Below are 57671 nucleotides of genomic sequence, written 5' to 3'. Positions count from 1 at the left end.
ACGGCGAACTTGCGCCCGCGGCCGAAGCCCTGCACAAATGCGAGAATTGCGTGGCACATCAAGGGGCAACGACCTGCACAAGGGCAAACTTATTCTCACAACCATGGGGCTGATCGGCGTCGCCGTGATTGCGGCTTTCGTTCTCGATCGTCTCGGCGTCAATGCGAGCCAGGAGGTGGTCGTCGGCTTTGGTGCGGTTTGCGGTCTTTTGGCCTGTGGATTGGCCTTTCGGGGCAAGACGGCGTCTCTGGCAAGGTTGGCGATGGTCTTTGTTTTTGCGGCCGTGGTTCTTGCTGGACCGGTGACGGCATTTTTCGTGGCATTCGGCCTGGCGAGCGGCTTTGGCGGGCTCTCGGCCTTGGCCGGGACATGGGGCAGCCCCGGAATGGACGGCGTCCTCGGCCAAAGTCTTGTTTGGGTGCTGATCGGGACGGTCGGTTTTTTCGGCTTCATGAGCCAGGCATGGGCCCTGTTGCGCGCGTTTGGCGTTTTTGCTGACGCGAGACGCGGAGCTTAGGCCGCATCATGCATATTGTCCTTGGAGCGCCGGGTCCGGGGAAATCAACCGTCATTGCCTTGGTTGCGAGCCAGCTACCACAGTGGGTTGTCTTGGACTGGGATGCGCTGATGAAACCAGCGGGCTTACTCGCCGGCGCTGATATTCCGTCGACACCCAGCACTTGGACCACTTATGCAGCGCTCGTGCGCACCATGGTGGAAAGCGTGGGGCCGGATCGGGTGGTGTTATTCGGCGTCCAAACGCCGGACGAGATGGTTGATTGGCCCGAAGCGACGTGGACTTTGCTGGACTGCGCGGATGACGAGCGCCAGCGCCGCCTTGAAAAGCGCGGCGAACATGCGCCAGGCATCGTCGAGGCGATCGAGGATGCGGCGACTTATCGGCGGCTGGGGATTTTTACGATCGACGGGACCACACTGACGCCGGCCCAGGTCGCACGGAACGTCATCGAGCGAGTGCAATCACTCGGATAAGCAGCGCCAACAGGTTCTTCGCTTAACCTGTGACGCCTTTCGTTTTCGTTCGCTTTTCTTTCGATTGGGTCTATAACCGATTCCAGTGGCTGGCCGAATGACTGTGCCCAAGCAGCGGCTGGCTGGGGAGCAATTTTGAAATGAAAAAGCAATCTCGCCTGTTCCACCTGGGATGGGTGGTCATCCTTATCGGTGCGCTTCTCGCGCACTTTATCCAGACCTCCGGCGGCATCAGTATTCGCGATATACGCTTCAACGGCGCCAATGGTCAGGTTCTGAGCGGTCTCCTGTATGTGCCGCCCGGCGTGACCGCGGAAAACAAGGCACCCGGCATTCTGGCGGTCCATGGCTACATCAATAGCCGCGAAACCCAATCGGGCTTTGCCATCGAATATGCGCGCCGCGGCTATGTCGTGTTGGCGCTCGATCAATCGGGACACGGCTATTCCGATGCGCCCGCCTTTGCCAATGGCTTTGGCGGTCCTGCCGGTCTCGCGTATCTCCGCAGTCTCGACATTGTCGACACCAACAATATCGGCCTTGAAGGCCACTCCATGGGTGGTTGGACGGTGCTGGCAGCGGCTGCGGCCATGCCGAACGATTATAAAGCGGTGGTTCTCGAAGGCTCCAGCACCGGCGCGCCCTTTGCGCAGGAAGGCTCGACCACCTGGCCGCGCAACCTTGCTGTCGTATTCTCGAAATTCGACGAATTCTCGCCGCTGATGTGGAACGTCGATCGGGCGCAGGACGTCGTGTCGAGCCCGAAACTGCAGGCCGTATTCGGCACGACCGATGCGGTGGTTCCGGGCAATGTCTATGGCGACATTGCCGCCGGCACCGCGCGCATGCTGCAGACCCCGAACACGACCCATCCGGGCGATCATATCTCGCCCGAAGCCATCGGCTATTCGATCGACTGGTTTGCCCAGACGCTTGAAGGCGCCAAGCCCATTCCCTCCTCGGACCAGATCTGGCTCTGGAAGGAAATCGGCACGCTGATCGCCTTTGTCGGCTTCATCATCTTGCTCGCCGGCACATTTGAAATGCTGCTGTCGACTGCGACCTTCGCCCATCTGCGCCAGGCGCCGGTGGCAACGGCGCATCGCAGCCGCACGGCCAAGTGGTGGATCGGGTTTGCGCTCAGCGCCTTCATTCCGGTGCTGACCTATTATCTGTTCCTTTATTGGGGCGGCCAGCTTCTGCCGGGTTCGGCGCTGTTTCCGCAGACGATCACCAGCCAGATCGCTTTCTGGGCGGTGCTCAATGGCGTCATCGTCTTCCTGATCGGCTTCGTGTTGCGGGGCGAAAAGGTTTCGGCGCGGGGCAATGTGCTCGGCTCGATCCTGATTGCGCTGGCGACAGTCGGGATCGGCTATCTCTTCGTCATCGCAGCCGATTTCCTCTTCAAGATCGACTTCCGGTTCTGGGTCGTTGCGTTGAAGCCAATGAGCCTCTTGCAGGCCAAGATCGCGCTCGTCTATCTCGTGCCGTTTACGCTGTTCTTCGTGCTGGCCCTGCGTGGCCTCCACACCGGCCTGACGGTGACGGGCGACAGCCGGGCCAAGCAGTATCTGAGCAATATCGGCGCACTGGCGATGGGGTTCCTCGTGTTTCTCGTCGTTCAATATGGCTGGTTGTTGATCAACGGACACCTCCTGAGCCTCAACGAGCCGCTCAATACCGTTGTCGCCATCCAGTTCCTGCCGCTGATGGCCATCATCGCGTTCCTCTCGACGTTCACCTATCGGAGGACCGGTAGCTATCTGCCGGGCGCGCTGATCAACTCGCTCTTCGTGACTTGGTATATTGTCGCGGGGCAAGCAACGCAGTTCCCGGTCAGCTGAGGCTGGGACAGAATGACGAAGGGCCGGTCTCGCGACCGGCCTTTTTGTTTTGATGGGTTTAACTAGCTGCCGAAAATATAAGGCGGCAGGCCGGGCGTGGCGACGCGAAAGCTGACGATGCCGTCATGGCCGGGTGCGGCGAGGCCGGAATCAAGGCTTGTGACGAAGACGGTGCGCAGGTCCGGTCCGCCAAAGCAGGGCATGGTCGGCTTGGCGATGGGCAGATCGACCCAGTCGAGCAGATTGCCATCGAGATCGATGCGATTGATGCGGCTGCAGGAGGGCGCGGCTGACCAATAGATATCGGTGATATCGAAGGCGCCGCCATCGGCGCGCCCGTTAGCGAGATCGTGTTCGCGCAAGCGGCGCTTGTTGGAAATGGCGCCGGAGGACGGATCGAAGTCCCAGCGATCGATGAACATCTCGCCCTGCGAATCCGAGTGGCACATGGTTTTCCCGTCCTTGGTCCAAGCCAGACCATTGGAGGTAGAAAAGCCTTCGGTAAGGAGGGTGACGCGACCGGCGGCATCGACGCGGTAAAGTGCGCCCTTCGGCTGAGGCGAGCGATCCATGCTGCCGACGTAAAAGGCGCCATCGGGGCCAACCTTGCCATCGTTGAGGCGGCTGACTTGGGGCGGCAGATCGATCGACGCCAAAACCTCGCGGGTGCCGGTCTCGGGGTCGAAGAGGATGACGCTCTTTGATAGGGCGACGACGACCCCCCCGCCTGTGGCGAGGCCAAAGCTGGCAACCTCGTCGCCCAAGGACCACTCCCGCCTTGCGCCGCTTTCAATATGAAGAGCGTGGATCTTGCCGGCGGGGATGTCGCACCAGAAAAGCTCGGCGGTTGCGGCGTTCCAGGTTGCGCTTTCGCCTACCCCGAAGCGCTCACGGATGACGAAGTCAACGGGGCCAGTTGCAGCGTTCATCGCGGTTCACCCGTCTGGTGTTCAAGGTTCCAATTGCGATAGCGCCGGCGGCCATTATCGAGATGGATACGCATGCTATCGCGCGCCAGTTGCGGCTGGCGATCAGCGATAGCATCGGCGATGGCCCGGTGTTCTTCCTGGATTTTCTTGAGAAAACTGATCTGCTCGTCGCTATCGGCAAAGGCAGCGCCAAGGGCTTTGCGCGGGATCAGGCGCTCGCCGAGCTGATCGACGAACTCGACGAATTTCGGATTGCCGGTCGCCTGGGCAATCGAGCGGTGCAGCGCCCGATCGGCGTCGCTCGCCATAGCCTTGTCCTCGATATGCCGAGAAAAGCTCGTCATGGCCTGTTCGATCCGCAGGAGATCGGTTTCGTTGCGCCGCTCAGCAGCAAGGCCGGCTGCTTCGATTTCGACGCTCATGCGCAATTCCATGAACTCGATCACATCGGCAATATCGTTGGGTGATCGCATCACGAGCGAGCCGGGAGCCGGCGACGGCGCTTCGCTGACATAGACGCCCGAACCGCGCTTCGAGACGAGCCGGCCCTCTGCCTGCAAGCTAGCAGTGGCTTCACGCACAACGGTCCGGCTGACACCAAACTTCAAGCACAGCTGTTCGGCTGTCGGCAGTTTGTCGCCTGGCTGCAAGTTTTCGGACGCGATGAGGCTGATCAGCCCACCCTTGACCGTATCCGTCAGCCGCGCCGCACCCTGCCGCATCATCAACCCACCCAGAATGTGATGTCTTCGAGCCCCTCAGCCTAGAGAAGGTGGCCCGAATTCAACTTGTAGCACCGGCAAATATTTCATACAACTTTTTCAAAGTTCACACAACTCTGGATCATCGATGTATGTAGGAACCCAGCTTAGCGGCAAAGACGTGGAGCGTCTCGGCGACGGCTACCTCCGGCAACTGGGCCAACTGGGCCTTAAGCACGTCTGCATCGACCCGCCGGGCAATCCCTATGAATGGACGCGTGATGTCATCGCGCGCCATATCGAGCGGCTCGACAAGCACGGGCTCGTGCTCGATATGGTGCAGTTGCCGATGCCGTCTTCGGGTATCGGGACCCACCAATCGCCGGGCGTCGTGCTGGGTAACTCGCCCGAGCGCGACCGCGAGATCGATGGCATGTGCACCATCATTCAAAATCTGGCGGCGCTTGGTGTCCACGCGACCAAATACAATTTCAACCTCCTGGGCATTCCGCGCACGCCATCCGAGCGCGGCCGCGGCGGCGCTATCGTCCCGACCTTCCGGCATGAGCAACTGACCAATAGCGATGAGCTGACCGAAGCCGGAAAAGTCAGCGCCGAGCAGTTCTGGGAGCGGATTACCTATTTCCTCAAACGCGTCGTGCCGGTGGCGGAAGCCGCCAAGGTCCGCCTCGCCTGCCACCCGCACGATCCGCTGACCCCGCCGGGCTATCGCGGCGTCGAACAGCGCGTGCTGGGCAATGCCGAAGGCCTCAAGCGCTTCGTGCAGATTGCGGAAAGCCCCTATCATGGGCTCAATTTCTGCCAGGGCACGATCGCGGAAAGCATGGAAAATCCGCGCGCTGAAATCGACGAAGTGATCCGCTGGTTCGGCAGCCGCGGCAAGATTTTCAACGTCCATTTCCGCAATATCAAGGGCGGCCGCTATTCCTTCACCGAGGTTTTCCCGGACGATGGCGACATGAACATGGCCCAGAGCTTTAAGGCCTATCACGAGAGCGGCGTCGACTGCATGATCATGCCGGACCACATGCCGGAGATCGATGGCGAGGCACCCTTCGAGACGGCATTTGCCTTCGCGTTCGGCTACATCATCGCCCTGTTCCAGGCCAATGGGCTCGATCCCTACGGCCATTGATCTAGAACCAAAGATATGAAAGGCCCGGTATCTTGCGATGCCGGGCCTTTTGCTGAGTAGATCAGCGGTGGTGCGTCGCGATGAGATCGGCGAGTGCACTCGGTCATTGGATCAGGGAGCCACCACCCCAGCGGTCGGATTAGTACTATTTCATGGAATTAGTATGATCGCAAATGCGGTCGACGGCGATGCGCATCGCCCGGAGCCATTCCCCTGAAGCGCTGGTCGCAGTGCGCAATTTCAAAGCACCGCGGCGTTGAGAGATGGTATGTCTGGCCGCACACCGCAGGAGCGGAGGATAAGAGCTTGAACCATCTGCTCGCGGACTTTGATATCGGCCTGTTGCTGACCTTCGATGCCATGCTTCGGGATCGAAACGTCACGCATGCTGCGGCACGGCTTAACATTACTCAGTCGGCGCTGTCGGCACGGCTGACGCGTCTCAGGCAATTGCTCGGCGATCCGCTCTTTATTCCATCAAATTCAGGCCGGGGCATGGTCGCATCGCCCCATGCATTGGCCTTGGCGCCCGACCTGGCGAGCCTTCTGGAACAGCTCAGCGATTTCATCGGCACCGCGCGGGTCTTTGATCCCAGCGTCAGCAGGCGCATCTTTCGCGTGGCCGCAACCGATAACCCGGTTTCGATCCTGGCGCCCGACCTTATCCCGCTAATTCGAAGCGCGGCGCCTGACGCGCGGATTGCCTTTACTGTACCCAACAAGGCCCGGATTGCCGAAGACTTGGAACAGGGAGAGGTGGACGTCTTCATCGGGGTCAACGAAGACGCGGCGCCTGGCCTGATGGCGCGCAAACTGTTCGAAGAGGCATTCGTGACCGCCTATCGGCATGGCCATCCGCGAAATCCGGGGCCGATGACGCTCGATGAATTCTGCGCTCTCGATCATCTGCTCATCTCCACCAGCGGTGGGCACTTTTCAGGGATGATCGATCAGGCGCTGACAGAGCTTGGTCGGGCAAGGCGGGTCAGCGTCTCTGTGCAAAGTTACGCATTGGCACCGCTGATGCTGGCCAGCACCGATCTGATCTGCACCCTGCCCCGGCGGTTTCTGCAGCGGTTTGAGTCCATGCTCGAGATCATCGAGACCCCGCTCGATTTGGCGCCATTCGAAATGACGATGTTTTGGCATCCGCGAATGAACGCGGATGCTGCCCATGTCTGGCTACGCCAGCAAATTCTCTCGACGGCAAGGGCCGGGCTTTGGCCCTGACGTAAGGCTCAGAACTGCTGAAGCAGGTAGTCGCCCACCTTTTCGGACTTCGGGTCGAAGAGGGTGTCGAGGCGCGAATTGAGGACGTAGACCCCATTTCCGGCCTCGACCGCCGCGGTCGGCATCGAGAGTTCACTCTTTTCGCTGCGCGTGATGGTCGTAGATTTCCAGCCATCGGTGGAGGTCAGTTCGACTGTCCGATCAGACCCCAGGTTCTGGACGACAAGCAGGTGTTCTCCATCGAGGAGATGAATACCGTCTGCGCCAAGCAGTGGCTCGGGCAAGGCCACACTCGAAATGTCCGTTGGATCGGAGAGGCTCACCCGGAACAGTTCGCCGCTGTTGTATTTGCCGACGATTAGATAGCCGTCTTCATGCACGGCAATGCCGTTGAGATTGAAGCCGTCTTCGGACCAGAACTGTGGGTCTTGCGCAAAGATCGACGCCTTCCCCGATGTGTCGATCTTGTAAATGATCGGCGCGAAGCTGTCGGTCACATAGGCATTGCCCGCAGCATCGAGCGCGATATCGTTGGCAAAATGCGTGCCTTGGCTGAGCGCGCCGAGATCGTAATAGTCCTTTGGCGTGCCGGATTTGGCGTCATATGTCGCGACGCCAGCGAGTTTCCCTTGGGTAGCTATGCTGGTGCGTGCCCCGGCTCCGGGATCGGAATTGGTCACCCAGAGCGTATCAGTCTGATCATCGACCAGTAGCCCCACGGTCGAGACCAGCTTGTCGTCGGCGATAAACGGCGTGTAGGCGCCGGTCCGGTCGAGTTTGGCGACCAGCCCTTGAGTGACGGAGCCGAGCAGGAATACGTCCTGTTCGGCCGAAAAGGTGAGGCTCTCGGGATAGGAGCGGTCCGAGGCGAAGCCGATATCGGCAGCCGTGGTGGGCACTGCCAGAGAGAGAAGAGCGGCGCTTGCAACGCCGGCGAGCAAAGTGCAGGAGATCATCATGCGGTCCTTTCGATCATGATGCCCATGATCTAGGACACGCTCCGCCAGGCTTGAAACGCGGCTCGGCGATTGGAGCTATCGATCAAATCGATGGCTTACTGAGATCAAATGCAGGGGCAGCTATCGATCTCAGCGATAGCTGCAAATCTTCGTATCGATTTCCGGGTCAGGCGCCGCGGGGGCATCTTCGGCCGCAGATGAGCCCGAAACCGCGGCTCAGACAGGAGACATCAATGCTCGATTTCTATTTTCACGCGACGCCGAATTCGATGAAGGTTGCGGTGTTGCTGCACGAACTCGCCCTCCCCTTTTCGGTCAAACCGGTGGACATCTTCAAGGGCGAGCAGCACCTCCCTGGCTTTCGGGCGATCAACGCCAATGGCAAGGTGCCGGCGATTGTGGACGGCGACACGATCGTCTTCGACTCTCACGCCATTCTGCTCTATCTGGCCGACAAGCACGGCGCTTTCGTGCCGACAGACCGGCGCGACTATGCCGCCATGCTCTCATGGCTCGAGCTGGTCGCAACTGGGCTTTCGCCCTTCTCCGGCCAGGCCATCCATTTCATGCATTACGCTCCCGAGCACCTGCCCTACGCCGTCAACCGGTATACCAAGGAAGTGGCGCGGCACTATGAGGTGCTCGACGACCGCCTTGGCAGCGCCCAGTATCTAGCGGGGGAGACCTATTCGATCGCTGACATGGCTCTTTGGGGATGGGCCGCTTCGGCAGGCTTCATCTTTGGCGATGCAGGGCTCTCGGCCTATCCCAATGTCCAAAGGTTCATGACGGAAATGGCGTCGCGTCCCGCGGTGCAAAAGGCGCTGGAGCTGAAAGCGGCTCACACATTCAAATCCGACCTCGATGCAACTTCGCGCAAGGCGATGTTTCCGCAAAACGAGAGCGATGCAGCCTAGCGTTTTTCGGATTTCGGGCCACCGTCTCCAACTTTGGCCGCGAAATCGACCAGTAGGCGAGCGAGTTGTGCGGGCTGTTCCTGCTGGATCCAGTGCCCCGCACCTTCAACGAACGCGACATCCCTCAGTTGCGTCGTTGATGTAGTTTGCATTAGGTCCAGCGCACCGGGCGAAATGTAGGGTGCCCAATCCTTGTCGCCGCCAATAAAGAGCGATGGCACATCGAGCGTCCGGCCGGAAAAGAGACGCAGCTCGGCGCCGAGTGCGGGGTCGGACAGCACACGGTAGCCTTGCATCGCGCCTTGGAAGCCGGTGCGCGAGAATGCCTCGACATAGACATCGAGCTCAGGCTCGGTGAGCCAGTGGGCGGCGGCAACCTCTGCGTCTGAAGGACGGAATGGAGCGACGTTCTCGGGCATCGTCTTCCCCTTTTCCATCACATAATAGGTGGGCAGTGCGGCGAATGCTTCAGGACTTGCGGGGCTGAGCGGATGCGGCGCATTGCCGGCCCAATCGGCGCTTTTGACGTGAAAGAAGGTCCTGAAAAACTGGCGGAGGCCCTCTGGTGCATTTTGCGGATCATCACTGGCGCTGCGCGATGCGAAATAGTGCTGATAAAGCTCTCGCGGTGGATCGAGCGCGGCAAGGCCGGCCGCCAATTGCTGCACCGGGGACTGTGCTGGCTGGGGCTGCGGGGCTTTGTCGGCGGTGTCGAAGGGAAAGGCCGGCACGCCGGGAAAGGGCGCGCTCATCAGGACGACTGAAGGAAACACATCGGGGCGGGCGATGGCGCAATAGGCCGCGATGGGCGAGCCGAAATCGTGTCCGACCAGCATGGACGTGTGGGAATAGCCCAAGGCCGCAACCAGGGCGAGTGTATCGCGCACCATGTTGAGAATGCCAAAGGGCGCGAGAGGCGCATCATAATCGGCCGACCATCCCGTGGTTTGACCATAGCCGCGCTGATCGGGCGCAACGACGTGGTAGCCGGCCTCTGCTAGGAGCGGCATCACATGGCGCCAACCATAGGCGAGATCCGGAAACCCATGGAGAAGCAGCGCCAGCGGGCGTCCGGTCTCCTTATGCCCGGCTTCAAGAATATGAAGATCGAGGCCATTTACCGCTGGGATCATTCGCGAGCGAATTGCCGCCGGCAGCGCGCCCTGAATATCTGTGAAATCCATTTGATCGGCACCTCTCTCATAGGCGGTAAACGCGTCGAGTTGCGTGAGCCAAACAACTATGGCGATCACCATACTATGGCGGTTGGTATAGTATGGTCAAGGCTCTTGTGGTAGGACACCGTATGACCCGCAAAACCGACGCCCGTGAAAATGCCATCGCTGCAGCTATTCGCCTGTTTCGTCTTCAGGGCTATACGGCCACCGGCCTCACCCAAATCCTTGAGGAAAGCGGGGCGCCCAAGGGTTCGTTCTATTTTCATTTTCCCAAGGGGAAGGTGCAGTTGGCAGAAGAGGCGATCGATCGCTATGTCGCGCAGCGCATTGCCGTTATTCAGGCAGTGTCGGCGGAGACAACAGGCGATGCGCTGGGCTTTACGCAAAGGCTGATTGGGTCGTTCGCCGCCGACATGAAGGCCTCCGACTTCCGATATGGATGCCTGATGCAGAACCTTGCTAATGAACTGCCGGCCCTCGATGCCGACCTCACACAACGGGTGGCCCAAGGCTTTGCGACCTCGACCGAGATCATAAGGCGGCATTTCGAGGGGTGCGGGCTGAGTGGCGGGAAGGCAAGGTCTGCGGCAGCCGCGCTGGTGGCCTCGCTCGAGGGCGCGCGAACGGTCGCGCGGCTCGAGCGGAGCCCAGCAGTGTTCGAGGCACTGTCCGAAATGGCCGCTCAGCAATGGGCCGCCTAGTCGCACAGCGACTTTGAGGAGGTGTCGCCTTCGCCTTTCCTATTGAGCCGGCAAGCGCGCCAGCCAGGCTTGCATCTGGCGGATTTCCACCTGCTGCGTAGTGATGATTTCCTGAGCAAACATCTTGATCCAGGGATCATTGGCATATTGCTGGGCGACCCTTGCCATCGCGACCGCGCCCTGATGGTGCGGGATCATGCTGCACACGAAGGCGGTCTGAAAATCGGTCGGCGTCATGCCACGCATCATATCCGAATGCATCGGCTCCATGGTCTGGAGCAGCGCCGCATGGGCAGGATCGGCATTGGCTGCCATCATGTCGATGTGCTCCTGCATCGAAGCGCCACCATGGTCGGCACTGGCATCGCCGCAAATGGGCGGCAGAGGGAGTTGAGCCGCAGCCTCCGCAGGCTGATCGCGCACGAACAGCGCACCGACAAAAGCGACCGCCAGAATTCCTGCCGCACCCCACTTCATCACGTCCATTTTCTCAGACTCCTGGGCCTCGTTGCTAGCCCGACTATGCCGCGCCCATTTCCCGAGCCGTTTGATCGAGATCAAGGATGCATGGGCGATGCACGTTTATGCCGGCCTCAGCTGCAGTCGTTGCAGAACTGATGGAGTCGCAAGTGATAGTGCACCAAGGAACCGTCGCCACACTGCGCAGGGGGGCTGGACGCCGGCTTTCCCTGGGCCTACCGCTCGGCGTTCTTCTCGCGGGGTTCGGCGCCGCAACGCCCGCTTATGCCCATGTCAAATGGTTTGCACCCTACGTGGTGGGCGCTGCGCCTGCCCCGATCACCAGCACGCTGGCCAATGGCTGGTTCTGGCTCGGTATTGTGCTGGTCCTTGCCTTCTTCGCGGCAACGGTCGTCATTGCAAAAGGCAAGTTTGGCAGCGCGGTCAGCAGCGGACTTGACTGGGCGAGCGCGCCGCTCTGGACCCGGTCGGACGATTTCATGCGGGCCATTATCGGTGCCTTCTTCGTCGCGATCTTTGCCGTTGGCGGGGTTTATCTGACGCCAGACCTGCAAACGCCCAATGAGTGGGTCTCGTGGCTGCAATTGCTGATCGCGCTGCTGGTATTCTCGCGCCGGACCATGCCGCTGGCTGCGGCGGGCATTATCGGGCTCTGGGTCATTGCGCTGCGCGACTATGACTTCTTCCACCTGCTCGACTATCTGGCGCTTGGCGTCGGCGTCGCCGGATATCTGGCGCTTGCCAGCGCTCCGGAGAGCAAGTGGTATAAGCACCGATTTGCCGTGCTTCGCTGGGGTGTCGCCATTGCGCTGATGTGGTCGAGCCTTGAAAAGTTCGCCTATGCCGAATGGTTCTATCCGCTTGTCGAAGAACGGCCCTACCTGACCTTCGGCATGCCGCGGGACACGTTCATTCCCATGGCGGGCGTCGCTGAATTCACCATGGGTTTTGGCCTTCTTTGGACGCCGTTGATTCGCCGACTGTCGGCCGTGGCGCTGCTGGTGATTTTCACCACCGCGGTCTATCCCTTCGGCCGTATCGATCTCGTCGGTCACGCCCTGATAATGGGCACGCTGTTCCTGATAGCTGCCGATCCGACGCCATCGGGCCCACGCCTCAAAACGCTGATGCCGGCAATTGGCGCAGTGCCTGCGGGTCTCCTCGCTGCCATGGTGATCATTGCGGGAAGCTATTGGGGGCTACACACGGTGTTCTACGGCGATGCCGTGCGGACAGAACCGCTGGCGCCCAATACCGAACTCCTGACGCATATGCCGAACGCCGAACAACCCCATGGCATGGTGCACTCGCCCCAGCCCTGAGCACTGAACCCCAGCAACCCCGCTTCGGCGGGGTTGTTTCGCTTAATGGCAAATGGCTACCGATCTCAGCGGCGCTTTTGGCCGATTGAGCCGGCGCCGACGGCGACGAGAATGAGCGCGCCGACAAGAACCTGACGGATATAGCTATCGACGCTCATCTGGGTGAGGCCATTGTCGAGGACGCCCAGCACGATGACCCCGACGACAGTGGCGAGAATGCGGGGCTCGCCGTGACGGCTCATGGTGGTGCCGAGAAAGACCGCGGCGATGGCATTGAGCATGAGGCCACTGCCCTGGACCGGATTGGCCGAGGCGACGCGGCTCGCATACATCAAACCGCCAGCGGCGGCGGCAAGACCAGTCAACGAGAAGGCGATGAGCCTGAGGCGCTTGACGGCAATGCCGCTCAGATGAGCGGCTTCCATATTGCCGCCGATGGCGTAGAGGCGGCGGCCGAAGGTGGTTTGCTCGAGAAGGACCCAGACCGCGAGGATTACCACGATAGCGATGATGGAGAGATTGGGGAGGCTGATGGCGACGCCGCCCCATTCGCCGAGCGGAATGCCGGCGCGGGCGAAATTGCCAAAGTCCTCGGGGATGGCGCGGCCCGAAATGGTCTTGCCGCCGCTGACAACAAAGGCGAGGCCCGAAAACATGGTCATGGTCGCCAGGGTCGCGATGAACGGGAGGATGCCGACAAGGCTGACCATGGCGCCATTGAAGGCGCCGCCGAGGAGGCCGACCAAAAGCGAAACCGAAACGGCGGCCCAGATCGGTTGACCGGCGACCATCATCAGGGCTGCGACGATGCCTGCAAGGCTCGCGGCAGAGCCGACCGAAAGATCGAAATCACCCATGACCATGACGACCGTCATGCCGGCCGCGACGACCATCAGCATGGAGGTCTGCTGGGTGATGTTGAGCCAGTTGCGCGCCGTCGGGAACGTGCCGGGGAGCATGACGGAGAAGAAAACGAGGATGGCGACGAAGCCGATCAGGGTGCCATAGCGGCGGATGAAGACCATGTTCTTAGGCAACCATGCCGGTGGTCCGGCCATAACAGAGATTGACGAGATCGTCTTCGCGCAGACCTGCGGCGTCGACAATGGTGGTGATGGCGCCATCGCGCATGATGGCGATGCGATCGCAAAGGCCGATCAGTTCGGGGAGATCGGAGGAGACGAGGATGACGCCAGAACCCTTGGCGGTGCGCTCGCGGATGATGGAATAGATGTCGAATTTGGCGCCGACATCGACCCCGCGGGTGGGTTCTTCGAGCAGCAACAAACGCGGATCGCCCGCGACCGCCTTGGCGAAGACGACCTTTTGCTGATTGCCGCCGCTCAGTTCGATGACGTCCTGACCCGGACCGACGGCTTTGAGGCGCATATTGGCGCCGAGGTCGGCGGTAAAGCGCTTTTCGCGGTTGGGGGTCAGCCAGGTACCGGCGCTGCTCTGGCGCTTGAGGTGCGCAAGCGTGATGTTCTCGTAGATCGGCCGGCGCATGATGAGGCCTTCGGCGCGGCGTTCGCGCGGGACATAGGCCACGCCGCTTTGCCAGGCAGTAGCGGGGGAGAACGGCGCATAGGGCGCGTTGCCGAGGGACATTGTGCCCGCGGTCATGCGGGCATCGCCGAAAATGGCGCGGATGAGTTCGCTTTGGCCGGAACCGGAGAGGCCGGCAATGCCCAGAACTTCGCCTTCGCGGAGAGAGAAGCTGGTGGGTTTGAGGCCGGGGCTGACGAGGTTAGTGGCTGAAAAGACGGTGGCCTCGCGCGGCGCGACGACGGCCTTGGGATAGGCTTCCTCGACTTTTCTACCGATCATCAGGGCGACGAGATCGTCGTGGGTGATGTTGGTCAGGGCGCCGCTATCGATCGAGCGTCCGTCGCGCAGCACGGTGGCTTTGTCGCAAAGCATCATCACCTCGTCGAGGCGGTGAGAGACGTAAAGAACCGAGCTGCCGGAGGCGCGGATTTCGCGGAGGACGCGGAACAAGCGTTGGCTCTCGTCGGCGGTGAGCGCGGCTGTGGGCTCGTCCATGACGTAGAGTTTGGCATCGTCGAGCAACGCGGCGGAGATGCGGACGAGCATCTGATCGCCAAGACCGAGCGTGCCAAGGTTCTGACGCGGGTCGATATGGTCGATGCCCAAACGATCCAGCGCGCGCTGAGCCTGACGGTTCAACTCCGCCCAATCGACGAAAATGCCGGCGCGGCGCGGATAGCGGCGGCCCATGAAGATGTTTTCGGCGACAGACAGGGTTGGGACGACGTTGAATTCCTGATGGATAAAACGGAGGCCCAGGCGATATGCAGCCTTGGTCGACTCGATGCTGACCGGCGTGCCGTCGATCGCGATATCGGCCGTGTCCGGAGCGACGACACCGGCGAGGATTTTGATCAGCGTCGATTTGCCAGCGCCATTTTCGCCCATAAGGGCGTGAATTTCACCTGGCGCAACGACGAGACTGGCCCCGGACAGGGCCGGAACGCCGGCATAGGCCTTGGTGACGGATGTGGCGGAGAGAAGCGGGATGGGAGGGGCCATAGCCGGCCCCTGCCCTAAAGCTGTTTCGGACAAGTGACCAATTACTCGGTGGCGTTAGCCTTGGTGATCAGCTTGGTAGGCACATAGGTGACCGACTGCAGGATTTCTTCGCCAGCCAGTACGCGGGCAACGGCATCAGCCGTGGTCGCGCCGATGCCGGAAAAATCCTGGGCGACGGAGGCTTCGAAATTGCCGCCGGCGGCGATGGCTTCGCGGGCCTGGGGATTGGCGTCGATGCCGGTGATGACGATGCCTTCGCCGGAACGACCGGCGTCTTCGATGGCCTGCAGCGCGCCGAGAGCTGGCTGATCCCATGCCGCCCAGACGGCCTTAATGCTGCCCGGCTCGGGATTGGCGGCGAGGATCGCTTCCATCTTGGCGCGGCTATCGGCAATGCCGCCATCGGCGACGTCCGGGGTCACGCGATCGAGCACCTTGATATCGGGATAGTTGCCGAAGACCGCATCGGCGACAACGCCGCGGACCTGCACCGGCGGGAAAGCCTCGAAGACGAACATGACGACATTGCCTTCGCCCTTGATGCGATCGGCAACATAGGTCGAGGTTTCGGCGGCCATGGCATAGCCATTGGACGTCACATTGGTGACGAGCAGCGGATCGGCGCCGGCATCCATGCCGAAGACGGGAATGCCGGCATCCTTGGCGGCCTGGAGACCAGCGGTCACCTGGGTCGGATCGACATTGATGACGATGGCATCGACGTTCTGGACGACGAGATCTTCCATACGGCTGATGACGGCGGCAACATCGCCGGCCGTATCGATCACATTGACGTCCCAGTCATTTTCGTCGGCGACGGCCTGGAAGGCTTCGACGTAAAACTGGGTGCCGGGCTGAGCCATATAGGGCGTGACGATGGCGACCTTGGCCTGAGCAAAGGCAGCGCCTGTGCCAAGAGCGGTCGTCGCGAGAAGAATACCGGCTAAAGCCAGGGTGGATTTATTGAGCGACACGAGACAGCCCTCCTGCTATCTCCGCCAGCGGGGCAGCGGGCGGTTGTTATCCTTGTGCTTCAAGGCACTATAAGGGGCGCCTGCCGGACGGCAAGCTGGATTCGGGGGAGAACGGGCATGGAATTTTGCCTGATCGGGATCGACATCGGGACAACGGCAACCAAAGCCACATTGATCGATGCATTGGGTCAGCAATTGGCAAGCTTCGAGCATCCCCATTCCACCTTTCGTACCAGCCCCGGCATGGCCGAGCAAAGGCCGGAAGATTGGCTCCGCGGCGTTTTCGGCGCACTTGGACATTTCGCCGAAATGGTAGAACCGTCGCGGTTGATAGGCATCGGCCTGACCTCGCAGGTCAATTCCCACGTCTTTGTCGATGCGCGGGGAGAGACGCTGCGGCCCGGTATCACCTGGCAGGACACGCGGGCGGCGGACGACGCGGCGCAGCTCGACCGACAGGTGAGCATTGAGCAAAAAAACGCGTGGTTTGGCGGACCGGTGCCGATCGACGCCAGTCACGCCCTCTCCCGCATGGCCTTCGTCGCCCGGACGGAGCCGCAGAATTGGGACGCAACGCGGCATGTGCTGTTGCCCAAGGATTTCATCGCACTCAAGCTGACCGGTGAAGTGGCGAGCGATGCGGTCGCGGCCGTGGGGCTGGTCGATACGGCTGGGCGCTATGTCGATGCGCTCCTCGCCCTCGTCGATTCAGCCGCGGCCAAACTGCCACCGCTTTACCCGTTTCATCATCAGGTGGGGCGCATGGATGCCGGGCTCCCCTTTGCCGGCACCCCCGTTATGGTTGGCGCCATGGATGCCTGGGCAGGCATGTTCGGCTGCGGTGTCGTTGCCAATGGCGATGCCATGTATCAATCGGGGACCAGCGAAATCCCCGGTATCGTCTCGGATACGGTTATCCCAACGGCGGGCGTAATCCTGTTTCCGCCCTATGAGGGTATCCGCATGCATGCCGCGCCAACCCAATCGGGTGGCGCGTCGATGACCTGGCTCGCAACGCTTCTTGGCCGCTCGCCGGCAGACTTGATCGAACGCGCTTCGACGGAGACGCTCACCGAGACCACACCGATCTTCTTGCCGCACCTCGCTGGGGAACGCGCGCCCATTTGGGACGCCTCATCCCGGGGCGTTTTCGCGCGGCTCGATACCAATTCCGGCCCCGAGCAACTGACGCTCGCGGTGATGGAAGGGGTGGCGCACTCGGTGCGCTGGGCGTTCCAGGCGCTGGAAGGTTCAGCGGGCATAAGCCCCGAACGCATCCGCATTAGCGGTGGCGGCGCGCGCTCCGATATCTGGTGCCAGATCCGCGCCGACGTTCTGGGAAAAACCCTGACTCGCACCAGCATTCCCGCTGCAGCCGCGCTTGGCGCTGCGATCATCGCGGGCGTGGGGAGCGGAGCATTCCCATCGCTGCCGGATGCGGTGCGCAGGCTCGTCCAATTCGAGCGCAGCTTCGAGCCGGATCCTAAACGCGTCAATTTCTATACCGACCGTTTTGAACACTATCGCGCGCTCTATCAGGACCTGCGGGCGTTCAATCAGCGATTTGGATAGCCGATGGTGCTGAACTTCAACTCAGCTTGTCGCCATCGATGATGGCCTGCACTTCGCGCTCGACCACATCGATGATGCGGCCGATGGCATCCACGGCGGCATCGGGGTTTTGAGCAAGGATTGCGTCGGCCAGATCGCGATGGATCGGGAAGGAATCGAGGCCGAAGGCATCGGCCGAAAAGGGTGACTTGCCGCCACGCTCGAGGGCATCGTCGAGATTGACCAGAAGCTGGCCATACATGGGATTGCCGGAAGCGTCGTAGATGGCGCCGTGGAAAGCGTGGTCGGCCTTGCGCCAAGGGAGGCCGGCATCGACATCGACGAGCAGCGCCGTGCAGAGACGCCCAATGTCTTCGCGCTGGGCCGGCGTCGCTTTTATCGTCGCCTTGCGGACGACGTCGTTTTCAAGCGTCCGGCGGATTTCAAGGAGGCGCAGCAACGCTTCGCCTTCAAGCCGCACCATGGTGGGGACGAGGCCGCGCGAGGTCTGGACGCGTGCCGAAAGATAGGTGCCATCGCCGCGGCGGCGGCGGATGATGCCGAGGCCTTCCCAGCGGTTGAGCGCTTCGCGGATGGTGGAACGGCCGACGCCGAGAGTTGCCGCAAGCGAAACTTCGGGCGGAAGACGATCGCCAATCGTGAGGCCCGATCTCTCGACCATATCGGCAAGCGCATCGAGCACCGCTACGCCACGCGTGCGGGTTTCGAGCGGCTCGAGATAGTCGAGTGCTGCCTGGCTCACGGCGTCATTCCTTCACAGCGGCGCGGGCCACCTTTCACCACAGTTTGCCTACTTTGTCAGCCCTGGCTTGCTGCACGACCTCGCAACGATCCGAGATCGAGAAGCTCGGAGAGGGCGTCGATCAGCTTGTCCATTTGCGGCTTGGAATTGTAGCCCTGAACCGAGAGGCGGGCGATGCAATGGTCCTGCCATTTGAACACTGGAATTTCGACGCGATAGCGCTCGAAGAGCAGCTTGTGAATTTCGGCTGTGTCGCATTCGGGGATGGGCATGGCCACCATTTGCGGGGCCGAAAATTCCGGGCTGCTGAGCGGAGCAAGACTCGTCAATTCGCCAAGCCGGCGCGCAGTGTCCTGCGCCAATTGCCGACAATGATCGGCAATCGAGAGCCAGTCGTTTTCCTTCCGGAACGCGATCGCTGCAGGCACGGTGAGCCAGGCCGAGGGATCACGCGTGCCCTGAACCTCGATGCCATCGATGAATGGCGAATTGCCGAAGGCGCCCTGCGCGCCGGGCTCCTTGGACTCCTTGGTCCAGCCGTGACTGATCACGAGCGGATCGAGCAGGCCCTGCACTTCGGGGCGGGCGTGGAGGAAGGCCGAGCCCTTGGGGGTCATCATCCACTTATGGCAATTGCCGGAATAGAAATCGGCGCCGAGCGCATCGAGCGACAGTGGAATATGGCCCGGCGTATGGGCGCCATCGATGACCGACCAAATACCGCGCTTACGCGCCTCGGCAATGGACCGCGCGATGGGGAAGACCAAGGCGGTTGGCGAGGTAATGTGGCTGAGAAACAGGACCTTGGTGCGGTCGGTCATGCCGGCGATAATGGCGTCGGTAAAGGCGTCCTCGGAAACCAGCGGCATCGGCACTTTTACGACGACGATTTCGGCGCCGGTCTTGCGGCAGACATAAGCCCAGGTCTTTTCGAGCGCTGAATATTCGTGGTCGGTCGTCAGGATCTGGTCGCCGGGCTTGAGCGGGAGCGACTGCGCCACGACGTTGAGGCCGCTTGTCGCATTCATGACCGCGGCGATATTGGTTGGGGCCGCGCCCAATTCTGCCGCAACGGCCTCGCGCGGCGTGCGCATCAGGTCGTTGAGGCGGCGACCGAGGAATTCCACCGGTTCGCTCTCGAGCTCAAGCTGAAACGCCTGATAGGTTTCAAACACCGGACGCGGGCAGGCACCGAAAGAGCCGTGATTGAGAAAGGTCACGTCCTCGCGGATGAGGAACTGACGGGCGAGATTGTCGGACACGGTTAGCGGCCTTTCAGGGTCGGATCGAGCGCGTCGCGCAGGCCATCGCCGAAAAGCGAGGTCGCGAGCACGGTGATGGCAAGCGCGGCGGTCGGGAAGACGGCCAGGTGCCAGTAAAAGAACATGAAGTCGATGCCTTCATTGATCATCTGCCCCCAGGTCGGCGTGGGCGGGGGAACGCCGACGCCGAGGAAACTGAGGCTGGCTTCGAGCATCATGGCGAGCGGAATGGACAGCACGAAGCCAATGATGATCGGGCTGATCGAATTGGGGATGAGATGGCGCCGGATGATATACCAGGGCGAAGCACCGAGCGCCTGGGCGGCGCGAACGAATTCCTTCTCGCGGAAGGCCTTTATCTGCGCGCGGACGAGGAGGCAGACCTGCACCCAGCCAAAAAGTGCAACGATGAAGACGATGGTGCCATAACCACCGCGGGTGATCGCGCCGAGCAATAAGGCTGCCAACAAAGGCGGAACCACCGAGAATATCTCAATGACCCGCATGATGGTCCAATCGACGCGGCCGCCAAAATAGCCGGCAAGCGCGCCGAGAGGAATGCCGACGAGCACACTAAAGAGGGCGGCCGTGAAGCCGATGGTCAGGGAAACGCGCGCGCCATAGACGACGCGCGAATAGAAATCGCGGCCGAGATTGTCGATGCCAAACCAATGCTGGGCAGAGGGAAAGGCAAGCGCTTCGGTGAGGAAGCTCTGTGCCTCCGGGTCATAGGGCGTGATCAGAGGCGCAAAAATCGCCATCAGGATGAGGACCGTGAGCACCGCGCCGCCAACGACGGCGGCCTTATTCGAAAGAAACCGCCGCCAGGCAAACCAGAGCGGGCTACGCATACGGACGGCAGGAACCGGCGCGCTGATATCGGTCATTCGGCGCCTCCTACCCGGATGCGCGGATTGAGGAGCGCATAGGCGATGTCGGAGAGGAGATAAGCAATGCAGTACATAAAGGTGATGAGCAGCATCAGCGCCATCTGAAGCGTGTAATCGCGCACCTGGATCGACGAGACGAAATAAGCGCCGAGACCCGGGACGCGGAACATGGCTTCGACAAAGATCGAGCCCGTGGCCGTACCGATGAACATGGGCAGAAACACCGTAACCAGCGGAATGGCAGAATTGCGCATGACGTGCTGGAAGATGATGCGACGTTCGCTGAGGCCCTTGGCACGCAGCACGGTGACGAAGGGGCGATTGAGCGTATCGAGCACCGCCGAGCGCGTATATCGCGCATAGGTCGCGAGCGGGATCGCGGCATAGCAGGCGATCGGCAGGATCCAACGATTGGGCTGCGGCCAGCCGCTTGCCGGAAGCCAGTTAAGCCAGACCGCGAAGATCAAAATAAGAAGCATCGAGGTCACGAAGACCGGGATGGTGAGCCCAAGGGTCGCGACGGTCGAGGCGACATAATCGATCCAGGAATTGCGGTTCAGGGCTGCGGCCATGCCGAGCAGAATGCCGAGTGGCGCCCCGATCAGCACACCCAACCCGCCAAGGACTAGGCTTGGCACCCAGGCGCGGGAAATGAGCTCGACGACGGTTTCGCCTGGGCTCTGGAACGGCACCCCGAAATCGAGGTGCAGGACGCCCCACATGTAATTGAAATATTGCACATGCAGCGGCTGATCGAGCCCCCACTGCGCCATCATCTTGGCGCGGACGGCCTCGGAGACCGGCATGTCATTGGCATCGAACGGCCCGCCGGGCACGGAATGCATCATCAGGAAGATGATGACCGACACGATGATGAAGGTGAAAGCGACCGAGAGGACGCGGCGGATGATATGGCCTAGCATCGCTTATCTCCTCACGTGGTCACGATCGCCTCGACCCGATGTCCTGGGGCGATGGTGACGAGTTGCGGATCGGGACTGGGGGCGGAGCCGGTCTGGATGACGGTATAGCGCGGGGTGCCGGCGCGGATTTCCTCGGCGGTGAGGAATGTGCGTTGCCGCTTTTCGCGCGGATTGGTCGCCGGGATCGCATCGAGCAGTGCGCGGGTATAGGGATGTCGCGGATCGGCGAAGAGACGCGCGGTCGGCGCTTCCTCCACAACCCGGCCGCGATACATGACGACGACACTGTCGGTGAGCGATTTGACCGTCGACAGATCATGGCTGATGAAGAGGATCGACAGCCCGAGTTCGGCCTGCAGGTCCTTGAGGAGATTGATGATCTGCGCCTTGACCGTCACGTCGAGCGCCGAGGTTGGTTCATCAGCGACGAGCACGGTGGGCTCGAGGATCAATGCCCGGGCGATGGCGACGCGCTGGCGCTGGCCGCCGGACAGTTCGTGCGGGTAGCGGCTGGCAAAATTGCGCGGGAGCCCCACCCGTTCGAGCCAAGCGAGCGCTTTCTGGGTTTGCTCGCGCGATGAACCGATCCCGTGAATATGGAGCGGCTCAGCGATGATCTGGCTCAGCGTCATCATCGGATCGAGCGCGGAATAGCTATCCTGAAAAACGATCTGCATGCGCTTTCGGAAGGGGATCAGTGCCGCTGCGTCCAGCCCCGAAATATCGGTACCATCGACCAGGATCTTGCCCCTGCTCGGCTCCGTCAGGCGCATGGCCATGAGGCCGGTTGTGGTTTTGCCAGAACCGGACTCCCCCACCAGAGCCACGATCCGGTTGCGCGGCAGGACCACATCGACCGACTTTACCGCCTGGAACTCGCCGTGAGTGACGCGAAAACCGCTGCGGCGGCGCGTGTGATAGGATTTCGCGAGACCGCGCAATTCGAGCGCCGGCGCCACCGCGTCCGGGTCGCCCTTGGATGGTTCGAAGCGCGAATGAAGGCTCGCCAGCAGCGCCTTGGTATAGGCGTGCTTGGGTGCTTCGAAGATTTCGGTAACCGGCCCCTCTTCCATGATCTCGCCGCCATACATGACGACGACCCGATCAACTGTTTCGGCGATGACGCCGAGATCGTGGGTGATCATGATGAGAGCCATGCCGAATTCGGCCTGCACTTTTTTGATCAACTGCAGGATCTGCGCCTGAATGGTGACGTCGAGCGCCGTGGTCGGCTCGTCGGCAATCAGCAGTTTCGGACGGCAGGACAGTGCCATGGCAATCATGGCGCGCTGCAACATGCCACCGGATAATTGATGCGGATAGTATTTCAGAACATCGGCTGCATTCTTGATTTCGACCCGCTGCAAAAGCTGCTCGGCTTCCGCCAGAGCCTCGCGTTTGCCGATCTTCCGGTGCGCCTGAATTGTCTCGGCGATCTGATGGCCAATGGTGAAGACCGGATCAAAGGCCGTCATCGGATCCTGAAAGATCATGGCCGCGGAACGACCACGCAGCCGCGCCAGGTCCTCCCTATTTGCCTTGAGGACATCGACGCCATCGAGCCGCAACGTGATTGCCTCAACTTCCGCGGTCGCGGGCAGCAGCCGCAGCAGCGCTGAACAGCTCACGGATTTACCGGAACCGGATTCCCCGACAATGCCGACGCTTTCGCCTTCATTGACGCTGAAGCTGACATGGCGAACCGCATCGACCCGGCCACCATATTGGCGAAAGCTGACGCGCAGGCCTTCGATTTCGACGAGAGGCATGAATAGGCCCTTGGTAGAGGGCGCCTCCCGATCAAAGCCGGGAAGCGCGTTGGGCGAGGAGCGACTACTGCTTCGTGATGTGCGTGAAGAAGTAGTGGCCGAGACGATCGAGCTGAGTGAAGCCCAGCGAATTTGGCTGTACGCCATCGCCAGTCAACTGATCGGACACCACCGCAATGGTCACCGGATGCACCAGTGGCACGATGAGGCCCTGGTCGATCATGAGCTGCTCGGCTTCCGCATAGAGCTTGTAGCGCGTGTCCCAATCGCTCTCGCTATCGGCCTTGGCGACGATCTCATCATATTCGGGAATGAAATAGCCGTGGCGGCCGCCATTGTAGAAGATGCCGTAGAAGTTGGACGGATCGAGATAGTCGTATTCATAAGGGGCAATGAAGATATTGTTCTTCTTGCCGCGAAGACCATCCATCCATTCGGGCCCTGGCAAAGCGCGGATGTTGAGGGTGATCCCCAGCACTTCCTTGAACTCGGCCTGCAGATACTGCGCCATGGCCGGCACGATCGCCTTGTTGTATCCGCCCTCGTCGCGGTACCAGATTTCGACATCCGGGAAGCCTTCGCCATTGGGGAAGCCCGCATCGGCGAGGAATTTCTTGGCCTTTTCCGGATCGAACACGGCTTCCGCCGCGATATCGGGATTGTAGCCAGGATAGCCGGGCGGCAGGATCGAGCCGGCCGGAATGGCGATGTCCTTGAGGACCGTCGAGGTCAGCTCGTCGCGGTTGACCGCATAGTAGAAGGCACGGCGGACATTGACGTCGTTGAACGGCGCGGCATCGAGATCGTACGAAATGTACGAGGTCGCGAAAACCGCGTTCTTGCGGATGCCGTCGGGATAACGCGACGTTGCGACGGGCACCTGTCCGGTATTGAGGAAGGAATAGTCCGCATCGCCGGCAAGGAAGGCCGGGAGGCCGACTTCAGGCGCATTGAGCGTCGGATCGAGTTCGAGCCGGTCGATCATTGGCGACCAAGGGCCCGTATAGGTATCGGACTTGGTCAGAACGACGGAATTGTTCGACTTTTCCCAGCTCTCGATTTCGAAGGGGCCCGAGGACACGATGGTCGAGACATCGAGCGACCAATCGTCACCCAGTTCATCGACCTTGTGCTTCGGCACGGGATACCAAAGGCTCGTCACCGATGGCAGATAGGGCTTTGGCGCGACCGTCGTCACTTCGATTGTGAGATCATCGACCGCCTTGAGCCCAAGGGTCGACACGTCTGCCGTGCCTTCAGTGACTTCCTTCCAACCCTTGATGCCGCCGGCGAAGTCCCAATACCAGGCAAAATCGTAGCCGGATGTCGCGGCGTGCTGGAGCGCAAAGACAAAGTCCTCAGCGGTCAGCGGCTCGCCGTCCGACCACACAAGGCCGGAGCGCAGTTTAAACGTCCACGTTAGACCGTCTTCCGACTGGGTCCAGCTTTCCGCCGCCATCGGCGTCAGTTCGAATTCCTTGTCGAAGGTCGCGATCGGGATCTGCAGCAGTTCAGAGCCGGTGCCGCGATCGTAGACCGTTTTCATGTAGTCCATATAGGTGCCGGCGGTGCTGCCGCTTGGCGCAACAACAGTCGTTTGGGCGAATGCCGGTATTGAAAGCGCCGTGGCGGCGACCAACACGCCGGCCAGTCTCACAAGTGTATTCATAGAGCTCCCTCCTTAATCCAGAGCCAGATGGACGTTCCCTCATGCGCCGTCGGTGCAGGCATTTGGCCAGCAAGAGACGGTCGCTCTCTTGACGCCGAACCCCCCTCAGGTCCGGCGCTGCGCGCGATCTGATTTCCTTAACAATGGTCTAATGACATATGTCTGACAAATAGAACTGGACTTGGCAAGGCGTGAATCCGCGCTCTCGTCTGCATCCCGTTGGATTGCCTTTAGGTCCGGTTGATGCTCGGCTATTGAAGGCTCATGATCCGCGCTCGTCTCCTCACCGTCATCTCCGGAATTTTGGTGGTTCTCGCCGCGGGGGCCAGCGTCCTCATCTGGAACCTGGCGAATGCCTATGAGAGTTTTGACGCGACTGCGCTGTCTCTTCAGGGTCGGGCATCCGCTCTCGTTGAGCAGCACATCGCCCTCTCGACGGCCTTGGCCGCTATCCTGCAATCCGGCGACGGACAAATGTTTCAGGATGCCGCGGAGGCAATCGAGGCCGCTTACCCACGTGTGATTTCAATCGAGGCCACGTCATCCGAGACGAGTGGGCTCAAAGCCGGGCGGGGAGAGCAGTATAGTTTCATCACTGTGAGCGAGGGACGTGGTGTCGACCTGACGATCGACGCAGGCGATCTGCTCCCGCAAGACCTCGGCGATATCGTCGCGAACCTTGCTTTGCCCGGTGGCACGCTGCTGGTGGGACCGCCAATTGCAGACCCCGAATTTGTGGGGACCTTGGAAAGCGCGAGCCAACCGCTGGTCCTGTCCGCAACGGTTGTTCCGGAACTAACATCGCTCCTGCCAATCTGGCCCACGCTGGCGGTGAGCGGATTGACGCTTGTTATTTACTGCCTCGCTCTCATTGCCTGGCAGCAGTGGCATACGGCCCGTCGCGCTGAGCGCCGCGCGCTTCGTGGCGAAAATCTTGCGCGTCTTGAACATGCTTCGCGCGTCAATGGACTGGGTGAGATGGCGAGCGGGATTGCGCATGAATTGACCCAGCCCCTGACCGCAATCCTAAGTCAGGCGCAGGCGGGGCGCCGCCTGCTGGCGCGCGGCGACGTGGCGGTGCTGGAACCAATCTTGGACGAGACTATCCTTCAAACCAAGCGCGCCTCGGCAATCCTTGCCAAGCTGCGTCAATGGGTGCGGCTTGAAAATCATGAGTCCGCGGTGGTCTCCTTGGCTGACGCGATAAGCAGTGTCGAAAGTCTGGTGCGGGGCGATCTCGCGGCGCGGCACATCAACCTGGTGCAGGTTCACGCCGATCCGCTGCTGACGGTTCGGGCCGACGCGGTTCAACTGGAACAGGTCATCTTCAACTTGGTGCGCAACGCCATGGACGCCATCGCGGACGCTAGGGGAACAATCACCGTGTCAACGCGGCGCGATGGCGAGACGGCGGTAGTCGATATCGTGGATACCGGACGGGGCGTGGACGACAGTGTAAAGGCGCATCTGTTCGAGCCATTCATAACCAGCAAACCTGCCGGCATGGGGCTCGGGCTGGCTTTGTGTCAGCGGCTCGTCGAGCGTATGGGCGGCAGTCTGAGTTATGTCGAGAGCGAAAACACTACCTTCCGGATTGTCCTGCCGGTTTCAGGGAGAGCAGAGTGATGGACATCGTTCACCTCATCGATGACGACCCTGCCGTGCGCAAAGCTCTGGCACTGCTGCTTGAAACCGTTGGATTGAAGGTTTTCAGCTTTGAAGGCCCAATGAGCTTTCTGGCGCAATTGCCTCATCTCGGTGCCGGCGTCGTCGTTCTTGATATGCGCATGCCGGTAATGTCCGGGCTGAAACTGCAAGAGGAATTGCGCAGTCGGAACATTGCCTGGCCGACGGTGCTCATAACCGGCCATGGCGATATCGATGCGTGCCGTCGTGCCTTTCGAAACGGCGCGGTGGATTTTTTGACCAAGCCTGTCGACGAGCAAGACCTGATCGAGGCGATCCAGCGCGGCCAGGAGGTGCTCTCTGAAATCTCGCAGCGGAACGCCGAACATTCCGAATTTCGCCTATTGCTGGACCGGCTGACGCCGCGTGAGCGCGACGTCCTTGCTTTGATCTCCAAAGGTCTCGCGACCAAGGACATCGCGTTGGCGCTTGAGCTATCCCCAAGAACCGTCGAAAGCCATCGATCCTCCATTTGCGCCAAGATCGAAACGACCTCGGTGGTCGAATTGACCCGCGTCTGGAACGCGGCCGGCGCCGCCACTCCGTAGAACTACGGAAGTCCTCGGCAGGCCTCGCCATGGTGCTCAGAGCGCCCTGCCCTCAAATGCCTCGCAACAGCGCCGGAGGCAATTTTGGGGATGAATTTCTACGCACCGATCAACTGGTTGTCGCATCGGCTACCAGGCAATCTCAAGGGACAGAACGTCGTCGGCATCGCCATCGGTGCCGTGGCGCTTTACGCATTGGCCCTGTCGGCATTCGAACTGATCGGCGCGACGGATCTGCGGCTTGCGACCGGCGATTTCCTCCAAAATGGCAGCAAGGACGATCCGCTCTACGAAGCGGGTAGTTCCCTTGGCTTTTATGCCGCTTTGCTTTTTGCGCTGAATTTCATTCTCGCGACGCGCTGGCATTGGATGGAGAGGCTTTTTGGTGGCGCCAGCCGGGTCTATGCGCTTCATACTTTTGCCGGCAAGACAGCGCTTACCTTCGTCGTGCTCCATACTGGCGCGCTGGTGGTGCAGGCCCTTCCGAACTGGAGCCTCGTCGCGACCTACATGCTGCCGGGGCGTGACTGGGCCTATACGCTGGGCATGGTTGGCACCTTTGGCCTTCTGATCCTCGTAGCCATGACCATCTGGATGAAGATGCCCTATCGGCGTTGGCTCAAAACCCACAAGCTGATGATCATCCCGTTTCTTGGGGGCACCGTGCATGCGATCATGCTGCAGGGGGATTGGTATATGATCCTGACCGTCGCCGTGGGCACCTATGCGTGGTTCGACAGCGTCTTCCTGCAGCCCCGCCGCGGCGTCCGAGTGAGTGTGCAATCGGCAGAGACTTTTGGCGATGTACGTGAGCTGGTCTTTGCAGGCACCACGTCATTCGTCCCCGCGCCCGGTAAGTTTGTGCTGCTCCGACTGGGTCAAGACCGTCACCCGTTCTCGATCTCCGGCATCGACGATCAGGGCAGTGTCCGCCTGTCGATCAAAATGGCGGGGCCATTTACAAAGGGCTTGGCTGAGCTCGATGCCGGAAAAGAGGCTATTCTCCATGGTCCCTATGGGCATTTTGGCGAAGATATTCTCTCGAGCTCCGCGCCCCAGTTATGGATCGCCGGCGGGATAGGCATCACCCCGTTTTTATCCGCCCTGCAGGCCCTATCCAAAACGCGTCCGGAGCAGGTTATCCATCTCATCTGGTCGGTTCGCGGCGAGGAACAGGCGATATACAAAGCTGAAATCGAAGCACTGATGGCAGCGCTGCCCAATGGCCGTTTCACCATCCACGACAGCACCATCAAAGGTAGGCTTGCCGCAGTCGATGCTCTCGAAGGCGCGCCGCGGACACAGCGCGTCTTCCTTTGTGGGCCGAGCGCGATGACAGATGACCTCAAAACCCAGCTTGAATCAGCGGGGCTGCGGAGCGAGGAAATCATCACCGAGCGTTTCGAATTTCGTTAGGTTTGGGCGGCACCGTCAGCGACGGCGCGTGGTCAGAGGCCAGCTTACTGCAACAAAGACCAGCCCCACTGCGACAAGGATAAAGGCTGTACTGAGGGTCCAGTGTTGGGCAATGAAGCCGATCGCCGCGGGGCCAGCCAAGATACCGGCATAGCCGAGCGTCGTGATAGCCGCGATGGCAAGGCTCGCCGGCATGCGGGTCTGATTGCCCGCAGCGGTAAAGAGAACCGGCACGATATTGGACGCACCCAGGCCAACGAGCAGGAAGCCGGCAAAGGCCAGAGGCTGGGCCGGCGCAAACACCGCAAGAAGAAACCCGGCAGCGGCGAGGAGCCCGCCGATAACGACGACTTTGGTGCCGCCAAGGGCCTTGACGATCTTGTCGCCTGTTAACCGTCCAAGGGTCATGGCAATGGCAAACATGGTGTAGCCAAAGCCGGCCTGAACAGGATCGACCTGATGGGTGCCGATGAGAAAGAGAGCACTCCAATCGAGGATCGCGCCTTCGCCAAGGAAAACCAGGAAGCACAGCAGGCCAATGAAGATGACGATGCCCTTGGGAACGACAAAGAGCGGCGTATCGCCGGCTTCACGGTTGCCATAGGGCAACAGGCCGGAAAAGGAATAGACCAGCAAAACTGCAAGCATGGCGCTGATCGCGAGAGTGGCAGCCAGCGGGCTGACGCCAAAGCCGAGCAGCAGGCTTACTCCACCAGCGCCGACAATGCCGCCAAGGCTGAAGAGGCCATGGAAGCCGGACATCATATTGCGTCCGCTGTCCTTTTCGACCATGACCGCTTGGATATTCATGGCGACGTCCACTGTTCCGACGCTTGCCCCGAACAGGGCAAGAGCTATGGCAAGGCCCGGAACGGTATCAACCACGGCGAGGAACGGCACGACGATCGCGACGGCTATCGTGCTCGCGACGATGATGGCGCGGCAGCCGAAGCGGCTGGCCAGCACGCCGGTGATCGGCATGGCGACGATCGACCCCAATCCCAGACACAGGAGCAACAGGCCAAGCGCGCCGTCTTCCACCCCGACCCGCGCCTTGGCGAAGGGGACGAGCGGCGCCCAGGCCGCCATGGCGAGCCCGGCAACGAGAAAGACTGCTCGGGTCGCCCATTGTTCCCTTGTTCCCGAAAGGACGTGATGCGTTTCGCTTGGCGCGGCAGGTGTTGCAGACATGGCTTTTAACTCGTGACGGTTGGCGTCGTTTAGACGCGATTGAAGACGGGGCGGGCAGAGACAGCGATGATCAGCATCGCCGCGCAAAGCAGGAAAAATGCCGTTTGCAGGCTCGTGGCGTGGGCAATCAGCCCGATCGCGGCAGGCCCGGCGATGATGCCCACATAACCAACGGTCAGGACCGAAGCGACCGCGAGGTTTGCCGGCATATGACGGGTTTGGCCGGTGAGGGTAAAAAGGATCGGCGCGATGTTGGATATGCCGGCGCCCACCAGCAGAAAGCCGACAAGGGCTGCGCCTGCCGTGGGCAGGAACAGACTGGCGAGAAACCCAGCCATAGCCAACATGGCGCTGGCGACCAGCAGGGCGAGATCGCCGAATGCCATGCGCAGCCTATCGCCAAACAGTCGGCCGATAGTCATCGTTATCGCAAAGGCAGTGTAGGCAAAACCAGCCAAGCTTATATCGGCGCCGTGGGCTTCGACGATAAAAAGGGCGCCCCAATCCAGCACGCCGCCTTCTGCAAGCATGGCAAGTAGACTGAGCGCACCGATCGCCAAAACGATGCCTTTGGGGATGACAAACGCCGGGGGCTTGGCCCCGCGCTCTTCACGATAGGGCAGAAGGCCCGGTCGGGCGACAACAAGGAGGCCCAGCATAAAAATGGAAATAATGAGCGCCGCTGCATAGGCAGGCACGCCCACGCTCAGCAACACCGCCATGCCACCAGACCCCAGAATACCGCCGAGGCTAAACATGGCGTGAAAGCCGGACATCAGCGATAGTCCCGCATCGCGTTCGACAAGAACCGCCTGGAGGTTCATCGACACGGACGTGCAGCCCATGACCACGCCAAAGCCGACCAGGGTTGCTGCCATAAGCAAGACCGTGTCCACAGTGGCCAAAAGCGGCAGGACAATGCAGAGGCCCGAGGCGGAGATGGTGATGACTTGCCGGCACCCGAACCGCGACGTGAGAAAGGCTGTCATCGGCATGGCTAAAATGGACCCGACGCCCATGCACAAAAGGAGGAGGCCCAACGCACCCTCGTCGACGCCGAGCCGAGCCTTGGCCAGCGGCACCAGTGGCGCCCATGCGCCGAGCACGATGCCGCCCAAGGCGAAGATGAGCCTTGTCGCTATCCGATCGTTGCCCCGTATCAGTCCCGTGCCATGCATGCTTGTTCTCCACTCGCGAATTACGCTATGACAAAAGATGCATAAACATGCAAGAACATGAATGAACGAGAAGATCCATGCTAACTGATGAACGGCTCGACGCTATTCGCCAATTGCTGAGCGAAAACGGTAAGGTGCTGGCCAACGATCTGGCGGCGAAGTTTGGGGTGTCGGATGACACGGTCCGCCGGGATTTGCGCGAACTTGCACGTTTGGGCCATTGCCGCAGGGTTTATGGCGGTGCTCTGCTCCCCGCCCCCGATACCGGATCTTTGTCAGTCCGGACGACGGACCGGGCCGATCAGAAAGCCCGGCTCGCCACGGCGACGGCAGCTCTGGTCAGAAATGGACAGACGATCTTCATCGATGCCAGCTCAACCAATCTCGCCATTGCGCAGGCCCTGCCGAAAGATCTGACGCTGATGATCGTTACCAACGCGCCGGCGATCGCTACGGCACTGTCGAAAAATCCCAAACACACGATCATGGTCCTTGGTGGTCTCTACGATCAGTCCAAAGGCGCCTGCCTCGGCCTTCAAACCATTCGCGAGGCAGAGCAAATCTTTGCGGACATGTTTATCCTCGGCGCCTGCGGCATAGACACAGCGCTCGGTGTAACGGCCCTCGACGCCAGCGAAGCCGAAATCAAGCGCGCCATGATAGCCCGCAGCAGCCTCCTTACCATCGCCGCCACCACCGACAAACTCAGCACCATCGCGCCCTTCAAACTGGCCGACGCGGCGCGCATCGATCACCTCGTGCTAGAAGCTGGAGCGGCCGACCCAGAGCCGTACCGACGCCTCGATGTCGAGGTGCATCTTGTGACGACGGATGGTGTGCCTTGACACTGCTTTCATGCGCAATGGCGTCGTGGTCAGGCTGCCTATCTTTCGCCGAAACTCGATCGGGACGATAACGCTTGGAGCCTTGTCGGCCTCGGTCACCGCTCCCGCAACTAGCGCGGCAGACTAACCGCAAGCGGCCTACCATGCGAAAGCGACGGATGCAGAACGCTGGTCAACAGGAGCATGGGGATGGGGGCGATGGCCCGCGTCCGATATCACCTGATCGTCACCCACCCAGCCTCTTCGTGGCTTTGGGCCATGGCGTGGACTGTTCGTTCGATTTCCAGTCCGTTCGCGAAGTCGATCACCCTACCCTTTTGGCCCCCTATGGTTTGGAGAAGCTCGTGGCATTCGATGACCTTGAGGTCATTGAAGCCGAGGCCGTGGCCGGGGGCTGGGATGAAGCGGTCATAAGGTTTGTGGGCGGGGGCCGAGAGGATGGTTTGATAGCCTTGGGCGGTGGAGGGGCCGGTGGCGCGGTAGAGCTGCAATTCGTTCATCCGCTCCTGATCGTAAACGAGGCTGCCGGCGGAGCCGAAGATCTGGAGCGCTATGCGGCCTTTGCGGCCCCAGGCCGAGCGGTTGACCGACAGAACGCCGCTGATCTCGTCGATCTCGAAGAGGACGCTGGCAATATCGAAGGTTTCGACCGGGCGGCGGCTGCCGTCTCTCAGAGGGCGATCGGCATAGGGCTTGGACTGGTGCGCAAAAACGCGCGTCGGATTGCCGAACAGGACCTGGAGCAGGCTCAGAGTGTGCACAGCAAAATCGTCGAGTGCGCCGTAGCCGGAACTCGCTTCGCTCTTCCAGTAGAACAAGGCCTCTGGATCGGCCATGAAGTCCTCGTCCATTTCGACGCGGACATGGTTGACCGTGCCGATCGCGCCGGAGGTGATCAGCTCTTCCATCTGCCGGATGAGCGGGTTCTGGATGTAATTATAGCCAAGGATGGCAACCTTGCCGCTGGCGCGCGCAGCGGCTTCCATGCGCTGCGCTTCGGCAAAGCCCACCGCCATGGGCTTTTCGCACCAGACATGCTTGCCGGCCTCAAGCCCGGCAATGGCCATCTCGGCATGGAAGGCATTCGGGGTGGTGATAGAGACGACGTCCACATCCGGATTGTTGATGAGTTCGCGCCAATCCGCCGTCGCCCGCTCGAAGCCGAACTCGTTGGCGCGTTGACGGGCAAGATCGATATTGGCCTCGGCAAGATGAATGAGGCGCGGCCGTGGGCCGGAACCGAATACCGATTTCACAGAACTCCAGGCCAAGGCGTGGCATTTGCCCATATAGCCGGTGCCAATGAGGCCGACGCCGATCGTGTCTGTCATGATATCCTCGAGAGAAACGAGATGGCGGAGCGCTTTCGGCGCCCCGACTATTCTTCAGATTGTGCCGCCGAGCGAACCGCTCAATTCGGCAAGTTCGGCGCCGCCGGCCATCATATCCTGCAACTGTTCGGGCTGAAGTTCGCCCTTGCGGGCAGTGCCGAGTGTCTTGCCGCGATTGAGCACGGTGAAGCGGTCGCCCACGGCCATGGCATGGCGAACATTATGGGTGATGAAGATGATGCCGACGCCAGTCTTGCGCACGCGATCGATCGTTGCGAGGACATGGGCGGTTTGCCGCACGCCAAGGGCGGAGGTCGGCTCATCGAGGATCAGCACCTTGGCCCCGAAATAGACGGCGCGGGCGATGGCGACAGTCTGCCGTTCGCCGCCTGAGAGCGTGCCGACGGCCTGGTCAGGCTCCCGCAAACTAATGCCCATGCGGCGCATTTCTTCGAGCGTGACCCGATTGGCCTTGTCCATGTCGAGGAACTGAAACGGTCCCCAACCTTTGCGCGGCTCGCGCCCCATCCAGAAGTTTCGCGTGACGGACATGAGCGGGATCATCGCCAGGTCTTGATAGACTGTGGCAACGCCTGCGGTCATGGCATCGCGCGGATTGGCGAAATCGACCTTCTGGCCATTCATGCGGATTTCGCCCGAGGTCGGCTTGTGGACGCCGGCCATGGTCTTGATGAAGGTCGATTTGCCGGCACCGTTGTCGCCGAGGAGGCAATGGCATTCACCGGGCATGACAGAAACCGAAACGCCGTTGAGCGCGATGACGGGGCCGAACTGCTTCTTGATATCGATAAGTTCGATGAGGGGTATATCGGCCATGATCTAGCGCTCCCCCGTGATGAGGCGACGGATATAGGTATTGAGGATCACCGCGAGGAGCAGGATGACGCCGAGGAAAACGCGGAACAGCGAGCTTTCGACGCCGGCAAAGAACAGCCCCTGCTGAACCACGCCGAAGATCAGCGCGCCCAAAGCCGCGCCGATGACAGAGCCATAGCCCCCGGTGAGCAACGCGCCCCCAATAACCACGGCGATGATCGCTTCGAACTCCTTGAGAAGGCCGCGATCTGCTGCCGCCGAGCCAAACTCCATGACCTGACAGGTGGCGAAGACCGTGGCGCAGAAGGCCGAGAAGACGAACATGGCGATCTTTACCCGATCGACGGGGACACCGACATAACGGGCGGCCTTGGCGTCGCCGCCCGCGGCGTAAATCCAGTTGCCGAAGCGGGTGCGGGTGAGAAGGATATGGGCGAAAACGATCAGGATCAGCGCCCAGACCATCAGCATGGGAATGCCATCGACGACGGGCTGGCCTGCTTTATTGCCGGCCTGGAAGGTCGCGATCAGGCCCATATCGGCGAGCCAGGTGAAAAAGAAGCCGAGGACTTTTCCGCCGAAGACCGGCGCAAGCCAATCGCCTTCCGCCGCTTCGCGAACGCCGCTGATGATGGTTTGGCGCGTGGTGGCGATCGAGAAATAGATGGTCAAGCCGCGCAGGATATAAAGCGAAGCGAGGGTGACGATGAAGGATGGCAGGCCGGTCTTGATGACGAGATAGCCGTTTATCATGCCGATCAGCATGGCACCGATGAAGGCCGCGATGATCGAGGCCCACATGGGCCAGCCGAGATGCACGCTTAAAAGCGCGATCACGATACCCGCAAAGCCGATCATGGACCCGACCGACAGATCGAACTCGCCTGCGATCATCAGGAGGCAGGCGCCGACCGCGATGATGACGAACTGCGCGGACACGACGCCCCAGTTCATGATGCCATCGGCCGCGAACATGCCGGTCCCGCCGGCGACGACGGCGAAGTAGATGAAGACGACGACTGTTCCGGCCATGGCGCCCAATTCGGGACGCACGAAGGCCTTGCGCAGGGCCGACTGGCGCTGAACGCGCTCGTCTGCGGCCGCTACGCCCGAAGGCTGCTCAATCATTTTTGAAACCTTTGCCGAAGGAGGTAACGGGGCCATCGAAACGGCCCCGTTGCACAGAACTCAGCGGTACTGACCGGCATATTGCTCGACGAGAGCAATATTGTCCTTGGTGATGAAGCCCGGGCCGGAATTGATCGAATTGCCCGGGACGACGCCATAGCGCGCAAGATTGGTCAGGATGACGACGGGCAGATAACCTTGGAGGAATGGCTGCTGATCGATGGCGAAATTGATCGTGCCATCCTTGATACCGGCGGCAATTTCGCTCGACAGGTCGAACGTGCCGAAGAAGATCGTGCCGGCTTTGCCATTGTCATTGAGGGCAGCGATGGTTGGGTGCGCAGAGGTTGGCCCGAGGGTTAGAATGCCATTGGTATCGGGATTGGTCTGGAGATAAGCGGCAACCTTGGACTGGATTTCTGCGGGGTCCTGGCCCGCATCGATCATCTGATTGCCCAGTTCTACGCCGAGAGCGTCGGCAAAGCCCTGGCAGCGTTCGACCGAAGCTGGATTGGTGATGTAGTGATTGACGCAAACAAAGCTCGTCACGCCGGCCGCCTTGGCCTTTTCACCGGCGCCGAAACCGGCGTCATATTCCGGCTGGCCGACATGGAGAAGCGCGCCGATTTCCTTGGACTGTTCTTCGGTGCCCGAATTGATGGTGATGACTGGGATACCACGCGCCACGGCATCGGAGAGCGGGCCAGACAAAACGTCGAAATCGGCAATAGTGGAAATGATCCCGTCAGGGTTCGACGCAGCAGCCTGCTCGATAATGCGCGCCATATCGGCGAGATCGCCGGTCGGCGGATTGCGGTATTCAACAGTTACGCCCATCTGCTCGCCAGCGAGCGCAATGGCGTTCTTGATGGTGTTCCACCAGCTATCAGAATCCGGTGCGTGAGACACCAGCACGAACCGCTCGCCTTCGGCATAAGCGGGGATGGCAACTGCCGGCAATACAATGGCAGCCAGCGCGAGGGCGGCAAGGCCCTTCGTCAAAACGTTCATCGATTTCCTCCCATGTGAGCGGAACCAAATGACATTTTTGTTCTATATGGTTCAGCTACGAAACAAACATTCCATTTTCCTGGACTTTAGTCAACGACAGTTTTCTTGAATGCGGTACTGATGATTATCAAGAAACGACAGACGTTTAGTATTGCATTTGTGCGATACTACCAATGAATGTCGGATGTTTAGCCGATGGTCGCCAATATTGCTGCTCCTCCGGTTACGTCGCGTAAACGTCCAGATCCGGCGTTTTTAGCTTTCGTGAGAAGGCGGTCCCCATCACCTTTCTGAGTGGCGGCGTGCTGGCGAGATGAAGGGCGGCGTGGAGGAACTTGATACCGATCGAGGTTTGGGGGTTCATCATCTTGATGCCAAATTTCGGCACGCCTTGGCCATCCTCGACCATTGGGCGCATGGCTTGCTCATAGCGCGAAAAGGCAGTTTCGATATCGGCGTTTCGGGCGAGCTCTTGGGCCAGCACATAGGCGCCGGTGACCGCCAGCGTGGCGCCTATGCCGGCCATGGGTGTCGCACACCACGCGGCGTCGCCAAGGAGGGCTATGCGGCCCTTCGACCAATTTTCGAGGCGAACCTGACGTAACACATCGAAGTAAAAGTCGTCGGTTTGATCAAGCCCGGCGAGAACGCGGTCGGCCTGCCAGCCGGCGTCCTTGAACTGATCCCGGAGAAAAGCGCGCTGCTGCTCCTCGTTCCAGTCCTGTTCTCCCTCATGTGGCTTGCGTATTGATAGCATAGCGCGAGCAGTGCCGTGATCATCGGGCCGGAGGGAAATGCTGCGGCCATGCGTGGTATTGTACCAGCGCCACATGCGGTCATCATCGGACGCGCGGGGAATGGTGAAATAAGCGATCGTGAGGTCCATCCAACGTGGTTCATTCTCGCCGGGAAACACCAGTTCACGCGAGGCGGAGCCGACGCCTTCGGCAATGATCACAGCGTCAAAGCTATCGCTGCGGCCGCTCTGGAACGTTACCTCGACGCGGTCGGCATGATCGATGAACTCCGCGATACTGTCTCCAAAGCGGAAGTCGCATCGGTCCTTGGCCGCGTCATAGATCAATTCGGCCAGGTCGCCACGAAGGATCTCGAGTTCCGCCGTCGGACCATCGGCGCCGAGTTCTTCGGTGACGAATTCTGCGACAACCTCTCCGTCATGGTCGATCCATGCTGTGCCTTCTTCCTTCGTACCCCGATCGAGCGCGGCCTCATCAAGTCCCATGCGCCGTAAGACCTCTCGACCGACATCCCGCACATCGATGTTCTGCCCACCCTTGCGGAAATCCGGCCATTTTTCGACGACGGTCACGTCAAAGCCCAGCTTGCCGAGCCAGAAGGCCGCCGTATTGCCGGCAATGCTGGCGCCCGAAATCAGAATGCGTTTGCTCATGGTATCATCTCCCGATGATCCAATAACATCACTTCTGATATTTCGTTCCTGCTGCCTTGGTGAGATTGTCGCTGAAGCGTTGAAGGAGCGCGACCAGTTGCGCAATCTCTTCGGTCGAAAACCCGGCAAGGCCGATCTTGTTGAGCGAGCGCAAGATATCCCCGCCCCGCAGCGCTGCCTGTTTTCCCGCCGCGGTCAGTTCGATCATTGCGGCGCGTCGGTCAGCGGCAACGGCCACCCGTTCGATCATATGGAGGTGTTCGAGTTTGCCAAGGACGGCGACCAGGGCTGGTTGCCGCACTGCCGAATGCAGCACGATATCGCGCTGCAACATTGGCCCCTTCCAATGAAGCAGCATCAGCGGCGCTACGAGCGCCAGCGATAGACCATCGGCCCGCAGGGCCTCGTCGGCAAGACGATTGAACGTCTGTGCGGCGTGGGTGGTCAGGAAGCCGGGCGCAACAGCGGCCTCAGGATGCACCTCAATGTCATGTGCTCCCATTGCCAATTCCCAAAGCCAATCTTCAGCGACTGGTTTTAGGAACGCTCTACACTGCTTGCAAGGCCAGAGATCAGTTGGTGTGGAGCACCGACAACCTAAATCGCCGCAGATGCTCTCTTCCCCTATCCAGCCCATGATCGTTCCCGATCAGGAGTTCAAAGATGCGAGCTAGAGATAACTGGCTTCGAAAAGCTGCTTTGAGTAGGCGTGATGTGTTGCGCCAGTCTGAAGATCTTGCTTGTCGAGTTGATCAACGAAAGTGCCGTCTTTCATGACGAGGACGCGATCGCACATGTGGGCGATGACCGCCAGATCGTGGCTGACAAGGACGTAGGTCAGTTGCTTGGTTTCCTTGAGGTCACTCAAAAGGTTGAGGACTTCGGCCTGGACAGACACGTCGAGCGCCGACGTTGGTTCGTCCAATAAGAGAATATCCGGCTCGAGCATCAAGGCGCGCGCAATAGCCACGCGTTGGCGCTGGCCGCCGGAAAGCTCGTGAGGAAACCGTTCGGCGAAACTACTGGGTAGACCAACCTGCTCAAGTGCAGATCCGACCTTGTCCCACCCACCGCCGCGTTTCATGGCTTGAATTGGCTCCACAAGCACACGCTCGATGCGGTGACGCGGGTGAATGGAGCTGAACGGGTCCTGAAATACCATTTGCGCCAGAAGGAGCTGCTCGCGGCTGCGATCTTTGCTCACCGGTTTGCCGGCGAGGCTGATTGAGCCTTCCCAATGGCGGTCCAGTCCGGCGAGCGAGCGGAGCACGGTCGATTTTCCGCACCCGGATTCGCCGACAATTCCGAGCGTCTCACCCTTCGCGACGGCAAAGGATACGGATTTCACCACCTGGCGACGCGCATCGCCCTGGCCAAACGCGACCGCAAGATCACTGACTTCGATCATGGCTGAACTCCCGCTGCGTCGATGGCTTTTCGATCGAGCACTTGCAGGCGCCGAACCGGTTTGCGTGGATCGGGCATGGCTGCAATCAGTCCCCGCGTATAGGGGTGCTGCGCATCTTCGAGTTTTGTCAGGGTCTCGACGACCTCGCCCTTGTACATCACCAAAATACGTTCGCAGAAGGCTGCGACCATGCGGATGTCATGGCTGATAAGCATGAGACCCGAATTGTTTTCACGCACCATTTCGTCGAGGAGCCGTAAAACATCGCCGCGCACGCTGACATCAAGAGCGGAGGTTGGCTCGTCGGCAATCACGAGCCGCGGTTTGGCCAGCAGCATCATGGCGATCATCACGCGCTGACCCATGCCACCTGAGATCTGGTGCGGATAAAGCGCCATGGTGCGTTCAACATCTGCGATGCGGACACGGCTCAGCATCTCTGCCGCGCGGGCGTAGGCGGCCTTCTTCCCGACCTTGAGATGGAGCGTTGCGGCCTCAGCGACCTGCTTGCCCACGGGCAGAACAGGGTTCAGCGAATAGCGCGGATCCTGCATGATCAGAGCCAGTTGATTTCCACGCAATCCGCGCATGACGCGCTCGCTGCGGGTCAGAAGCGGGGCACCTTCGAAGTCGAGCTGATCTGCACGGACTGTCGCGACGGGGGGCAGAAGGCGCATAAGCGCTCGGCCCACCGTGGACTTGCCGGAGCCTGACTCGCCAACCACGCCAAGACGCTCGGCGCCCAGGTCGAAGCTGACCCCGTTTACGGCGTTGACAGAGGCACGGCCGAAACGGACCGACAGATTGCGGACTTGGAGAATGGGATCAAGAGCGGGCATGGCGCGGATCCAGAATATCGCGGAGAGCATCACCCGCCAGATTGAAGGCAAGGCTGGTGACGAGGATGGCGATGCCGGGCATGACCGCGACCCACCAATTGTCGAGCATGAACTTGCGGCCGCTGGAAATCATGGCACCCCATTCCGGCGCTGGCGGCTGCGCACCGAGGCCCAGGAAGCCGAGCGCGGCTGCGGTGAGGATGATGCCAGCCATATTCATAGTCAGGCGCACGACGACCGAGGGAATGCACATGGGCGCGATGTAGCGGAACAGCAGCCGAAGCGGCGATGCGCCGTATAGCCGGGCAGCAGCGACATAGTCGGTATTGCGTACGATGAGCGTTTCGGCCCGCGCGAGCCGAGCAATTGGGGGCCAACCGGTAAGTGAGATCGCAATAATCGCTGTTTCCAGCCCCGCACCGAGCGCAGCCGCAAATGCCAGTGCCAAAATGAGCGAGGGGAAAGAGAGGACGATGTCTGTAATCCGCATCAGAATGGCGTCTGTCCGTCCGCCGACAAAGCCAGCGACGATACCGATCAGCATGCCCAGCGGGCCCACGATGACCGTAACCGCCAGAACGGTTTGCACGGTGATACGCGTGCCGAATATGAGGCGAGAAAGGATGTCGCGGCCAAATTCGTCGGTGCCCGCCCAGTGGGTCCAGCTGGGCGGCTTGAGAACATTGGATAAGTTCTGCGCTGTCGGGCTGTAGGGCGCAATCAAGGGCGCGAAGATGGCAATAACGACCAGCAAAAGCAGGACAATGAAGCCGAACATGCCAAGCGGTTCGCGGCTGAGCTTGGCTATGGCAGAGCCAAAGCCTGAGCCGAGGCGAGACGCGGAGAGGAAGCTTTTGGTTCGCGGCGGGACGGTCTGGGAAACGTTCACGTCGTCACCTCACGAGTACGCGGATCGAGCACGAGATAAGCGAGATCCGAAAGGAAATTGAGGACCATGAAGATGATGCCGATGATCAAGGTTGCCGCCACGACGGCGTTCATGTCGCCGATCATGAGGGCATTGGTCATGTACTGGCCGATGCCGGGCCATGAAAACACGACCTCAGTCACGACGGCCCCTTCGAGCAGCCCGCCATAGGCAATGGCCAAAACCGTTACGAGCTGGACGGCGATATTGGGAAGAAGATGTCCCGAGACGATGCGCCAATTGGAAGCGCCTTTGGCGCGGGCCGCAATCACATAGTCCTGGTTCAGCTGCTCGAGAGTGAAGCTCCGGGTCATTCGGGTGATATAGGCCATAGCCGAATAGGCCAGAATGCAGGCGGGCAGAATGATGTGGCTGACTGCATTCCAGAAGACTTCATAGTCACCAACGAGGAGACTATCGATCAACAGCAAGCCGGTCTGTGGTTCAACGAGACCTTCAAGGTAGATGTCGATACGACCAGGACCACCAACCCAGTTGAGCGTCGCATAAAAGATGACCAGCCCGACAATGCCGAACCAGAAAACGGGAATGGAATGGCCGACAAGCGAGATGACGCGGGCAAACTGATCGAACCAGCTATCCCGAAAGAACGCTGCCGTCATCCCGAGCGGCACGCCGATCACGGTCGAAAGAACGACAGCAAGGGTCGCCAGTTCGAGAGTTGCCGGAAAAGCGGCGCGCAAGTCGTTGACGACTGGGTTGCCGGTCAAAATGGCGGTTCCGAGATCGCCCTGAACCATTGATGTCAGATAGATCCAGAACTGCTGATAGATCGGCAGATCCAGACCCAACCGCTGGCGCATGGCTTCATAGGTCGCCGGATCGGCAAGTTCGCCGACAATAGCGCCAACAGGATCGGTGGGCAGCACGCGGCCGATCACGAAGGTGACGAGGAGGAGGACAAAAAGGCTCAGGAGCAACTGCCCAATGCGCCGGCCCAACTCTATAAAAGTGAATTCCTTCATGATCGGCCGTTCGTCCGTTAGTTGCCGGAGCTTTTTGTTACGTCTTCAAGCCGTGTCAGGGACAGGGGATGACCTTCATAGCCCTGAACCTTGGCATTGATCACATAAGGCTCGAACCGTTCGAACATCGGGATCACTGCGGGGCTTGAGGCAAGGAACAGTTCCTGAATTTCCTTGATCAGCTCGGCACGACGCGCATCGTCACGCTCGCCATTTGCTTCGTTGCGCAGAGCGTTGAGTTCAGGAATGTCCCAGTCAGAACGCCAGACAAAATTGCCGGCATTGTTCGCTTCAAGCGAGTTGTCCGGATTGGTGACGTAATTGTCGATAGAACCCAAAGCCGTTGGCATGAATGCGCCAGTCTGTGGGATCAGCAGATCGAAGTCGCGCGCACGGTGGGCAGCAACGATGTCTGATCCATTCCCCTGCTGGACGCGAACATTGAGGCCGATCTCGGAAAGGCTTGCCTGGATGGCGGTTGCCATATCGACGCGCGGGGTCTGAGAAATGGTCTTGATGGTGAGGTCGAAACCGTTGGGATAGCCGGCTTCGGCCAACAAGGCGCGCGCCTTTTCGGGCTGGAACGACCAGTCGGGATTGGCAATAGCGCCTTCAAAATCTTCTGGCACCGGCACATTGCGCGCACGTCCATATGGGCCAAGGATCGTGTTTGCGATGCCTTCGTAGTCAATGCCGTAAGCAATGGCCTGACGAACCAGAGGATTGCTGAGTGGCTCGCGACCGGCATTCATCGCCAGGGCATAAAATCCACCAGTCTTGCTCTGGCCGATCTCAAAACCTTCCTTGCCGTCAAAGACCAACACGTCAGGCGCAGTCAACGCATTGGCGATATCGATATCGCCACGCTCAAGCATCAAACGAGCTGCCTGGCTTTCCGGTGCGTGACGCATGGCAACACGGCGCATCGCCGGGGCACCGTCCCAATAATCGGCGTTCGCTTCGAGGAGGACAATGTCATTGGGCGTCCAACGGCGGAGGGTAAAGGGACCGGAACCTGCAGCATTGGTCCGCAGCCACTCGTTGCCATAGTCGTCATTCACGACATGCTTTTGCACTTCGACGCTGTCGACGACACTCGCCGTGCCCATTGTCAGGCGGTAGAGAAGGGATTCTGGGATGACGCCGTCGGTCATTTCGATACGAACGGTCTTGTCATCGACCGCAGTGACCAAGCTCTCGATACGATCAGCGGTGTAGCCGGCATTCTTGAATGACGCGGCAGCAGACTGGTCTAGCTTGATCAGGCGGACGAGCGAATAGACGACGTCCTGGGCACGCACCGGATTGCCGGACGTAAACTTGGCGTCCCGCAGATGAAAGGTGATCCCGGCATCATCGATGTCCCAGCTTTCTGCCAACTGAGGACGAACGGCATAATTGTCCTCCGAGCTGAATTCGACCAGGCGATCATAGATATTGGCGAGAATTTCCTGGGTCTTTACTTCGGTACCCTGCTGCGGGTCGAGAGAGAGAACCTGGGCAAGGGATGTACCGATAACGAGCTGATCATCGGGGGTAGCCGCGAATGCGAGAGGCGACACTGCGCTCATCAGGGCGAATGCGGCACCTGCCAGCAGATGCTTTGAAAAATGCTTCATAAAGACTCCTCCGTCTTGTACCATATCCGCCATAGCATGTCGGTTGTATGTCGTATTATGATTATGGCGTTTCCAAGCGGATGGCAATAGTCTGTCACATACCGGTGTTTGTTGAGGGGAGAGACCAAGTGGAACAAGTGGTTACGCGGCGCCGCCCGCGCTTGGCGCAGATTGTCGTGGACGAATTGCGTCGTCGAATTGCCTCTGGAGCGCTTCCCGTCGGCTCTCAACTGCCGACCGAACCGCAGCTTGAACAACAGTTCGAAGTGAGCCGCACCGTTGTGCGGGAGGCCATCGCCGAGCTGCGCGCATCCGGGCTCGTAATCCCAATCCAGGGCAAGGGAATCTTCGTCTCGGAGCAGACGCGACCTGCCATGATCGATCTGACGCCCAGCGAGATTCAGAGCATTCCCCAGACCCTCGAAATGCTCGAATTCCGTATGGCAATTGAGACAGAGGCGGCAGCAATTGCAGCCTATCGCCGCTCAGCCGAACAAGAAAATGCTATCCGCGCAGCCCACCATGACATGGCGAATCGAGTGATCGAGGATCGACCGACCACCGACGCAGATTTTGCATTTCACCTCGCGATCGGGGCAGCGACGAACAATCGGTTTTTCATCGATGGCCTGAAACGGTTCGGGCCTGCATCGATTCCGCGCAGTCAGTTCCCTACCCTGCCAAGTGCAAAAGATCCGGCTTATCTCGCCGGCGTTGTTGCAGAGCACGAGCGCATCCTCGATGCCATTGCCGATCAGGATCCTGATGCTGCGCGGCTCTCCATGCGCGAACATCTGCTTGGCAGTCAGAAGCGGTATCGCCGCCTCGCACGCTAAGTTGGCAACGACCTCTCGACATCATAGATAAATTCATATTATGTCATACCTCATATCAGGAGGTTGATATGGATTTCGCCGTTTGGCAGCGTTTGAGACATCCGCAAAGGCCGCGCTGGCTGCACCCACTGCGTCGATCTGACGTGCGAAATGCTGATTGCTTCAACGACTATCCTGCCCTGCCGACGCCCAACTCCACTCGGTAGCGCGAAATGAGGGTGCGACTTTGCAATCAGTCACGTCGCGCTGTTCCTTCTTCCTCCAGGCTTGAATTGCAAGCGGCTGAACTGCGCCACCATCTTCCAACTCTTCACTCACCCTATTCAGGAATCTTGTTATGACGCCTTCCGAACTCAAGGTTGCACTTGGCAGCGGGCTGCTCTCCTTCCCCGTCACGACGTTCACCAAGGACCTTGCTTTCGATGAGGAAGCCTATCGTGCACATATCCACTGGCTCGATGGCTATAAGGCTTCAGTGCTTTTTGCGCCGGGCGGTACCGGTGAGCTCTTTTCCCTCACGCCGCTAGAAGTCGCCTACGTAACGAAGGTCGCCAAGGCAACGTCAACCAATACCCCCATCGTCGGCGGCGCCGCTTATGGCACCGCAATGGCGGTTGAAATGGCAAAGGCGGCAGAGGCTGCGGGCGCTGACGGCATACTGTTGCTTCCGCCCTATCTGATGTTTGCGGAACAAGACGGTTTGGTCGCTCACGTAAAGGCTGTTTGCGATGCCGTCGGCATCGGCGTCGTCGTCTACAATCGCGACAACATCATACTCTCTGCCGATAGCCTACAGCGTCTGTGCGATCAGTGCCCCAACCTGATCGGCCTCAAGGACGGACATGGCGAGGTCGATCGCGTCATCGAGATAACGACCAAGCTTCAGGATCGCCTGGTCTATATCGGCGGCATGCCGACCCATGAGCTCTATGCTCAGGCCTATTTCTCTGCCGGCGTTACCACCTATTCCTCAGCGGTCTTCAACTTCGTGCCAGAGCTTGCCCAAAAGTTCTACTCGGCCCTGCGCGCTGGCGAAAAAGCGACGACCGACCAAATCCTGAAAGACTTTTTCTTCCCGCTTGTTGCGCTGCGCAATCGCAAGAAGGGCTATGCCGTTTCGATCATCAAGGCGGGTCTTGAAGCACGTGGACGCATCGCGGGCCCCGTTCGTCCACCTCTCACTAACCTGACCGCGACCGAAATGGACGAACTCAAGGCGCTCATCGCCAAAGTCGCCTAACCCTCATCCTGCGGCTTTTGCCTCCCTGTGAGCCGCGGGCAGGCTCTCTGGCTCTTAGCCGGAGAGTCTCGCAATTGCCCCACTCAAGCGAGTGTTGCCGCCACAGCCATCAAGCCTGTCTCGGCGCCGTGGCGAGACCGCACTTCCATAGTTGAAGGACACTAAACATGTATGTTGGCACCCAGCTAAGCGGCGGCATGCTCGAGGAATTTGGCGACGCCCATCTGCGCCAGCTTGCCCAGCTTGGGCTCTATCATGTCTGCATTGATCCCATCGGTGCGCCACGCGACTGGACGCGTGACCTGCTGGCGCGCCACATCGAGCGCGTCGATGCCGCCGGCCTCAAGCTGGACATGGTGCAGCTTCCGCTCGCCTCGTTGAACATCGATACCCAAAACATCGACAAAGTGAGTTCGCCTGCCATCGTCCTTGGACAGGGTGACGAGCGCGATCGTCAGATAGAGGGGATTTGTCGGCTTATCGAAGACCTCGCCGCGCTCGGTGTCCATTCGGCCAAATACAATTTCAGCTATCTGGGCGTCCCCCGAACGCGATCTGAACGCGGACGTGGCGGCGCGCTGGTGCCGACATTCCGCGCTGATCAGATCACCAATGCCGACGATCTGACATCTGCCGGCCGGGTGACGGCGGACCAATTCTGGGAACGCATAACCTACTTCCTCGAACGCGTTATTCCAGTGGCCGAGGCCAATAAGGTTCGCCTTGCGTGCCATCCAAATGACCCGATGACGCCCCCGAACTATCGCGGCATCGAAGACAGCGTCATCTCACATGTCGAAGGGCTGAAGCGCTTCGTGTCCATCGCCGAAAGCCCCTATCACGGGCTGAACTTCTGCCAGGGCACGATCGGTGAGAGCCTCGAAAATCCACGCGAGGAGATCGCTGACGTCATTCGATGGTTCGGTACGCGTGGAAAGATTTTCAACGTCCACTTCCGCAACATTCAGGGGAAGCGCTTCTCGTTTACCGAAGTTTTTCCGGACGATGGCGATATGGATATGGCCCACAGCCTGCGAGTGTACAAAGAATCCGGCGTCAACTGCATGATCATGCCGGATCATGTGCCGGAGATCGATGGGCAGGCGCCATTCGAGACAGCATTCGCTTTCTGCTATGGCTATATTATCGCCCTGTTCCAGGCGAACGGCTGGGATCCCTACGGCCGATAAACCGACCATCAACAGCAGCACCATTCTCCAAGCGGCTAGCCCGCTTGGACTTTTGCATTAAGGAGCAGGACGGTTAGTGACCAGTCCTGCTTTTTGATTGTCGCGAAGATGTTTTTCCCGGGTAGCGGGAGAGTAGGCGTGGTTCGCAATTCCCAGACAGACGCCTCAACTGGCGCAAACTCGCCCTAGCTGCGAGGGCGTAACATTTCGCGCGTGATTACGTCACACGCCTGGCGCGCAGGACTGATATTACACGCAGCTTATGATGAGAGTGTCTGAAAAAAAGTTCCTTGCTAACAGCGCAAGGAAATGGCGCGCCCGAAGAGATTCGAACTCCTGACCCCCAGATTCGTAGTCTGGTGCTCTATCCAGCTGAGCTACGGGCGCGCATGCCGCACGGTGGCGGATGCTATTCGGTGGGGAGCAACTTGGCTCTCCCCGAAAGCGAGGCAACCCATATAGTGGTGCTTTGCGCATTGCAAGCGTGTGACACGCACTTTTTGAGTGAAGCTGTCAGAGGCTGTGAATATCTCGTGGAAGCGTCAACTCGAACTGGGTGCCGGGCTCGGCGCTGTCGACATAGCGCAAGGTGCCGCCATTGGCCTCGGTGAGTTCACGAGCGATGGCAAGGCCTAGACCAGTGCCGCCGGCGCGCGCAGAGCCTTCGAAGGCGACGAAGAGATTGTCCTTGGCACGAGGCGGCAGGCCGGGGCCATTGTCGCTGATGAGCACGATCGCCTGTGTATCGGTCAGCGTGACGGTCGCGGTGATTTTCTGGCCGAACGTCTGCTGCGTCGCTTCCAGAGCCTCGCGGGCGTTTTTGAGGAGATTGACGAAAACACGCGTCATCTGCCCCGCATCGAGAAAGACGGAGACATCACCCGGCGCTGCAAGATCGAAAGCAATCGTGGGATGACCCGCGAGGTGCGCCTCGAACGCGGCATCCTCAATCAGCGCCTTGAGTTGCACCGGCGCAGGCTGCGGCACGCTGGTGGCCTCGCGACCATAATCGAGCACCGATTGAGCAAAGCCGATGGCGCGGTCGAGCGTCGTCACGAGACGTGGCGCGAGACGCTGGACCTTGGGATCGTCCAAAGTCGCCACCTGATCGGACAGAAGCTGAGCGGAGGTCAGCGTATTGCGCAGGTCATGATTGATCTTGGCGACCGCAAGGCCGAGATCGGCCAAGTGCCTTTGCTGGCGCAGCATGCTGAAAAGCTCGCTCTCCATCGCCGATAGTTCGTGTTCGAGAACCCCGATTTCATCGCGCCGCGAAGTCGGATCGAGGATGAGCGTTGCGTTCTCAGGCGCCTTGCGGAAGCGGAGGATATTGGTGGTCAACCGCTGGACCGGCAGGATGAAAAGCTGGCTCACGAGCATATAGAGCGCGAAAGCGGTGACGGCCGCGATGCCCAGAGAAACCAGCACGATATTGCGCGAATAATCGATGAGGTCCGCCCGCAGTGGCCGCTCCGACATCAGGATCTCGACCTGAGCCTCTTCGAGATCGCCCTCGCCAATGATGCGAAGCGTGCGTCCGGGGCCGGCAAAGAGCGTATCGAGCGCGCCGACGATAAGGCTCGGGAGATCTCGCTGGCGCATATCGGCCGTAACCACGCGCTCAGGGGTCACCGGATCGGCAAGTTCGATGAGCTGGCTCTGGCCTTCGCGGCGATACACAATGGCGTTGGCGCCTGCAGAGGTTAGGAGGCGATCGGTCAGATTGCGCGGTAGCGACATGACATCGGGCACAGCGTCGAGAACACGCGCCGCGACGATGCCAACGCGCAGACGATCATCGAGCCAAGATGCGCGATAGGTGGCGAGCGAGGGCAGATAGATGATGATTTCGACAAGCAGAATCACGGCGATGATCGTCGCGATCAGCTTATTGGAGAGGCCGAAAAAACGGGCCGGTGTCACATTGGATTCGTCTGTCATCGCAGCTCGATCATAGGAGATGACGGGCTTGGGCGTCAGCCCCTCAACCTACCGCTCGAACAGACGACGGATCGCGCGACCGCCCTGCCCTCTCTTTGATACGTATTGAGCGGCCAAATAGTTCTCTCCAAGTCGTGAAAGAACCTCCATTAGGCTGGGACGCGGCACGGGCAACCGGGCAAGATCGAGAAGACCACCTTTACGATCCGCGACGAGCGACAGGACGCCCGCCAATTCGGCGGCGTCTGGCCCCAGAATAGTCGCGCGCCCAATCTGGCCGCTTTCGCTCACGCTCACTTTGAGAAGGCCGGAGCCTTGGCCCATCGCTGCGGCGCGGTCGTTTTCCGCGAGGTTTTCACGGAGGATCGTTTCATTGCCCCCTTTGCGCCCAAGGCCGGCCGGAGCGATCTCGGCCATTGCGGGCTCGGTAAGGACAGTCCGCGGTATGCGCAAAGAGGGCGGTGAACTGCGCCCAAGCGCGGCTTCGACTGCCGCCCGGCCTTCGGCCAGGGCCTCGGACCACTCTGCGCGCCCCGCAGCATAGCCGGCAAATCGCACGAAGCGCGAGGACGAGGCGCCAAGAGCACCGCGGACGAATCCAATCGACGCTGCGCTCGGCTTGAGCTTCAGTTTGGCGATGTCGATTGCGTCGAGATCGACTTCTTTGCCCATCGAGATCAGCAGGTGCGAGGCGTCGAGTGCGTCAGTCGCGCCATCTGGTCCGGCAATTTCCACGCCGATTCCCTGTGACCGCTTCTTTATTGCGGAAACGCGCACCCCATCACGAATGGTAACGCCTTCTTCCCGGAGCGAGCGTAGCAGCAATGATACAGCCTCGGGATCAAAGCCCGGAAGCAGCTCGCCGTGCGGTACCAGTGTCACCTCGGCGCCAAGCCGGCGCTGGATTTGGGCCTGCTCCAAGGCGCTGGCATCGCCACCGACGATAACAAGGTGCGTGAGCTTCCGCTGATTCTCGAGGATGGAATCGGTGGTGAAGGCGGAAACATCTGCCAAACCTTCGAGATCAGGAAAAACGGGCAAGCCACCTATGGCAATGATCACCGCTCGCGGTTTGATCGTTATATCGCCGATCACCAGCGACCGCGCATCGATGAACCGGACATCCCCACGCATCACCGTGACACCACGCGCAGTCAGAATTTCTGGCGCAGTCGCGCGCATACGGTCGTCAACGAGCTTGGTAGCACGCTCGCTGATCTGTTTGAGCGAGACTTTGAACTCGGATGCGCCGATGCCGAGATCGGGCGCCCTGCGTATATCTTCGACACGCCGGGCGCTCTCCGCCAAGGCGGCCTTGCGCAAGGAAAGATGAGCGGCATCGCCCGGCTCCGGCGCGCCGCGATCGGCCAGAACCACATTGGCGCCAAGACGACGAGCATAGAGCGCGAGCTCGACGCCGAGGCTCCCGGCACCGATGATGCAAAGATCAGGAGGAGTGGACACGGGCAAAGCTCCGCCGCAGGCTGAATAATGCCTGCACTTATGCTGTTCCCTGCCCGGCTTTACAACCGCCCCGAAAGCGCAAGAGAACGGGCCTTGCCGCGTTGACTTGGCGGCTGGTTTTCCCTATAGACCCCTCGAACAAAGCTGGCGCGCTCTGCCCTGCCGGCCGGATAAGTTTTATGCGCGAGAAGCGCCAGCAATAGAGGAACCGTGCGGTTGCGCGGTTAAAAGTCATGAAGCGTACTTACCAGCCTTCCAAGCTCGTGCGTGCTCGCCGTCACGGTTTCCGCGCCCGCATGGCCACCAAGGACGGCCGTGCGATTCTGAACCGCCGCCGTCGCGACGGCCGCAAGAAGCTCTCGGCCTAAGGCTGTTGGCCGGATGACGGCCGACGCTCCAGCGGAAGCGACATTGCGCCGCCTCAAGCGGCGCTCGCAGTTTTTGAGGGCAGCCCGGGGCAATCGCGCCGGGCGCTCTGCGTTTGGAATGCAGGTTGCACCGGTCGAGGATGCGCTGCCTGGCGTCGGGTTCACCGTCACCAAGAAGGTGGGCAATTCCCCGGAGCGCAATCGCATGAAGCGTCGCCTGCGGGCGGCTGCGGCAGCTTGCGCAGATGACTTTCGGCCCGGACACGACTATGTGCTGCTGGCAAGGCGCGAGGCCCTGAGCAGGCCCTTTGCCAAAATGATCACCGACCTTAGCGGTCTTATAGCCCGCGTGCATGACACGGAAGCGGACGACAATCGGATACGGCCCGGGCGCGACCCACGGAAATCGACATCATGAACCTAGACAATCGCAATGTGATTCTCGCCGTCGTGCTCAGCATGCTCGTGCTGTTCGGCTGGCAGTTCCTCGTTGCCGGACCGCAAATGGAGCGTGCGCAGCAGCAAGCTCGGATCGCCGCTGAACAGCAGGTCGAACAGGAAGCGCTGGCCGTCCCGGCCGCCAACCCCGATGGCACTGTGTCGGCAGCAACGCCCGCTCAGCCCGCCAGCGCTCAGACCTTTGCCGATCGTGCCAGCGCCCTCGCTGCTTCGACCCGCGTCGCCATCGACACCGAAGATCTCGCAGGTTCGATCAACCTGACCGGCGCGCGCATCGACGATCTCCGCCTCGAAAAGTATCGCGAAACGGTCGATCCCGAATCCCCGATCATCACGCTCCTGAGCCCCTCGGGCGCCCCCGGCGGCTATTATGTCGAACATGGCTGGGCTCCTGCAGCCGGCGCCAGCGTCGCGCTCCCTGATTCCAATACCGTCTGGGCTGTCGAAAACGGCGCGACGACGCTGACCGCTGCGACGCCTGTGACGCTGGTTTGGGACAATGGCCAGGGCCTGATCTTCCGCCGCACCATTGCGCTCGACGAGCATTATCTCTTCACCATCACCCAGTCGGTCGAAAATACCGGTGCGGGCGATGTGTCGCTGTTCCCCTATGCCCGCGTCGTTCGCCAGGGCACCCCGCCGGTTCAGAACTTCTTCATCCAGCATGAAGGCCCGATCGGCGTTCTCGGCAACAACAACTACGTCTCGCGCAAATACCATGATCTGCAGAACGACAAGCAGGTCGACTTCGCCTCGACCACGGGTTGGCTCGGCATTGCCGACAAATATTGGGCAACCGCCGTGCTGCCTCAGCCGGGTGCCGGCATCAATGCGCGCTTTGCCTATTCGACCCAGGGCACGACCCCGATCTACCAGACCAACTATGTCGAAACCCAGCCGGTCGTCGTGCCGGCCGGTGGCACCGCATCGAGCGAAAGCTTCGTCTTTGCCGGCGCCAAGGAAGATCACGTCATCTCGGCCTATCAGACCGAGCATGGCTTTGATCGCCTTGAACTCCTGATCGACTGGGGCTGGTTCCACTTCCTCACCAAGCCGATGCATTGGCTACTGGTGACGCTCTATGGTCTCCTCGGCAACTTTGGTCTTGCGGTTCTCGCCGTGACCATTATCGTCAAGGCCATCTTCTTCCCACTGGCCAGCCGGTCCTATGCCTCCATGGCCGCCATGCGCCGCGTGCAGCCGGAAATGAAGGCGATCCAGGAGCGTCTCAAGGAAGATCGCGCTGCTCAGCAGCAGGCGATGATGGAGCTCTACAAGAAGGAAAAGATCAATCCGCTCTCGGGTTGCTGGCCGATCCTGATCCAGATCCCGGTCTTCTTCGCGCTCTACACGGTTATCTTCATCTCCATCGAAATGCGGCATGCGCCGTTCTTCGGCTGGATTCAGGATTTGGCCGCGCCCGATCCGACCAACATCTTCACGCTCTTTGGCCTGATCCCTTGGAATCCGACCGTTCTTCCGGTCGTTGGCTCCTTCCTCCACCTTGGTGTGTGGCCTGTGATCATGGGCATTACCATGTGGGTGCAGATGAAGCTCAATCCGCCGCCGCCGGATCCGACCCAGGCAATGATCTTCAACTGGATGCCGATCATCTTCACCTTCATGCTCGGCGCCTTCCCGGCCGGCCTCGTGATCTACTGGGCCTGGAACAATACGCTGTCGGTGACCCAGCAATGGGTGATCATGAAGCGCCATGGCGCCGAGGTGAACCTGTTTGGGAACATCCTCGACACCTTCCGCAAGAAGCCCAAACCGGCTGAAAACTCCAAGAGCTAACGACATTCCCGCACGATACGGGGCCCGCTGGAAAACCAGCGGGCCCTCGTCTTTGAGGCCGAGGACCACATGACCGAAATCGATTACCCAACCGACCTCATCGAACGCGGCCGCCTGATGTTTGCGCGCCCGATCCTCTTCACCAAGGGCTGCGTCAGCCTCGCCGACCTGCCGCCGATGGACCGCGTGGAAATCGCCTTTGCCGGCCGCTCCAATGTCGGCAAATCGAGCCTGATCAATGCGCTTTGCGGCACGTCGAACCTCGCACGCACCTCGAACACGCCCGGCCGCACGCAGGAACTCAACATCTTCGAGAGCCAGAGCGAAAACCTGCGCATCGTCGACATGCCGGGCTATGGCTATGCCAAGGCGCCAGAGCCGAAGGTGAAGGCCTGGACCAAGCTGGTCCATCAGTATCTCGTTGGCCGCGCCACGCTGCGCCGCGTCTATGTGCTGATCGATAGCCGCCATGGCCCGAAGGACAATGACCTCAGCGTCATGAACGAGCTCGACCGGGCCGCAGTCAGCTACCAGGTCGTGCTGACCAAGGCGGATAAGCCGAATTCGGCCGATGTCGAAAAGGCGCTGGAATTGACGCGCTGGTCGATCGCTAAGCGCCCCGCCTCGCATCCCCGTGTGCTGCTTACCTCAAGCGAAAAAGGCACGGGGATCAAGGAATTGCGGACCGAAATCGCCATGCTGCTCGCGAGCAGCAGCACCTGACATGCAAAAGCCCCGCCGGTCCTCTGACCCGCGGGGCCTTCTTGTTAGCTGCGCCTGGTATCAGGCAGCGTAGCGCGTTGCTGAGCGTATATCGCCGATATCGAACACCGCGACGATCTGATCGAGTTCTTCAGCCTGTGCCTCGGTCTGCTCGATGGCGGCATTCGTTTCTTCGACCAACGCCGCATTGTGCTGGGTGATCTCATCCATCTGCCGCACGGCGACGCTGACCTCACCGATCGACTGCGCCTGAGCGCGGCTCGCTTCGGCGATTTCCCCGATCAGTTTGGCGCTTTCCTTGACCGAGAGATTGAGCGAGGCAATCTGGCCGGCAATCTGCATGACGACTTCGGTCCCGGCGTGGACCTCGCCGGCAGAGATTTCGATGAGTTGCTTGATCTCCGAGGACGCCTCCGCGGCCGATTGAGCGAGGCGCCGCACTTCGACGGCAACCACGGCAAACCCCTTGCCTGCCTCCCCTGCCCGCGCCGCTTCAACCGACGCATTGAGCGCGAGGAGATTGGTCTGGAAGGCGATGTCGTCGATCATGCCGATGATGTTGGAGATCTTGGAAGACGAAGTCGAAATTTGCTGCATGGCGGCATTGGCAGATTCCATCGCAATGCCGCTTTCAACCGCAATGCGCGAGGCATCGTTGACGGAGCGATTAGCCTCGACGGCACGCTTTGCATTCTCGGTCACGGTGCCTGAAAGGCCAGCCACGGTTGATGTCGTCTGCTGCACCATGGCCGCCTGGCGGCTGGTGCGTTCGGCAAGGTCATTGGAGCCAGCGAGGATCTCGCCAGTGGCCGTCTTCAGAAGATGCGAAGTATCCTTGAGGCGCCCCATCAATTCACCGAGCCGATCCGCTACCGCATTGGTATTGTGCTGCAATTCGGCAAAGGCGCCGCGGAATTCGCCGTTTACACGCTTGGTCAGGTCAGCCTTTGCCAGGGCCGAGAGCACTTTGCCGGTGCCCGTAAGGCCGTTGTCGACGGCATCGAGGAGAGAGTTGACCTCGCCGGCCAAACCGCTGAGTTCAGGCTGGCTATAATCGGCAGAAACGCGCTTGGCGAGCTGACCACCCATCACGGCCTGCAGCGTCTCGCGCAGGTCTTCGGTCAACCGGTCGGAGGCACGGCGGCGGTGCCCGCTTTCCGTGCTGCGCTCCTGCTCGCTGCGCTCGAGTTCAGCCTGTTCGATCAGCGCGCCGCGGAAGCTGGAAAACGCATCGAACATCACCGTGAGCTCGTCCGAAACCTTCTGCGCCGGGATTTCGATGTCGGTATTGCCTTTGGACAATTGGGCAGTAATGCCAACGAGTTGTGCGAGCCGCGCGGCAACAACCTTCTGGAAAAACACGAGGACGGTCAGGCAGCCCATCGCTGCGCCAAGCCCCGCGAGCAGTAGTGTTGCGATCGCAAAGACCTGAGCGGTTTCAAGACGATCAAGGCCTGCCTGCAAGTCCGCATGGACGAGACTTTCAAGGCTGGTCGCTTCGTTGATGACGCTATCATAGCCTGCGTCGAATGCCGTGTCGGCGGCTGATCCAACGCCCTCTTGGCCATTGCCGCGCGCGGCATAGCGCTGCTCACCAGCGGCGCGGAACGCGCTGAGCGCCTCCGCGACCTTGGTGATGGCCGTCTGGACGCCTTCGTCGGTCGAGGCGAGGTAGGTTTCGTCGCCGCTCGTGGCGCCATTTTGGATAGCGCCCAGATAGAATTCGGCGCGGTCGAGTTTGGCCCAAACCTCTGCAATATCTTCGGTTTCGTCGCCGCCCATGATCTCTTCGAATTGAAGATGGGCTGCTGTCGTGTTCAGCTTGATTTCCATCGCCGCCTTGATGTGGGGCGCGAAACTGGTGCCGACTTCGTCGCCACGATCGGCGAGGGATTTGGCGCTGAAAAGAGCCATGCCACCGAGGGCAGCGACGATGACACCAAAGCCTATAAAGACGATGAGGAGCTTTTTGGTGATGGATAAGCTATTGAAGCCAAACATATTTGCAGACCTTGACGCTAGGGCATGCCTGCAAAGATGAACCTTCTTAGTTAATACGCTGTTTCACATAAGTTATGACGCGTTGTTGCGGAAGAAAGCGCCAATGTAATTGGCAACCCGAGAACTGTCGGATTGCTTATCGAATGACTTGAAACCCGTCTCGACAACTTCATCTGGCGCGATGCCGCGGCGGAGATCGACGAGCGCCTCGGCATAGCTATCCACAAACTCCGGATGTGGCTGAAAACTCAGGGCTTTTCCTGTTTTGTAATGAAGGCCGGCATTGGGAGTAAAGGATGAGCCGAGGATGACTTCGGCATCGCCTGGCGCCTCTATGACCTGATCCTGGTGCGAGCAGGCGATAGAGAGGGTTTCGGGCGCATCGGGCATGAAGCCGGGGCGGGCTTTGACCTCGTATGTGTGGCGGCCAAGTCCCCAGCCCTTATGGGATTTCTCGACTTTTCCGCCTAGGGCATCGGCCATGATCTGGTGGCCGAAACAGACGCCGAGCATGGGGATTTGAGCGGCGTAGGCTTGGCGGATGAAATCGCGGAGCGGGGGCAGCCAGGCGTGATCTTCGTAGACGCCGGCGGGTGAACCGGTGATCAGAATAGCGTCCAACTGCGCCGGATCGGGTAGCATTCCGTTATCGTCGACAGCGATGACGTCAAAGCTGAAATCGCCATCAGCGCCGCCCAGCATGCGCTCGAACATTTTCGGGTATGAGCCGAACTCGGGACGGAGCTTTTCGGGGACGTAACCGGTCTCAATGATGGTGATGCGCATCGGAGCCAATGGGCTGAACAGGATGCTCCACCTATAAAAGCTCGGGCCGGAAGTGCAACTCCGGCCCGCTCAACTCAGCCATGCCGATCAGGCGGCGACGAATTTCAGCGAGACGCCATTGATGCAATAGCGCAGGCCCGTCGGCGCGGGACCGTCGTTGAAGACGTGGCCCTGGTGACCACCGCAATTGCTGCAATGGACTTCGGTGCGCGTCATGCCAAAGCTGTTGTCTTCAGTGGAGCCGATGGCAGCCGGGATGAAATCGTAAAAGCTCGGCCAGCCGGTGCCACTGTCGAATTTCGTTTCGGACTTGAACAGAGCCTGATCGCAACCGGCGCAGTGGAAGACGCCCGTGCCGTGCTCGTCATTGAGCGGGGACGTGAATGGACGCTCGGTGCCTTCATGACGGAGAACGTCATAGGCGGCAGGGTCAAGCTTGGCCTTCCATTCCGCATCGGTCAGCTTAAAGGGAAAATCGCCTTCGGCAGCGCTCGGCTGATCGCCCGTGCGCCAAAGCGTCAGCGCCGAAATCGCGGCCATGGCCGAGCCGGCGGCAAGAAAACTGCGACGAGAGATCTGCATGGTAAAATCCTTTCGAGCACAGGCGCATCTTAGCCGATCGTAGGGGCGCTGATGCGTCAAAAAATAGAGAGGCTTCGCACCGGGGGGAGCGAAGCCTCGTCACCTCATTAGGGTCGGCGTGGACGGGATACGCATTCAGGCCGGGGAGTGGAGCCACTCATTGCCAAATGCACCCTTCGACCCAGTTGAGATTACATCTTGGGGGTGAGAACCTTGTCGATGACATGGATCACGCCGTTCGACTGGATCACGTCGGCGATGGTGACATTGGCAACGGTGCCGTTTTCGTCGGTCACGGTAACCTTGCCATCAGCAGCCTTGAGGGTCAACTTGCAGCCACCAACGGTGTCGACGACATGTTCGCCGCCATCAGCTTCAACCATCGAGACGATATCGGTCGACAGAGCCTTGGCCGGGATAACGTGGCAGGTCAGGATCTTGGTGAGCTGATCCTTGTTTTCTGGCTTCAGGAGCGTTTCGACAGTGCCGGCTGGCAGAGCGTCAAATGCTTCGTTGGTCGGGGCGAGAACGGTGAATGGGCCCGGGCCGGAGAGGGTTTCAACGAGGCCGGCAGCCTTGACGGCAGCAACGAGCGTCGTGTGATCAGCAGAGTTTACAGCGTTTTCGACGATGTTCTTGTCAGCAAACATTGCTGCGCCGCCAACCATCGGGTTGTCCTGCGCAAATGCTGCGGTGCCGGTGAGAGCGCCAAACGAGAGAACGGCTGCAACCGAGAGAGCACGAATAGAAATGGTCATATGAAAGTTCCTTCCTGTAATTCTGTTCCCGTTCATTGTCGGGACATGGAGAGATACGGAGGAATTTTCGGATCAGTTTTCGCGAGTTTCAGTGTTTTTGCGAGAAAGTTAGTGAAACTTTTTGGCGACGGGTGCCGTGCGGGTTTGTTCAGGAATGGGACGGATGCCGTCGAGAGGCATGAAAGCCGCTGAGGCTTCTTAGACTGGCACGATATTGCACCTATCTCTCCTCAACCACGGCGCTTCCCTCGGGCTTTACCCGAGGGTCGCTCGCACAAGCCTAGATGTTGGTGGCTCCCACAGAGGCCCTTGTCTGTTGAAAGTGTGCGAGATTGGTTCCGGGAGGGCGATCGATTGGCCCTTGGTCATCAGACCGTACCCGAGCGTGATCCCCTCCCGGTTT

At 60.2% G+C, this 57671-nt stretch carries 53 protein-coding genes and 1 tRNA gene; 20 read left to right on the top strand and 34 right to left on the bottom strand.

The annotated features are described in order from the left end of the window. The first annotated feature begins 37 nt into the window (after positions 1–37). From ASG47_RS19155 to ASG47_RS19145, 3 genes are all read left to right on the top strand, one after another. Positions 38–517, top strand: coding sequence for a hypothetical protein (locus ASG47_RS19155; protein ID WP_156464173.1), 480 nt, complete (start codon positions 38–40; stop codon positions 515–517). Positions 518–525: 8 nt separating this feature from the next. Continuing rightward, on the top strand, positions 526–993 hold the full coding sequence (locus ASG47_RS19150) for an AAA family ATPase (protein WP_062629698.1): 468 nt from the start codon (positions 526–528) through the stop codon (positions 991–993). A gap of 140 nt (positions 994–1133) precedes the next feature. Then, positions 1134–2837 (top strand): alpha/beta hydrolase family protein, encoded by a 1704-nt coding sequence (locus ASG47_RS19145; RefSeq protein ID WP_061911845.1) that lies wholly within the window; start codon positions 1134–1136, stop codon positions 2835–2837. 62 nt (positions 2838–2899) lie between these two features. On the opposite strand, the gene ASG47_RS19140 is transcribed toward ASG47_RS19145, so the two are convergent. After that, positions 2900–3766: an SMP-30/gluconolactonase/LRE family protein gene (locus ASG47_RS19140; protein ID WP_061911844.1), complete on the bottom strand. Its 867-nt coding sequence runs from the start codon at positions 3764–3766 to the stop codon at positions 2900–2902. Further along, complete coding sequence (locus ASG47_RS19135) at positions 3763–4491, bottom strand: FadR/GntR family transcriptional regulator (protein WP_061911843.1); 729 nt, start codon at positions 4489–4491, stop codon at positions 3763–3765. The genes ASG47_RS19140 and ASG47_RS19135 overlap by 4 nt, the downstream gene beginning before the upstream one ends. A 124-nt stretch (positions 4492–4615) precedes the next feature. On the opposite strand from ASG47_RS19135, the gene ASG47_RS19130 reads away from it, so the two are divergent. Continuing rightward, the gene (locus tag ASG47_RS19130) at positions 4616–5623 is read left to right on the top strand and encodes a mannonate dehydratase (protein ID WP_061911842.1); all 1008 of its coding nucleotides are present in this window, start codon (positions 4616–4618) and stop codon (positions 5621–5623) included. Between the two features lie 306 nt (positions 5624–5929). Continuing rightward, positions 5930–6853 (top strand): LysR family transcriptional regulator, encoded by a 924-nt coding sequence (locus tag ASG47_RS19125; RefSeq protein ID WP_061911841.1) that lies wholly within the window; start codon positions 5930–5932, stop codon positions 6851–6853. 8 nt (positions 6854–6861) lie between these two features. Here the strand turns inward: ASG47_RS19125 and ASG47_RS19120 are convergent, their stop codons facing one another. Next, positions 6862–7812 carry a hypothetical protein gene (locus ASG47_RS19120; RefSeq protein WP_061911840.1) on the bottom strand — a complete coding sequence of 317 codons (951 nt, stop codon included), beginning with the start codon at positions 7810–7812 and terminating at the stop codon, positions 6862–6864. A 233-nt stretch (positions 7813–8045) separates the two neighbouring features. On the opposite strand from ASG47_RS19120, the gene ASG47_RS19115 reads away from it, so the two are divergent. Next, positions 8046–8729: a glutathione S-transferase family protein gene (locus ASG47_RS19115; protein ID WP_061911839.1), complete on the top strand. Its 684-nt coding sequence runs from the start codon at positions 8046–8048 to the stop codon at positions 8727–8729. Here ASG47_RS19115 and ASG47_RS19110 read toward each other — a convergent pair. After that, entirely contained in the window at positions 8726–9913 is a 1188-nt protein-coding gene (locus tag ASG47_RS19110) for an alpha/beta hydrolase (protein WP_244487141.1), read from the bottom strand. The two genes, ASG47_RS19115 and ASG47_RS19110, sit on opposite strands and share 4 nt — an antisense overlap. 122 nt (positions 9914–10035) lie before the next feature. Here ASG47_RS19110 and ASG47_RS19105 point away from each other — a divergent pair, with 122 nt between their 5' ends. After that, positions 10036–10608 carry a TetR/AcrR family transcriptional regulator gene (locus ASG47_RS19105; RefSeq protein ID WP_061911838.1) on the top strand — a complete coding sequence of 191 codons (573 nt, stop codon included), beginning with the start codon at positions 10036–10038 and terminating at the stop codon, positions 10606–10608. 39 nt (positions 10609–10647) lie between these two features. Here the strand turns inward: ASG47_RS19105 and ASG47_RS19100 are convergent, their stop codons facing one another. Beyond that, on the bottom strand, positions 10648–11094 hold the full coding sequence (locus tag ASG47_RS19100; protein ID WP_061911837.1) for a DUF305 domain-containing protein: 447 nt from the start codon (positions 11092–11094) through the stop codon (positions 10648–10650). Between the two features lie 143 nt (positions 11095–11237). Here ASG47_RS19100 and ASG47_RS19095 point away from each other — a divergent pair, with 143 nt between their 5' ends. Next, on the top strand, positions 11238–12410 hold the full coding sequence (locus ASG47_RS19095) for a hypothetical protein (protein WP_244487140.1): 1173 nt from the start codon (positions 11238–11240) through the stop codon (positions 12408–12410). Between the two features lie 65 nt (positions 12411–12475). Here the strand turns inward: ASG47_RS19095 and ASG47_RS19090 are convergent, their stop codons facing one another. From ASG47_RS19090 to ASG47_RS19080, 3 genes are read right to left on the bottom strand one after another with little or no spacing between them, the layout of a single operon-like run. Beyond that, positions 12476–13435 (bottom strand): ABC transporter permease, encoded by a 960-nt coding sequence (locus ASG47_RS19090; RefSeq protein ID WP_061911836.1) that lies wholly within the window; start codon positions 13433–13435, stop codon positions 12476–12478. A 4-nt stretch (positions 13436–13439) separates the two neighbouring features. Further along, positions 13440–14960, bottom strand: a complete 1521-nt coding sequence (locus ASG47_RS19085) for a sugar ABC transporter ATP-binding protein (RefSeq protein ID WP_061911835.1) — start codon at positions 14958–14960, stop codon at positions 13440–13442. 41 nt (positions 14961–15001) lie between these two features. Next, the gene (locus ASG47_RS19080; RefSeq protein ID WP_061911834.1) at positions 15002–15934 is read right to left on the bottom strand and encodes a substrate-binding domain-containing protein; all 933 of its coding nucleotides are present in this window, start codon (positions 15932–15934) and stop codon (positions 15002–15004) included. Between the two features lie 117 nt (positions 15935–16051). On the opposite strand from ASG47_RS19080, the gene ASG47_RS19075 reads away from it, so the two are divergent. Next, positions 16052–17506 (top strand): xylulokinase, encoded by a 1455-nt coding sequence (locus ASG47_RS19075; protein ID WP_061911833.1) that lies wholly within the window; start codon positions 16052–16054, stop codon positions 17504–17506. Positions 17507–17522: 16 nt separating this feature from the next. On the opposite strand, the gene ASG47_RS19070 is transcribed toward ASG47_RS19075, so the two are convergent. The 6 genes from ASG47_RS19070 to ASG47_RS19045 form a co-directional block, all read right to left on the bottom strand. After that, positions 17523–18248 carry a FadR/GntR family transcriptional regulator gene (locus ASG47_RS19070; protein WP_061911832.1) on the bottom strand — a complete coding sequence of 242 codons (726 nt, stop codon included), beginning with the start codon at positions 18246–18248 and terminating at the stop codon, positions 17523–17525. Between the two features lie 56 nt (positions 18249–18304). Then, positions 18305–19510: an aminotransferase class V-fold PLP-dependent enzyme gene (locus ASG47_RS19065; protein WP_061911831.1), complete on the bottom strand. Its 1206-nt coding sequence runs from the start codon at positions 19508–19510 to the stop codon at positions 18305–18307. 2 nt (positions 19511–19512) lie between these two features. Next, a complete protein-coding gene (locus ASG47_RS19060; protein WP_061911830.1) occupies positions 19513–20397 on the bottom strand; it encodes an ABC transporter permease in 885 nt (294 codons plus the stop codon). Then, positions 20394–21323 carry an ABC transporter permease gene (locus tag ASG47_RS19055; protein ID WP_061911829.1) on the bottom strand — a complete coding sequence of 310 codons (930 nt, stop codon included), beginning with the start codon at positions 21321–21323 and terminating at the stop codon, positions 20394–20396. The genes ASG47_RS19060 and ASG47_RS19055 overlap by 4 nt, the downstream gene beginning before the upstream one ends. Positions 21324–21334: 11 nt before the next feature. Next, positions 21335–23092, bottom strand: coding sequence for an ABC transporter ATP-binding protein (locus ASG47_RS19050; protein ID WP_061911828.1), 1758 nt, complete (start codon positions 23090–23092; stop codon positions 21335–21337). A 64-nt stretch (positions 23093–23156) separates the two neighbouring features. Continuing rightward, entirely contained in the window at positions 23157–24761 is a 1605-nt protein-coding gene (locus tag ASG47_RS19045; protein WP_061911827.1) for a peptide ABC transporter substrate-binding protein, read from the bottom strand. A gap of 306 nt (positions 24762–25067) precedes the next feature. Here ASG47_RS19045 and ASG47_RS19040 point away from each other — a divergent pair, with 306 nt between their 5' ends. The 3 genes from ASG47_RS19040 (at position 25068) to ASG47_RS19030 (ending at position 28411) form a co-directional block, all read left to right on the top strand. Further along, positions 25068–26387, top strand: coding sequence for a sensor histidine kinase (locus ASG47_RS19040; RefSeq protein WP_162236056.1), 1320 nt, complete (start codon positions 25068–25070; stop codon positions 26385–26387). Further along, a complete protein-coding gene (locus ASG47_RS19035; RefSeq protein ID WP_200913620.1) occupies positions 26387–26995 on the top strand; it encodes a response regulator transcription factor in 609 nt (202 codons plus the stop codon). The genes ASG47_RS19040 and ASG47_RS19035 overlap by 1 nt, the downstream gene beginning before the upstream one ends. A 90-nt stretch (positions 26996–27085) precedes the next feature. Continuing rightward, positions 27086–28411 (top strand): ferric reductase-like transmembrane domain-containing protein, encoded by a 1326-nt coding sequence (locus ASG47_RS19030; protein ID WP_061911824.1) that lies wholly within the window; start codon positions 27086–27088, stop codon positions 28409–28411. 15 nt (positions 28412–28426) lie between these two features. Here ASG47_RS19030 and ASG47_RS19025 read toward each other — a convergent pair whose 3' ends face one another. Together ASG47_RS19025 and ASG47_RS19020 are read right to left on the bottom strand one after the other, a co-directional pair. After that, complete coding sequence (locus ASG47_RS19025; RefSeq protein ID WP_061911823.1) at positions 28427–29602, bottom strand: MFS transporter; 1176 nt, start codon at positions 29600–29602, stop codon at positions 28427–28429. Between the two features lie 29 nt (positions 29603–29631). Further along, positions 29632–30780 carry an MFS transporter gene (locus tag ASG47_RS19020; RefSeq protein WP_061911822.1) on the bottom strand — a complete coding sequence of 383 codons (1149 nt, stop codon included), beginning with the start codon at positions 30778–30780 and terminating at the stop codon, positions 29632–29634. Positions 30781–30857: 77 nt separating this feature from the next. Between ASG47_RS19020 and ASG47_RS19015 the strand changes: the two genes are divergently transcribed. Next, on the top strand, positions 30858–31625 hold the full coding sequence (locus tag ASG47_RS19015) for a DeoR/GlpR family DNA-binding transcription regulator (protein ID WP_061911821.1): 768 nt from the start codon (positions 30858–30860) through the stop codon (positions 31623–31625). 215 nt (positions 31626–31840) lie between these two features. Here the strand turns inward: ASG47_RS19015 and ASG47_RS19010 are convergent, their stop codons facing one another. The 11 genes from ASG47_RS19010 to ASG47_RS18960 all read right to left on the bottom strand — a co-directional run bounded on the left by ASG47_RS19010 (position 31841) and on the right by ASG47_RS18960 (position 43123). Beyond that, positions 31841–32956 carry a Gfo/Idh/MocA family protein gene (locus ASG47_RS19010; RefSeq protein ID WP_061911820.1) on the bottom strand — a complete coding sequence of 372 codons (1116 nt, stop codon included), beginning with the start codon at positions 32954–32956 and terminating at the stop codon, positions 31841–31843. Between the two features lie 54 nt (positions 32957–33010). After that, on the bottom strand, positions 33011–33793 hold the full coding sequence (locus tag ASG47_RS19005) for an ATP-binding cassette domain-containing protein (RefSeq protein ID WP_061911819.1): 783 nt from the start codon (positions 33791–33793) through the stop codon (positions 33011–33013). A 3-nt stretch (positions 33794–33796) separates the two neighbouring features. Continuing rightward, positions 33797–34921, bottom strand: coding sequence for an ABC transporter permease (locus tag ASG47_RS19000; RefSeq protein WP_061911818.1), 1125 nt, complete (start codon positions 34919–34921; stop codon positions 33797–33799). 60 nt (positions 34922–34981) lie between these two features. Then, on the bottom strand, positions 34982–35932 hold the full coding sequence (locus tag ASG47_RS18995) for a sugar ABC transporter substrate-binding protein (protein ID WP_061911817.1): 951 nt from the start codon (positions 35930–35932) through the stop codon (positions 34982–34984). 223 nt (positions 35933–36155) lie between these two features. Next, positions 36156–37343 (bottom strand): FAD-dependent monooxygenase, encoded by a 1188-nt coding sequence (locus ASG47_RS18990; RefSeq protein WP_061911816.1) that lies wholly within the window; start codon positions 37341–37343, stop codon positions 36156–36158. Positions 37344–37371: 28 nt separating this feature from the next. Beyond that, complete coding sequence (locus tag ASG47_RS18985) at positions 37372–37845, bottom strand: MarR family winged helix-turn-helix transcriptional regulator (RefSeq protein WP_061911815.1); 474 nt, start codon at positions 37843–37845, stop codon at positions 37372–37374. Between the two features lie 168 nt (positions 37846–38013). Continuing rightward, positions 38014–38751, bottom strand: coding sequence for an ABC transporter ATP-binding protein (locus ASG47_RS18980; RefSeq protein WP_061911814.1), 738 nt, complete (start codon positions 38749–38751; stop codon positions 38014–38016). Continuing rightward, on the bottom strand, positions 38748–39590 hold the full coding sequence (locus ASG47_RS18975) for an ABC transporter ATP-binding protein (RefSeq protein ID WP_061911813.1): 843 nt from the start codon (positions 39588–39590) through the stop codon (positions 38748–38750). The genes ASG47_RS18980 and ASG47_RS18975 overlap by 4 nt, the downstream gene beginning before the upstream one ends. Then, complete coding sequence (locus tag ASG47_RS18970) at positions 39577–40479, bottom strand: ABC transporter permease (protein WP_061911812.1); 903 nt, start codon at positions 40477–40479, stop codon at positions 39577–39579. The genes ASG47_RS18975 and ASG47_RS18970 overlap by 14 nt, the downstream gene beginning before the upstream one ends. Then, on the bottom strand, positions 40476–41504 hold the full coding sequence (locus ASG47_RS18965; RefSeq protein ID WP_061911811.1) for an ABC transporter permease: 1029 nt from the start codon (positions 41502–41504) through the stop codon (positions 40476–40478). Before ASG47_RS18965 ends, ASG47_RS18970 begins: the two co-directional genes overlap by 4 nt. 17 nt (positions 41505–41521) lie before the next feature. Then, positions 41522–43123, bottom strand: a complete 1602-nt coding sequence (locus ASG47_RS18960) for an ABC transporter substrate-binding protein (RefSeq protein ID WP_061911810.1) — start codon at positions 43121–43123, stop codon at positions 41522–41524. Between the two features lie 80 nt (positions 43124–43203). On the opposite strand from ASG47_RS18960, the gene ASG47_RS18955 reads away from it, so the two are divergent. The 3 genes from ASG47_RS18955 to ASG47_RS18945 all read left to right on the top strand — a co-directional run bounded on the left by ASG47_RS18955 (position 43204) and on the right by ASG47_RS18945 (position 46389). Continuing rightward, complete coding sequence (locus tag ASG47_RS18955) at positions 43204–43959, top strand: FadR/GntR family transcriptional regulator (RefSeq protein ID WP_061911937.1); 756 nt, start codon at positions 43204–43206, stop codon at positions 43957–43959. 337 nt (positions 43960–44296) lie between these two features. After that, positions 44297–45199 (top strand): 5-dehydro-4-deoxyglucarate dehydratase, encoded by a 903-nt coding sequence (gene kdgD, locus ASG47_RS18950; protein WP_061911809.1) that lies wholly within the window; start codon positions 44297–44299, stop codon positions 45197–45199. A gap of 167 nt (positions 45200–45366) precedes the next feature. After that, positions 45367–46389 carry a mannonate dehydratase gene (locus ASG47_RS18945; protein WP_061911808.1) on the top strand — a complete coding sequence of 341 codons (1023 nt, stop codon included), beginning with the start codon at positions 45367–45369 and terminating at the stop codon, positions 46387–46389. Between the two features lie 310 nt (positions 46390–46699). Here ASG47_RS18945 and ASG47_RS18940 read toward each other — a convergent pair. From ASG47_RS18940 to ASG47_RS18930, 3 genes are all read right to left on the bottom strand, one after another. Next, positions 46700–46776 (bottom strand) — tRNA-Arg (locus ASG47_RS18940). A gap of 126 nt (positions 46777–46902) precedes the next feature. Then, positions 46903–48330 carry a sensor histidine kinase gene (locus tag ASG47_RS18935; RefSeq protein ID WP_061911807.1) on the bottom strand — a complete coding sequence of 476 codons (1428 nt, stop codon included), beginning with the start codon at positions 48328–48330 and terminating at the stop codon, positions 46903–46905. Positions 48331–48378: 48 nt separating this feature from the next. Beyond that, positions 48379–49794 (bottom strand): FAD-dependent oxidoreductase, encoded by a 1416-nt coding sequence (locus tag ASG47_RS18930; protein ID WP_061911806.1) that lies wholly within the window; start codon positions 49792–49794, stop codon positions 48379–48381. A gap of 233 nt (positions 49795–50027) precedes the next feature. On the opposite strand from ASG47_RS18930, the gene rpmH reads away from it, so the two are divergent. The 4 genes from rpmH (at position 50028) to yihA (ending at position 53141) form a co-directional block, all read left to right on the top strand. Beyond that, entirely contained in the window at positions 50028–50162 is a 135-nt protein-coding gene (gene rpmH / locus ASG47_RS18925; protein WP_035077916.1) for a 50S ribosomal protein L34, read from the top strand. Between the two features lie 43 nt (positions 50163–50205). Then, a complete protein-coding gene (rnpA, locus tag ASG47_RS18920; protein WP_244487139.1) occupies positions 50206–50580 on the top strand; it encodes a ribonuclease P protein component in 375 nt (124 codons plus the stop codon). Then, entirely contained in the window at positions 50577–52418 is a 1842-nt protein-coding gene (gene yidC, locus ASG47_RS18915) for a membrane protein insertase YidC (protein WP_061911804.1), read from the top strand. The genes rnpA and yidC overlap by 4 nt, the downstream gene beginning before the upstream one ends. A 69-nt stretch (positions 52419–52487) precedes the next feature. Next, positions 52488–53141: a ribosome biogenesis GTP-binding protein YihA/YsxC gene (gene yihA, locus ASG47_RS18910; protein ID WP_061911803.1), complete on the top strand. Its 654-nt coding sequence runs from the start codon at positions 52488–52490 to the stop codon at positions 53139–53141. A gap of 60 nt (positions 53142–53201) precedes the next feature. Here the strand turns inward: yihA and ASG47_RS18905 are convergent, their stop codons facing one another. The 4 genes from ASG47_RS18905 to ASG47_RS18890 all read right to left on the bottom strand — a co-directional run bounded on the left by ASG47_RS18905 (position 53202) and on the right by ASG47_RS18890 (position 57268). Continuing rightward, positions 53202–55142 (bottom strand): methyl-accepting chemotaxis protein, encoded by a 1941-nt coding sequence (locus ASG47_RS18905; RefSeq protein WP_061911802.1) that lies wholly within the window; start codon positions 55140–55142, stop codon positions 53202–53204. 72 nt (positions 55143–55214) lie between these two features. Then, entirely contained in the window at positions 55215–55928 is a 714-nt protein-coding gene (locus tag ASG47_RS18900) for a type 1 glutamine amidotransferase (protein ID WP_061911801.1), read from the bottom strand. Between the two features lie 87 nt (positions 55929–56015). Beyond that, positions 56016–56504, bottom strand: a complete 489-nt coding sequence (gene msrB / locus ASG47_RS18895; protein WP_061911936.1) for a peptide-methionine (R)-S-oxide reductase MsrB — start codon at positions 56502–56504, stop codon at positions 56016–56018. Positions 56505–56701: 197 nt separating this feature from the next. Further along, on the bottom strand, positions 56702–57268 hold the full coding sequence (locus tag ASG47_RS18890; RefSeq protein WP_061911800.1) for a fasciclin domain-containing protein: 567 nt from the start codon (positions 57266–57268) through the stop codon (positions 56702–56704). Positions 57269–57671: the final 403 nt, after the last annotated feature.

This window comes from Devosia sp. Leaf420 (assembly GCF_001425445.1).
Classification (GTDB): domain Bacteria; phylum Pseudomonadota; class Alphaproteobacteria; order Rhizobiales; family Devosiaceae; genus Devosia.
The sequence above is the reverse complement of the archived record's forward strand: the minus strand, read 5'-3'. Positions and strand labels throughout refer to the sequence as shown.

Excerpts from the sequence above, each read along its gene's own strand:
- ASG47_RS19155 (WP_156464173.1), top strand. The coding sequence starts at position 38 with ATGCGAGAATTGCGTGGCACATCAAGGGGCAACGACCTGCACAAGGGC.
- ASG47_RS19150 (WP_062629698.1), top strand. The coding sequence starts at position 526 with ATGCATATTGTCCTTGGAGCGCCGGGTCCGGGGAAATCAACCGTCATT.
- ASG47_RS19145 (WP_061911845.1), top strand. The coding sequence starts at position 1,134 with ATGAAAAAGCAATCTCGCCTGTTCCACCTGGGATGGGTGGTCATCCTT.
- ASG47_RS19140 (WP_061911844.1), bottom strand. The coding sequence starts at position 3,766 with ATGAACGCTGCAACTGGCCCCGTTGACTTCGTCATCCGTGAGCGCTTC.
- ASG47_RS19135 (WP_061911843.1), bottom strand. The coding sequence starts at position 4,491 with ATGATGCGGCAGGGTGCGGCGCGGCTGACGGATACGGTCAAGGGTGGG.
- ASG47_RS19130 (WP_061911842.1), top strand. The coding sequence starts at position 4,616 with ATGTATGTAGGAACCCAGCTTAGCGGCAAAGACGTGGAGCGTCTCGGC.
- ASG47_RS19120 (WP_061911840.1), bottom strand. The coding sequence starts at position 7,812 with ATGATGATCTCCTGCACTTTGCTCGCCGGCGTTGCAAGCGCCGCTCTT.
- ASG47_RS19115 (WP_061911839.1), top strand. The coding sequence starts at position 8,046 with ATGCTCGATTTCTATTTTCACGCGACGCCGAATTCGATGAAGGTTGCG.
- ASG47_RS19110 (WP_244487141.1), bottom strand. The coding sequence starts at position 9,913 with ATGGATTTCACAGATATTCAGGGCGCGCTGCCGGCGGCAATTCGCTCG.
- ASG47_RS19105 (WP_061911838.1), top strand. The coding sequence starts at position 10,036 with ATGACCCGCAAAACCGACGCCCGTGAAAATGCCATCGCTGCAGCTATT.
- ASG47_RS19100 (WP_061911837.1), bottom strand. The coding sequence starts at position 11,094 with ATGGACGTGATGAAGTGGGGTGCGGCAGGAATTCTGGCGGTCGCTTTT.
- ASG47_RS19090 (WP_061911836.1), bottom strand. The coding sequence starts at position 13,435 with ATGGTCTTCATCCGCCGCTATGGCACCCTGATCGGCTTCGTCGCCATC.
- ASG47_RS19085 (WP_061911835.1), bottom strand. The coding sequence starts at position 14,960 with ATGGCCCCTCCCATCCCGCTTCTCTCCGCCACATCCGTCACCAAGGCC.
- ASG47_RS19075 (WP_061911833.1), top strand. The coding sequence starts at position 16,052 with ATGGAATTTTGCCTGATCGGGATCGACATCGGGACAACGGCAACCAAA.
- ASG47_RS19060 (WP_061911830.1), bottom strand. The coding sequence starts at position 20,397 with ATGACCGATATCAGCGCGCCGGTTCCTGCCGTCCGTATGCGTAGCCCG.
- ASG47_RS19055 (WP_061911829.1), bottom strand. The coding sequence starts at position 21,323 with ATGCTAGGCCATATCATCCGCCGCGTCCTCTCGGTCGCTTTCACCTTC.
- ASG47_RS19050 (WP_061911828.1), bottom strand. The coding sequence starts at position 23,092 with ATGCCTCTCGTCGAAATCGAAGGCCTGCGCGTCAGCTTTCGCCAATAT.
- ASG47_RS19045 (WP_061911827.1), bottom strand. The coding sequence starts at position 24,761 with ATGAATACACTTGTGAGACTGGCCGGCGTGTTGGTCGCCGCCACGGCG.
- ASG47_RS19035 (WP_200913620.1), top strand. The coding sequence starts at position 26,387 with ATGGACATCGTTCACCTCATCGATGACGACCCTGCCGTGCGCAAAGCT.
- ASG47_RS19030 (WP_061911824.1), top strand. The coding sequence starts at position 27,086 with ATGAATTTCTACGCACCGATCAACTGGTTGTCGCATCGGCTACCAGGC.
- ASG47_RS19025 (WP_061911823.1), bottom strand. The coding sequence starts at position 29,602 with ATGTCTGCAACACCTGCCGCGCCAAGCGAAACGCATCACGTCCTTTCG.
- ASG47_RS19020 (WP_061911822.1), bottom strand. The coding sequence starts at position 30,780 with ATGCATGGCACGGGACTGATACGGGGCAACGATCGGATAGCGACAAGG.
- ASG47_RS19015 (WP_061911821.1), top strand. The coding sequence starts at position 30,858 with ATGCTAACTGATGAACGGCTCGACGCTATTCGCCAATTGCTGAGCGAA.
- ASG47_RS19010 (WP_061911820.1), bottom strand. The coding sequence starts at position 32,956 with ATGACAGACACGATCGGCGTCGGCCTCATTGGCACCGGCTATATGGGC.
- ASG47_RS19005 (WP_061911819.1), bottom strand. The coding sequence starts at position 33,793 with ATGGCCGATATACCCCTCATCGAACTTATCGATATCAAGAAGCAGTTC.
- ASG47_RS19000 (WP_061911818.1), bottom strand. The coding sequence starts at position 34,921 with ATGATTGAGCAGCCTTCGGGCGTAGCGGCCGCAGACGAGCGCGTTCAG.
- ASG47_RS18995 (WP_061911817.1), bottom strand. The coding sequence starts at position 35,932 with ATGAACGTTTTGACGAAGGGCCTTGCCGCCCTCGCGCTGGCTGCCATT.
- ASG47_RS18990 (WP_061911816.1), bottom strand. The coding sequence starts at position 37,343 with ATGAGCAAACGCATTCTGATTTCGGGCGCCAGCATTGCCGGCAATACG.
- ASG47_RS18985 (WP_061911815.1), bottom strand. The coding sequence starts at position 37,845 with ATGGGAGCACATGACATTGAGGTGCATCCTGAGGCCGCTGTTGCGCCC.
- ASG47_RS18980 (WP_061911814.1), bottom strand. The coding sequence starts at position 38,751 with ATGATCGAAGTCAGTGATCTTGCGGTCGCGTTTGGCCAGGGCGATGCG.
- ASG47_RS18975 (WP_061911813.1), bottom strand. The coding sequence starts at position 39,590 with ATGCCCGCTCTTGATCCCATTCTCCAAGTCCGCAATCTGTCGGTCCGT.
- ASG47_RS18965 (WP_061911811.1), bottom strand. The coding sequence starts at position 41,504 with ATGAAGGAATTCACTTTTATAGAGTTGGGCCGGCGCATTGGGCAGTTG.
- ASG47_RS18960 (WP_061911810.1), bottom strand. The coding sequence starts at position 43,123 with ATGAAGCATTTTTCAAAGCATCTGCTGGCAGGTGCCGCATTCGCCCTG.
- ASG47_RS18955 (WP_061911937.1), top strand. The coding sequence starts at position 43,204 with ATGGCAATAGTCTGTCACATACCGGTGTTTGTTGAGGGGAGAGACCAA.
- kdgD (WP_061911809.1), top strand. The coding sequence starts at position 44,297 with ATGACGCCTTCCGAACTCAAGGTTGCACTTGGCAGCGGGCTGCTCTCC.
- ASG47_RS18945 (WP_061911808.1), top strand. The coding sequence starts at position 45,367 with ATGTATGTTGGCACCCAGCTAAGCGGCGGCATGCTCGAGGAATTTGGC.
- ASG47_RS18935 (WP_061911807.1), bottom strand. The coding sequence starts at position 48,330 with ATGACAGACGAATCCAATGTGACACCGGCCCGTTTTTTCGGCCTCTCC.
- rpmH (WP_035077916.1), top strand. The coding sequence starts at position 50,028 with ATGAAGCGTACTTACCAGCCTTCCAAGCTCGTGCGTGCTCGCCGTCAC.
- yidC (WP_061911804.1), top strand. The coding sequence starts at position 50,577 with ATGAACCTAGACAATCGCAATGTGATTCTCGCCGTCGTGCTCAGCATG.
- yihA (WP_061911803.1), top strand. The coding sequence starts at position 52,488 with ATGACCGAAATCGATTACCCAACCGACCTCATCGAACGCGGCCGCCTG.
- ASG47_RS18905 (WP_061911802.1), bottom strand. The coding sequence starts at position 55,142 with ATGTTTGGCTTCAATAGCTTATCCATCACCAAAAAGCTCCTCATCGTC.
- ASG47_RS18900 (WP_061911801.1), bottom strand. The coding sequence starts at position 55,928 with ATGCGCATCACCATCATTGAGACCGGTTACGTCCCCGAAAAGCTCCGT.
- ASG47_RS18890 (WP_061911800.1), bottom strand. The coding sequence starts at position 57,268 with ATGACCATTTCTATTCGTGCTCTCTCGGTTGCAGCCGTTCTCTCGTTT.